Origin of the sequence: Winslowiella sp. 2C04, from assembly GCF_050037805.1 — a bacterium.
Taxonomy (GTDB): domain Bacteria; phylum Pseudomonadota; class Gammaproteobacteria; order Enterobacterales; family Enterobacteriaceae; genus Erwinia; species Erwinia toletana_A.
Genome location: NZ_CP188300.1, coordinates 2,243,103 through 2,300,773 on the forward strand (window position 1 = coordinate 2,243,103; position 57,671 = coordinate 2,300,773).

Below are 57,671 nucleotides of genomic sequence, written 5' to 3' on the forward strand. Positions count from 1 at the left end.
TTTATGATGCTTATGTGCCGCCTGTGCTTTTTGCTCTACAGGTTTAGTGGCTTTCTTGTGATGCTTTTTAGCTGCTTGCGCTTTCTGTGCGACAGGTTTGGTGGCTTTTTTATGGTGCTTTTTTGCTGCTTGTGCTTTCTGCACTGCCGCTTTGTGCTCTTTTTTATGATGCACGGTTTTATGCGCGGTGGCTTTAGCTGGTGCCGCGGTATGCGTGGTAGCCGGAGCCGCAGTCGTTTCAGCAGCAAAAGCAACGGAAGACAGACCCATAGCAGCAGCAACAACCAAAGAAACTAATTTTTTCATTATCAAACCCTCGAATGTTTTCATCTGTAAGCCCATTGCGGGGCCGGTGAAATCACTATAAGTAATCGCGAGGGGAGTTTCCGTGAGTGATTGGTATCGGCGTGTAACCGAATGTACAACTGAGGCTGGCGTACGGGCGGTTTTCACCGCCCGTATCTGCGGATGTCAGTTATTCAGATAGCGATTTTCCAGATGCTGACGGAAATAGGCCGGATTAAGATCTTCTCCGGTGGCGTTAGACATCAGCTGGCGGGTGCTGAAACGGCTGCCGTGCTGCCAGATATTCTGCTGTAACCAGTCAAAAATGGGCTGCAAGTCGCCTTCACGAATCTGTGTTTCAACCTGCGGCAGCGCGCGCTTCAGCGCCTGGAATAGCTGCGCGGCATACATGGCGCCAAGCGTGTAAGTCGGGAAGTAACCGAAAGCACCGTCGGTCCAGTGAATATCCTGCATACAGCCATCACGATAATTTCCACTGGTATCAATACCGAGGTAAGCCTGCATTTTTTCCTGCCAGATGGCCGGAATATCATCGACTTCAATATCGCCACTAATCAGTGCACGTTCAATCTCATAGCGCAGAATGACGTGGGCCGGATAGCTGACCTCATCAGCATCCACGCGGATAAACCCTGCTTTGACCCGCTGATTAAGGCGCACAAAATTATCCGCCTGCAATGCACTCTGATCGCCCATATGTATAGCGACCTGCGGCAGAATCAGCTGCAGGAATTCAGCGCTGCGTGCCAGCTGCATCTCGAAGAACAGGCTTTGTGATTCGTGAATGGCGGTGGAGCGTGCATGGGCTACCGGTTGGCCGGGCCACTGCTTTGGCAAATTTTGCTCATAACGCGCATGGCCGGTTTCGTGGATCACCCCCATCATGGCGCTGAGAAACTCAGTTTCATTGTAACGGGTGGTGATGCGCACATCTTCCGGCACGCCGCCGCAGAACGGATGCGCACTGACGTCGAGACGACCGGCATTAAAATCGAAACCAAGCTGCTGCATTACGCTGAGGCCGAGCTGACGCTGAGACTCAATCGCAAAAGGCCCGACCGGATGCTCAACTTTCTCCTGCGCCTGCTTGTCGACAATGCGTTGCAGCAGCTGCGGCAGCCACTGTTTCAGATCGCCAAAGGTGCTGTCCAGCTTAGCGCTGGTCATACCCGGTTCAAACACATCGAGCAGCGCATCATAACGCGAGCAGCCGTTCGCCTGGGCGCGAATTTCTGCCTCTTCGCGGCTCAGTCTGACCACTTCTTTTAAGTTGCTGGCGAAACCCTGCCAGTCATTGGCCGGACGCTGCTGACGCCAGGCGTGCTCGCAGCGTGAACCGGCAATCGACTTAGCCTCGACCAGCGACGCCGGCAGCAGGGCGGCCTGTTGCCAGGCGCGGCGCATTTCAAACAGGTTTGCGCGCTCAACGTCATTCAGCGATTCCTGCTCCGCCTGATCCAGCCAGCCAGCGATGGGTTTAGCGGTTAAGATTTCATGCTGCAAAACGCTCAGCTCGGCCAGTGCTTCGCCACGCGCGCGGCTGCCGCCAGCTGGCATCATGGTTTGCATATCCCAGCCGGCAATGGCGGAGAGATGGCCGAAACGCGACAGGCGCTGGAATGTTTTTGTCAGATGTTGATATGCAGATGTCACGTGATGTCTCCTTGAGCACAAAAGGGCCGGCAGCCCGACCTGAGAGTCAATCAGGCGCCTGGGGTTGTCGGCAAGGGTAAATCAACCGGCCAGCAAAAGCGAACGCTGGCACCGCCAAGCGGGCTGCTGTCGATGATGACATGGCCGCCGAGCGCCAGCGCAATTGAATGCACAATTGCCAGTCCTAAACCGCAACCGCCGGTCGCGCGATCGCGGCTGGGATCGAGACGGACGAAAGGCTCAAACACGCGCTGACGTTCGGCAAGCGGAATGCCGGGGCCATCATCCTCGACCTGTAAACAGGCAATATTGCCATCAAACCATAGCCCGACCCGCAGCTGCCGATCGGCATAGCGCAGCGCATTATTCACCAGATTATCCAGCACCCGTTCCATCAGCCTTGCATCAGCAACGGCGATATTGTCGCGTTCTGGCGTATCCAGGCTGATAAGATGATCAGGATGGAGGATGCGGATATCGTCCAGCCTTTCCTGCAACCAGTGGGCCAGGTCGATTTTCTGCAAATTAAGGCCAACTTCAGGGCGATCGAGCCGTGCGTAGGTCAGCAGCTCTTCAATCAGTGCTTCCAGCTGGCCGATATCGCGGTTCAGCGCAGCAGATTCAGCGTCCGTCAGGTTATCACTCATCTCCAGCCGGTAGCGCAGGCGCACCAGCGGCGTGCGCAGCTCGTGGGCAATGCCGTCAATAAGCTGTTTTTTGCTGGCAACCAGCGTATTGATGTTATCTGCCATCTGATTAAAGGCAACGCCAAGGCGTATCAGACTGGACGCGCTGTCAAAATGGATACGCTCATCCAGATGTCCCTGGCCAAAACGCTGAGCGGCTGACTCCAGTTTCAGCATATCTTTCCAGTGCGGTCGCATCCAGATAAACACCGGAAACGCCAGCGACAGGCCAATAAAAGCCAGCAGTGCGATATCCAGCAGGCGCATCTGATGCAAAAAGAACAGGTAGGGAATCGGGCCGACCACCAGCACATAGTGGCTGCGTGGGATATGCTGCAAAAAGCTATATTCATCATCCAGCGTGACGATCTCTCCGGCGCGCAAGCGTCGCATGTCCGCTGGCTCAAGCTTAATCTTATTAAGCGGGCGGATATGCATTTTAAAGGAGAGGTTCAGGTCGAGGTTATTGATGGTCTTATTCCAGTCGCGTGGCGGGATGCCGCGCAACTCGCTGCCCATCAGATACAGCGAGCTTTTCATCAGGTCATCCATCGACTGGCGACCGGAGCGCTCTGCGGTGAATTTGTACACCAGGCCTACCAGCAGCGCCATCACCAGAAAGCAGACAAACAGCAGCAGGTAGAACTGGATAAAAAGCTTTCTCATGCGTTGTTAATTTCCCAGGCATGCGGAGCAAACAGATAGCCCTTATTACGGATAGTTTTAATCCGGTAAGGCTCGGTAGCACTGTCATTTAATTTTTTCCGCAGCCGCGAGATGGCGACATCGATACTGCGGTCAAGACCATCATAGCTGACGCCGCGCAGGGTTTTCAGCAGCGCGTCACGATTGAGAGTTTGCCCTGCGTGGGTTGCCAGCTCCCACAGCAGATCGAAGTCGGCAGTGGATAGCGGAATATTTTCGTCAGACAGCGCAACCTGGCGATTAAGCGGGTCGATGAACAGCGTGCCGAAACGCAGTGCTTTATGGCCCGACAGCGCCGGCGCAATTTCTTCATTGCTGTTACCGCCTCCTGCCTGCCGCAAATGAAGTCGCAGGCGCGCCAGCAGCACTGCGGGCGGCGTAGTTTTCAGGATATAGTCATTAGCGCCCATCTCCAGCGACAGAATATGGTTCATATCACTGTCGAGTGAGGTGAGCAGTACAATCGGGCCGGACCAGCTGGCACGGAGATCGCGGCACAACGTCATGCCATCTTTACCGGGTAACATGATATCCAGCATCACCAGGTCGGGCCGGTTGGCAGCGATCACCGCTTCTGCGCGATCGCCGCGACTTTCGACTAAGACATCGATACCATGGCGGCCGAGATAAGCGGCGATTAATTCGCCAACGTCCTGATCGTCTTCAACAAATACTATTTTGCTCATCATGCTGTACGTCTGTATGCGGGGGAGAGCAGCATATCCTGTCTTGCGGATAACAACTATGAACCCACGTTAAATAACTCAAGATGTATAGAACTACCCCTACAAAATATGCGATTATATTCCCAGGGCTGTTTTACAGTATTTTCCATCGGGAGGAGAGCGAGGGTGTCTGAGAAAGAACTGGCGTCAGCCGGATACAGTGACCGCATCTGCTTCAATTATATGGATTTTCTCTCCGCCTCGTGCAAGAAACGCTGGAGCTTTGTTGACGCTATTTATGGCGTGCTACCCATCTTTGGGATGGTGACGCGCAATCCCGCTCATCATCAGCCAGCCTCGTCCGAACGGCTGAAAGAATTAGCGTTGCAAATCATTTCAACCCAGGTCAGCGACGAAATTAACATCGCACGGCTGATTACGCTGGCTGAACAGCAGCAGATTAATCAGCTGGATATCCTGTTGCCTTATACACTTTCTGCGCAGCAGCTGGAAACCATTCAGCTGGAATATCGCAAACCGCTCAATCTCACCCAGCATGAAGATCGTCTGAGCATCCATTTTCCAACCACCGCGCATTAACCGAGTGTGAACCTTCAGACTTTTGCCTGAAGGTCCAGTCAGCGCGTTACTTTACCAGCATCCACATCGCCGGTAAGGCCGCAACCATCAGCACAACAATCGCACTGCATTCCACGCGGCTTAAACCCTGCGCTGCGCGTCCACCGCGACGGGCGAACAAAAACAGCAGCAGGCCTGGCGCATACAACACCACTGACAACATTAAGTGTAGCGGACCAGAAGCGTACAGCAGCCATAAGCCATAAATGCAGGCACCCAGCGCCACCAGCGTAATACCCGGTTTATTCAGCTTGCGCGCCACCTGATACAGATAGGCGCCTACCAGGAAATAGGGGACGAGGATCATTTCAGAAGCGATAGTCAGCAGGGTGTTGTAATCGGATTGCGTCAGCCAGATCAGAATCAGACACAGCTGGACGCTGCCGTTGGTCAGCCATAGCGAAGCCGATGGCGCACTGCGTGCATTCTGCTTACTGAGCGAACGCGGAAAAGCCCCCTGTTGCGCGGCAATAAACGGCACTTCAGCCGCCATAATGGTCCAGCTGAGATAAGCGCCGCACACCGATACAATCAGACCGACGGCGATCACCACATCGCCCCACGAACCGATTAGACGCGTCATAAGACCCGCCATTGAAGGATTGCGCATTTCTGCCAGCTCAGCGCGGGGCACAACACCCAGCGACAGCAGCGTCACCAGCAGATAGACGCACAGCGCGGCAATCACTGCCAGCAGCGTGGCGCGGCCGACATCTTTTTTATTTCGCGCACGGGCAGAAACCACCACCGCGCCTTCGACGCCAATAAACACCCACAGGGTGATTAGCATCGTCTGTTTTACCTGCTCCCAGACCGGTTTACCCAGCGCCACGCCGGTGAAATCAAATTTAAAGCGGTCGAAGTTAAACGCCGCAATTGCCAGTAACACAAACAGGCCGAGCGGCAGTAGCTTACCCAAGGTGGCAACCAGATTGATGCTGGCGGCAGTCTGTACGCCACGCAGTACCAGCCAGTGCACCAGCCACAGCAGAATGGAAGCGCCCAAAACCGCCTGCCAGGTATTGCCGTCGCCAAACACCACCCGATCCGGCGAATCGGTGAAGAAACTCAGGGCTGAGAAGACAATCACCAGATATGAGACGTTGGCAATCACCGCACACAGCCAGTAGCCCCAGGCGGAGCAGAAGCCGACCAGATCGCCAAATCCGGCGCGCGCGTAGGTGAAGATTCCGCCGTCCAGTTCCGGTTTCAGACGCGTCAGTAATAGCATCGCCAACGCGAGAAAAATAATCCCGGTGCCGGTAATCAGCCAGCCAATCAGCAGCGCCGCCGGGCTGGCAACCGCCGCCATATTTTGCGGCAGACTAAAAACGCCGGCACCCAGCATGGAGCTAAGCACCAGAGCGGTGAGGGCGGTTAGACCTAATTTTTTATCCAAGAATGTGTCCTGACTACAGCATAAATAACTAATGGACGGGCTAACGAACGAATTTTACGCAATGAAAGACGAATGTGTTCGACCGAAACCCCTAAAACTGGCGGCCGATTTTACGGAGAGGAAAAGCGGAGTGCAATGACTGACTATGCAAAAACTGCTACAGATTATTCAGAAAGGCAGCGGGCAGCAAAATGCTGCCCGAGATGATGCTTATTTGAACAGATCTGCCGAAACGGTGAGGTTACCACCACTCTGGTTCTGCCACTGGCGGGTTACATGATAATACTTGGCACCTTTAGCCGCCGCACGCTTGGCCACTTCATGGGAAACTTCAGTTGGGGTACTGAAATGTCCGGTAAAGGTTACCGAGTCAAACGGCTGCATCTGTGCGGCAGTAATGTTGTTCAGCTCCTGAACAGATTTGCCGTCAGACAGTTTAACGGTGTAACGCTGACCGGTTGAGCTTTGCGTCTGGTAGAAATTACCCACCTGATTGCTTGGGGTTTCGGAGGAAGCTACGCCCGGAATTTCGACCTGCTTCGCCGCGGCACCGCCAGCAGCCAGTGCGGCTTTACCGGCCTCAGAGTCGGCAGGGATCAGGTTCGGGCTCTGCACCTGGCGTTTTGCCGCATCGGCTTTATACACATACGCCGTGATGTACTGATTACCGCCATTATTGGCATCAACCTGACGGACGATAAAGAATGATGCGGCACCTTTTTGTTTTGCTGCTTTGGAAATCGCGTCATTGACGTCCGGCTGGCTGCGATAGAAACCGCTAACCGAAACGGTATCGAAAGGTTCCAGTTGGAAAGCTTCGCCTTTTGGCAGCTCTTTCACGCCGTTGAATACGCGGTATTCAGTGGTATTTGCCGCAGCAGGCGCATCGGCGTGATAAAGATCGGCAGTAACGCGCCAGTTGCCGCCATTACCGTTATTATCACTAATGCCCTGGATATAGTAAGAGGCAGCGCCCATTTCGTCGGCGCGTTTGGAGATGGCTGCGCTGGCGTCGTTAATCGCATTAAAACGGCCGTTAATTGAGATTCGATCAAATGGCTTTAACGAGGCCGCTTTTTCTGGCGACAATTCCTCTGCCGCGTATGCGGATAGTGTCGTGACAGACAACAGGGTCGTCGCCAGAATGGTGTTCTTCAGCTTCATAAAAATAATCCTTCGCCTTACGCAAAAAATGAGTACGAAAACGTGCTGGACTCTTGATGTGTAACAGATTAGCTGTCGATTATTGCATGTAATAATGGCTGCTGTCTCAGGCAATTTATGCCATTTCCTTGCATCGATATCAGGCAATATTCTGTTAAGTCAAAATAAGTATAAAACTGGACGCACAGCGAGTTGTTTACCACTTATGCTGGTTATAGATATTAGTTAATTAGTTAACGCTTTGTTAATTAATGGTTTTTACAGTTAATAAATTTGTCATGAACCGATTTTGCATAGCAGATTATGCGTAATTTACTGTTAAATTCAGTGCCAAAATAGTGTTTTTCCCACTTGTCTCTGAATTTTTATGTGAAAGTGTCAGCTATAGCACGCGGCGAGTGGATCGAGAGACATATTTTCAGTAGGTTATAAATAGTTTGAAACAAGTCAGTTTCGGTCATAAGGGCCGGAGCGAGTGAATACAAACCATCCTGACTCTACCCGGACAGTTAACGTTTAAGGTGTTAATGGCCGAGGAGATAACCGATGAAAGGGAATACTATGTTAATTGGAGTACCGAAAGAGCGGCTGCCCAATGAAGCGCGAGTCGCTGCCACGCCGAAAACCGTCGAGCAGCTGTTAAAACTCGGCTTTACGGTGGCGGTCGAAAGCGGCGCGGGTAAGCTGGCCAGCTTTGATGATGCGGCTTTTGAGGCCGCAGGTGCCAGCATTACCGATGCGGTAAATGTCTGGCAGTCCGATATCGTGCTAAAAGTGAATGCGCCAACCGATGACGAAATTGCGCTGACGCGAGAAGGCAGCACGCTGGTGAGCTTTATCTGGCCTGCGCAAAACCCGGCGCTGCTGGAAAAGCTGGCGGCGCGTAAGGTTACCGTGATGTCGATGGATGCCGTGCCGCGTATTTCACGCGCTCAGTCTCTTGATGCACTCAGCTCGATGGCGAATATTGCCGGTTACCGTGCAATTGTCGAAGCAGCCCATGAGTTTGGTCGTTTCTTTACCGGTCAGATCACTGCAGCAGGCAAAGTACCGCCGGCCAAAGTGATGGTGATCGGAGCGGGCGTTGCCGGGCTGGCGGCGATTGGTGCGGCAGGCAGCCTTGGCGCGATCGTTCGTGCCTTTGATACTCGCCCGGAAGTGAAGGAGCAGGTGCAGAGTATGGGCGCCGAGTTCCTTGAACTGGACTTTGAAGAGGAAGCCGGCAGCGGCGATGGCTATGCCAAAGTGATGTCAGAAGCCTTTATTAAGGCCGAGATGGAACTGTTTGCCGCACAGGCGCAGGAAGTGGACATTATTGTCACCACCGCGCTGATTCCGGGACGTCCGGCACCGAAATTGATCACCCGCGAAATGGTGGCCTCAATGAAACCGGGCAGTGTGATCGTCGATCTGGCAGCACAAACTGGCGGTAACTGTGAGCTGACGGTAGCGGATACCGTGACCACCACCGATAACGGTGTGAAGATTATCGGCTACACCGATTTGCCAAGTCGTCTGCCGACGCAGTCTTCGCAGCTGTACGGAACGAACCTCGTTAACCTGCTGAAACTGCTGTGCAAAGAGAAAAATGGCGAAATCGCCATTGATTTCGATGACGTGGTGGTGCGCGGCGTGACGGTGATTCGTGACGGCGAAGTCACCTGGCCTGCGCCACCGATTCAGGTTTCAGCCGCGCCAAAAGCCGCGCAGCCTGAAGTGAAAACGGCGGCGAAAGAGCCGGAAAAACCCGCGTCACCGCTGCGTAAGTATCTGCTGATTGCGCTGGCTATCGTGCTGTTTGCCTGCCTGGCAAATGTCGCACCGCCGGAGTTCCTGTCGCACTTTACCGTGTTCGCACTCTCTTGTGTGGTCGGCTATTACGTGGTGTGGAATGTCAGCCATGCGCTGCATACTCCGCTGATGTCGGTTACCAATGCGATTTCCGGGATTATCGTGGTCGGCGCGGTGTTGCAGATCGGTCACGGCGGCTGGGTGACGTTCTTCTCCTTTGTGGCGGTGCTGATTGCCAGCATCAATATTTTCGGTGGTTTCACCGTGACTCAGCGCATGCTGAAAATGTTCCGTAAGAACTGAGGACTAACAATATGTCTGGCGGATTAGTGACTGCAGCATACATTGTTGCCGCAATTCTGTTTATTTGCAGCCTTGCCGGGCTGTCAAAGCATGAGACCTCGAAGCGGGGCAATATTTTTGGCATGAGCGGTATGGCTATCGCGCTGATTGCCACCATTCTCGGACCGGATAGCGGCAATGTCGGCTGGATCCTGGTCGCAATGGTGATTGGTGGCACGATTGGTATTCGTCTGGCGAAAAAGGTCGAGATGACTGAGATGCCAGAACTGGTGGCGGTGCTGCATAGCTTTGTCGGTCTGGCTGCGGTGCTGGTTGGTTTTAACAGCTACATCGACCATGCTCCTGGCCTGCTGCCGGTGATGGAAAATATCCATCTGACCGAAGTGTTTCTCGGCATCTTTATCGGTGCGGTGACCTTCACCGGCTCGATTGTGGCGTTTGGCAAACTGCGCGGCAAAATCTCATCACGCCCGCTGATGCTGCCGCATCGTCATAAGCTGAATCTGCTGGCGCTGGTGGTGTCGTTCCTGCTGCTGCTGATGTTTGTTCGCTCGGACAGTGTCGGCGTGCAGGTCTTCGCGCTGTTGATCATGACCATTATTGCGCTGGCATTTGGCTGGCACCTGGTGGCTTCTATCGGCGGTGCTGATATGCCGGTAGTGGTATCGATGCTTAACTCTTATTCCGGTTGGGCAGCTGCGGCGGCAGGCTTTATGCTGAGCAACGATCTGCTGATCGTGACCGGTGCGCTGGTCGGTTCCTCCGGTGCAATTCTCTCTTACATTATGTGTAAGGCGATGAACCGCTCATTTATCAGCGTGATTGCTGGTGGCTTCGGTACGGACAGCAGCTCGACGGGTGAAACGGAAGAGGCTGGAGAGCATCGTGAAATCAGTGCGGAAGAGACGGCAGAAATGCTGAAAAACTCCTCATCAGTGATTATTACCCCAGGCTACGGTATGGCGGTGGCGCAGGCGCAGTATCCGGTGGCAGAGATCACCGAGAAGCTGCGCGCTCGCGGTGTGAAGGTGCGTTTCGGTATTCATCCGGTTGCCGGGCGTCTGCCGGGCCATATGAACGTGCTGCTGGCTGAAGCGCGCGTGCCGTATGACGTGGTGCTGGAAATGGATGAGATCAACGACGATTTCGCAGATACCGATACCGTACTGGTGATTGGGGCGAATGACACCGTTAACCCTGCGGCACAGGAAGATCCTCGCAGCCCAATCGCCGGAATGCCGGTGCTGGAAGTGTGGAAAGCGCAGAATGTGGTGGTGTTTAAGCGTTCAATGAATACCGGCTACGCCGGGGTGCAGAACCCGCTGTTCTTCAAAGACAACACCCAGATGTTATTTGGTGATGCCAAAGCCAGCGTGGAAGCCATTCTGAAAGCGCTGTAATATTTTGGCCCCTCTTGTGGTTTGGGAGGGGCTAATATTTGCCCGAGCAATAGGTCATTGTGCCATGCTCACCGCGGTAAATATCCTCTGTCGATCTCCCAACTTATGAATTTTGTGATTGCTGATATCAGGTTAGCGGTTCGGTGGTGGAAAAAAATCAGGGGAAGGGGATTATCAATCGTGCGCAGTTGCTGCATTAAGTTGTCAGGTCAAAAAAAACGGGCCCACAGTGGTCTGTGGGCCCGTCAGATCTATCGGCTACTAACGCTGATGATGAGCTAATGGATGCGGCTGTGTGCGGCGACCCAGCATACCCATTGCACCAGCCAGTACGGCTTCAACAATCAACATAAAGAAGGCGAACCAGCTTGCTTTAGCGGTGGCGGCGGCGGCTTTCTCACCGGCTTCACGCGCTTTTTGCTCAGCTTGCTGTTTCAGTTCTTCATATTTAGCTCGTGCCTGCTGATAACTTTTTTCAGCCTGGTCAACCATCTGCTCAACTTCCTGGTCACTTTTACCGGTACGCGCTTTAATAATATTTTTCAGCGCATCACGGTCGGCGGCCTGGAATGTACTTTCATTGCGATCAATCAGCCCACGAATAAATCCTGCAAGATCGGTATCAGCATTTTGCGGCGCATTGGCCGTAGCTGATGCCTGATTTTGCGCATTATTCACTTCATTCTGTGCTTTATTTTCCAGATTCTCCGGCTGTAACTCGGCTTTACCGCTCTGGCCTAAAGTCGTTTCAAGCTCATTTTGTAAGCTGTCGAGGTTAATATTATTTTCTGCCAGTTTGTCTTTAACCATCTGGGTGGCCGGTGGCGCAATGGCTGAAATTCCACTGCCCAGCGTCTGTAAGCCTGAACCGATGATGTTGCCAGCGCCGGTCAAGGTATTATTCACCACCACAATCAGGAACCAGGTGCAGATCAGCGTGTTAACGCCAAACATCAGCAGACCATGCAGCGCGCCTTCACGCTGTGCAAGGCGTCCGCTGGCGTATGCACCGGCAGCGATGGAAATCAGCATACTGGCGCCGGTCCAGATTGCCGCTCCGGTCCCTATACCATCCAGCGGATTTTGCTCTTTCAGGGGATCAATGGTACTGGCACCGATAGCGGTGCCCAGAATCGCCAGTAAAAGATAAACCACCATTGAAATAATGACGCCAGCAAAAATGGCGCTCCAGGAAATACGTTTTAATGGTGTGCCTCTGACCGGTGCAACTAAATTATCATTGTAATTTCCAGTCACGTTAGCTGAGTTTTCATTCATGAGGATATCTCCATTTATCGCCGAAGTTTACTTTTCATAAAACAGCAAAGAAAAGGTGCGATAGCACACTTAACTGAGTTGCATTTCATCTGACCTTTATCAGCCTTTGTAAGATTAGTCTCACTAAGCTGAATGCACCAATAAATATTCAAATAATTTAACTATTGCGCTGCTGGCATAAAAAAATGATTATAAATCAAGGGTAAAGAGAGGCGAGTAGGCGATGAAGGGATAAAATTTATCGGGACATTCCGTAAGGGTATTTCAGAATAAATAAAGCGTTTATTTTTACTGGTAATAAAAAACCGGCTGAGACTTTATCTCTTACCGGTTTTTTGTTTTTAGATTTTATTACCCGAGGGATTGATTCAGGCCGCTTTTGCCTTAATCATCCTCATCATCATCCAGTTCGACTGGGGTAGCAAAACCATCTGGTTTAATCACCAGCAGATCACAGCGCAAGTGGTCGATAACCTGCTCTGCGGTGTTGCCTAAAAAGGCCGCAGAAATGCCGGTGCGCCCGATGGTTCCCAGCACCACTATACCGGCATCCAGATGTTCAGCCAGATCGGGAATAACCTCTTCCGGTAACCCTTTTTCGACGTGGGTGAATCTTTCATCCATAGCAAATTTTTGCCGCAGGGCTTTCATTGCCACCAGGTGCTGCCCACGAATTGCGTCGTTATACACGCTGGGATCAAAATCGGGCAGTTCGATGGCAATATTAATAGGCGTAACCGGATATGCACCCACCAGATGGACCTCGGTGTGGTTAACCATATCCGCCAGTTCGCGGGTTTCTTTTACCAGTTTTTGATTGAGCAAATCGTGATGCGGCTCTTCACTGGCTAAATTGACCGCTACCAGCGCTTTACCTCCCTCAGGCCATGGCTGATCCTTTACCATCCATACCGGGCTTGGACATTTGCGTAACAGATGCCAGTCAGTTGGGGTGAAAATCACCGCTTCCAGCCGATCGTGTTGATGGGCCATTTTCAGTACCAGATCGTGTTTGCTCGTCAGCACTTCCTGGATAATGGCTTCAAACGGACGATTATGCCAGACCACTTTTATCTCGATGTCGACGCCGGCTTCAAGATAAGCATTAGCCTGTTCACGAATCCATTCGGTACGCTGACTGATGACGCCTTTACGCATATTGGTGCGTTCGTCTGGCGACAGCAGGGTAGTCATTTCGTAGGAGAAATCATAAATAGGCAGGAAGGCTTTGATTTTGCCGCCAATCTGTTGATTGAGATACACCGCACGGCGCAGCGCAGGCTGGTCATCCTGTTGAGGATCGATCGCTACAAGGATGTTTTGATACTTAACCATACTGGGGTCTCCTTACACGACGAGGTGTCAGATTAAAGATAGCCCAATAGCGTGCAGGGAAGAAGCAAAAAAGTTGTAGCCGGATCAATAAAATAACAAATATTGATCCGGCGTAAGCTTACAGCAATCAGTGACTCTGACCGGCAAGCTCTGAAAGCAGGTCGTGATTCTCAATGGTGATATATTTGCCTTTAACCGCCAGCATTCCGCTTTTCTGGAAACGGCCGAGTAAACGGCTGATAGTTTCAACGGTTAAACCCAGATAGTTACCGATATCGCCACGGGTCATGGTCAGGCGAAACTCACGCTGTGAGAAGCCGCGCTGGCCAAAACGACGCGACAGGTTCCAGATAAACGCCGCCAGACGCTCTTCGGCATTTTTCTTTGACAGCAGCAGGATCATATCCTGATCGCCTTTGATTTCACCGCTCATCAGACGCATCATCTGTTGACGCAGGCTGGGCATTTTGCCGGAGAGGTCATCAAGAGTTTCAAAAGGAATTTCGCACACCATGGAAGTTTCCAGCGCCTGGGCAAAGCTTGGATGGTGGGCAGAACTGATGGCGTCAAAGCCGACTAAATCTCCGGCAAGATGGAAGCCGGTAATTTGCTCATCGCCTTGTTCAGTAATGGTATAGCTTTTGATCGTACCGGAACGAATGGCGTAGAGAGATTTCAGTTCATCTCCCGCTTTAAACAGCGTCTGACTTTTCTGAATGGGTTTTTTGCGTTCAATGATGTTGTCTAACTGATCCAGCTCGTGTTCATTGAGCGTGAACGGGATACAAAGCTGGCTGATGCTGCAATCCTGACAGTGAATCGCACAGCCACCAGATTGGATTCGACGAACAACGCGTTTTTCTGGAATCATAATATACGCTCTGACGATAATTGATTGCGGTCAATTTTAACATTCTTGAGTTACAAAAAGAAACTCATCTGAGCAGTTTAGGGCACATAAAGATTAGGGATGCGAGCATCCATTCACATCCCGTTGAAAAAACTAGACTATTTTCACATCGCGACGTTTTATCCAGCATTGTTGCTGCTGGATAGTCCTTATCTCTGCCTTTCTGTCTGTTTCTGGCGGCTTGTACTGGTTGGCTTACCCCGTCAGACAGCGTTAACCCACGCGTCAATTGTTGTCCAAATGCGCCGCAAATAAGCTACAGCAGCAAATAACCTTCATGCTTCAGCAACCACTGTTTACGCTGTACTCCGCCGGCATAACCGGTCAGGGTGCCGTTTGCACCGATGACCCGATGGCAGGGCACGACGATACTAATCGGGTTAGAGCCATTCGCTGCTCCAACTGCCCGGGCCGCGCCAGCCCGGCCCAGCATGGCCGCCATTTCGCCATAGCGCAATACGCTGCCACAGGGGATCTCACGTAGCATATTCCATACTGAGCGCTGAAAATCAGTGCCATTCGTCGCCACCGCCAGCTGACGAATCACGGTAAGGTCGCCGTCAAAATAGCGGGTAAGTTGAGCGCTGAGGCCACCCGCGTTCTCCAGCTGGCGCAGACGAAAACCTTGCGTGCCGTAATGAATATTCAGCAGGCGCCGCATACGATCCCGGTACTCTTGCCATTCGACGGCGCGCAGGTTTTGCTGTTCATCACTGATGATGGTCAGCTGTCCAAGTGGGGTCGGGATAGTGTCTTCCAGTAATGTCATCATGATTTTCGAACGGTTATCCATTCCAGGCGATCTGCCCGCTTGGGCATCGTTAGTGAATTTATGCTGCAAATTCCTCACAGCATGCGGGTCGTTGCGACAAGGATTAAATGTCGCGGAAGTCATAGCAACCGATCGGCAACAGAGTTATGTTAGCGACAGTGCAAAGATTTGCCAGTCTGTGATGTGACTGGCAACCCCGTATGGACAACCTCCATACTTGTTACAGTGATTTCTGGCGGAGCAGCAGAATGAAAAATGAAAAGGAAATATCGATTGATGCGTTTACAGACAACGAAAAAATCGCTATCGATCAGCAAGTTAAAACTCTGATTGCTAAATCGGGCCAAACGCCGGGTGAGAAGCAACTGAAGGAGTTTACTAAGGAAGCCAAACGTCTGGTAATGAAAGCGCGGTTGGCAAAAGAAAAAGCCACGCCAGCGAAAACGCCGCGTAAAACCCGGGCAAAAAATCTCAGCGCCAGTGAAGTGGGTGACTTTAACTGGTCTGCCTCGGTCAATCTGGCGACGCGCCGCCGCTAATTATTCTGATACTTTTCCGGCCACCTCAGGGTGGCCTTGCATAAATAATTTTTATCATATTCCTGCCAAAACACCCGCTCAAAAATTCCCTTCTTTAATAATAAAATTAACCATTTATGGCACTGCTATATGACAGTAAAGCTCAGGCTTTTGTTCTCCATATTGAGACTACTATCTCTTTTCAGGCGATTTAATATTGCAAATATGTCATTAGAGACTATCTTAAGTTTAGCTGCCAGTCGCCAGGTTTTAATATTCATTCCTGATTCAAAGAGGGTAGGGTACGCATAAGTGATTACTGTAATGTTATTGCTGATAAACCCCAATGCTCTCAAGTGTTAATACGGTGTGAAGTAATATGAGTGTCATTTATCAGGTGTAGCTTATTGGGTGCAGATATGACGATTTTGTGCAATTTACGCTGAACCAGGTAAGCAGGCTTAAGCATACTCTAATTCAATGGCAGCCGGGAGATCTATCGCTATAAAGCGTCTTGTCTGTTGATATTGTTGAATGCCTGATTCGAATGCCGGGCGTAAATCCTCAATGTTTTATAAACGAATGTAAAGATCTGGTGGGTAAAATATTGCCAGCGGCGCAATTTCATAAGAATATGGCATTGCTTTATCAATTATCAAGCGATGATGATTTTTATCATCTCGTAATCAGGCTCGCAGGTAAAATATAATCACTAACATACTTACCTCGATGCATTCTGAACTAAAGTGCGCCGCGTGAACCTGCCGTAAGAGTTGAAGAAAAATCGCCGTCGCAGAGAAATAGATTAACGTAATAAACCGGTCATCCGGGATCAGTTAAATTTCAATTTTAAAAAACGAGCAATCGAAGAATAACCCGTTATTAACGTAGTTTTATGACAGAAAAGAGAGGTGTTGTATGAAGGCTACAAAATCAGTGTCAGGAAAAATCGTATTCGCTGTAGGTTTATTATTGCTGTCAGTGACAAGCGTTCAGGCTGCTGAGCGGACTCCTGAAGATATGAAATGCGACGAGTTTGTTAACCTGAATCCTAAAGCCATGGCTCCGGTAGCTTTCTGGATGCTGAGCGACAAAACCACTTACAAGGGCGGTGATACGGTCTCTTTGAAAGAGAAAGTTAACGTCAGCGTCCCTCAGATTGTTGATTTTTGTGAAAAAAATAAAGAAAAACCCGTGTATGAGTTCAGAAACAAACTCCAGGACCTGGTGGTGCATTAATCGTGTAAGTCCGGGTTTTATCGCTTAGTCGATGTTTAAGCCTTTAATGCACGGCCCCACGGACAGGGGCCGTACTTATGTGGTCATTAGCTTGCTGAGATATTGTCAGCCAAAACATAATATGCTGAAGAGTTTGTTTATCAGAGGCTGTAAAGGACGTGGTATGAGCGAGGGCGTTTTAGTCAGATAAGAGTGCGGCACGTTATTTTCACTACATCCATAAATCCAGTCTTCATCGCTCACGACAGGCATTAATCGTGGGCCTTTTGCATTTAAAAAATTATTTATTACACGCGGCTGTAAATGAAATCACCAGGCAGATAATAATAATTGATAGAGTTATGATATGAAAAAGAGGAAAAACAGACAGGAGTGACAATAGCAAATCACTCCTGTAAAAAATTTTAATTGACTAATGATGTTGTTTGATTAAAGATGTTTTTTGACTTTTTTCCACTCATCATCAACTTTAGTTTTGAAGCTGGCGCTCTTATCTGCGGTGCACGCCTGGATTACAGCAGGAGTGACAGTTTCAATACCGTCTACATCAAGAACGGCATCTTCAGGTTTATCTTTGCTGTTCAGTGCTTCTGCAAATCCTACTGCTGTTGGCTGGAATGAAGCGTCGAGAGCAAGAAAGTCTTCACAAGTCCACTTATTAACTGGGGTTGAGTGGGTTGCTGCGGATCCAATGGCGGGGATTAATAATGAACCGACAAGAATGATTCCTGATAATTTTTTCATTTAACTATCCTCATTTATACATTTGTGAATTCGAATTTAATTATAACAACGATTTTCGAAATGTGTGTTTTTTTTGAAATTAATGCCGATTAATTTCTTGCCGTTTTAGCTTTGTTGAATAAATCAGAGGGTTGTTGGGGCGCGCGCCCGGATAACATTATTCAGCCAGATGTAAATTTCAGGTGAAATAAAACCTTATAATCACCAGCTTAACCATCAATTAAGAATTTCTTATCAATTGGCATGATCTGATTGCCATCCAGTTTGCCCGCAACCTGCCGGACGTTGGAACATCTATTACCTGTTGCGAAGGTGAAAAGGGCTTGTCGCATCCCGCCAGAAGGTCTATTTTTTTCATTTTAAGCTTATTACCGCCGCCGTATGCTGAGGAGTGACGATGAACCTTGACGATAACGATCTGTTTAAACACGCCATGGAAGATGTCACGCCACTGAAAGAGTGTGCCACGATTCACTGGCTGCACACGCCGGGGACAAAATCCGTGCGTCAGCAACAGCCGGAAACGCCGGATAACTTTCTTATCGAGGGTTTTATCGATGTGATACCACTTGGTCAGCCGCTGGAGTTTACGGCCGAAGGTATTCAGCAGGGGGTGGTCGATAAGCTGCGGCTGGGTAAATATCAGCTGGATGCCAGCCTGAATTTACTGCGCCAGCCGGTAGCGGGTTGTCGCCAGTTGCTGTTTAAATTTATGCTGGAAGCGCGTAAGGAAAATCTGCGCAATCTTTTGATTATCCACGGTAAAGGGCGCGATGACCGCGCACACGCCAATATTATCCGTAGCTATATCGCGCGCTGGTTACAGCAGTTTGACGATGTGCAGGCGTATTGCGTGGCACAACCTCAGCATGGCGGCAGTGGCGCGCTGTACGTCGGCATGCGTAAAACCGAGCAGGCGCGCAACGATAACCGCGAAAGGCATGCTAAACGCAGCCGATAGCAGGCGTCACTGGGATGAATAAGGGTTAACTGCCGTTTTATCACCACAGGAGATATTTTCTCTGGCGTTCACCGTAATGCCAGCATCGCTGACTAGCTAAGATCCGAATCCAGTAAACAGTGTTTTGCTGCCGAGAGGAACTGCTCAGAAATATCATCGCCTTCGGTCGCTCTGGCCAGCATCAGCGCGCCGGTCATCAGCGCAAGCTGGGCAAGATGACGACGGGAAGGCGGATGACTCGGTTCGTTGTCCGGCACTGCGGCCAGACGCGCCGCCATTTTCTTGACGCCTGATGTGTAGACTTCCCGCACCGGTTTTTCTGGCGTCTTGCGCAGCACATCTGAAGCCAGTGCGGTAACGGCACATCCGTTGCCTGCATCGTCTCTGTGCACGGGCGAAAGATAGTATTCAACCAGCTGTTGAAAACTGTTTATATCACGTTGTGCAAGCAGTGCACTGGTGTTGGCGAACGCCTGCTGACAGGCCAGCGCCTCAAGCTCATCTTTAGAGCTGAAATGGCCGTAGAACCCGCCGTGCGTCAGCCCGACAGCCGCCATAATATCGTTAACGCTGACGCCATCAAGTCCACGTTCACGGAATAGCTGCGCAGAAGTTTTGATAATGTTGTCGCGATTGCGCTCCATCTGCTCTTTTGATACCCGACCCATTTTCTCCTCCCTATAAATTTAAAACTGGCGCCCGGTAAAGCCCGTGGCGACGTGATCTTAACATATCCAGCGCCGAACCCCTGTGCTCCGTATCTGAGGGTACGACGGGGACTTATTGCATCAAATGTTGTCTGGCGCAGAGTGACTCAATTATTAATTAAATGTCGATTGACATTTATTATAGATGTCGAGCATCATTTAAAAAACACATTCCGCGTTTTTTTTCATCTGAGGAACAAATATGACTGATAACGTTACCGTTCTGATAACCGGCGCATCCACCGGTATTGGCGCTATATATGCAGATCGCTTTGCCAGCCGTGGACACAACCTGGTTCTGGTTGCGCGCGATGCTGCCCGTCTTGAAGCGCTGGCTAAAAAACTCCAGGCACAGTACGGCGTCGAAGCAGAGATTATTCTGGCTGATCTCACGCAAGCCGGAGAGCTGGACGCGGTGGCTCAGCGTTTGCGTGACGACCGGCGGATTGGCGTTCTGGTTAATAACGCCGGCATGAGCCTGTCAGGCTCTTTTATCAGCCAGACATCGGCTGATATAAACCGCATGGTCGCGCTGAACCTGTCAGCGGCGCTGACCCTTGCACACGCCGTGGCACCGCGCCTTGCGGCGGCGGGAAAGGGCAGCATTATTAATCTTAGTTCGGTGGTCGGTCTGGCACCTGAGTTTGGCATGACGGTTTATGGCGCGACCAAAGCCTTCATTCTATTTTTGTCACAGGGATTGAGTATTGAGTTGGGGCCGCAAGGTGTGTACGTGCAGGCCGTACTGCCGGCCGCTACTCGCACGGAAATCTGGCAGCGTTCAGGGGTGGATGTCAATGCAATGAGTGGCGTGATGGACGCTGACGAGCTGGTTGACGCTGCCCTGGTCGGTTATGACCGTGGCGAGCCGGTTACAATTCCACCTCTTTACGATGAACATCAGTGGACCGTTAATGAGCAATCCCGGCAGGCGATGCTGCCAGGATTTAGCCAGCAGCATCCTGCGCCACGCTATCGCAACAGTTCCGAGTAAACTCCTTTCGCAGCGCCAGCCAGCGAGGCCGCTGCGGATAATTTTCTGTCTGATTTTTGAGGAAAGTTTTTTATGTCTGACAACATTCTTTTTAGTCCCTTCACCCTGAAGGGGCTGACCCTGGCAAACCGTATCGTAATGGCTCCGATGACTCGGGGCATGGCCCCGGCAGGCGTGCCAGGTGAAGCCAATGCAGATTACTATCGCCGCCGCGCGGAAGGGGAAGCCGGGCTTATTCTGACCGAAGGAACGGTGGTGGATCGTCCTGCATCACGTAACATGCCGGGCATTCCGTTTTTCCACGGTGAAGAGTCGCTGGCAGGCTGGAAACAGGTTGCTGATGCCGTACACCGCGCGGGTGGCCGAATCGGCCCGCAAATCTGGCATACCGGCTCCACCCGTGGCGGAGAGTGGCAGCCGGAAGCACCGGTAGAAAGTCCCTCTGGGCTGGTCGGGCCTGGTGATGCGCGCGGCGTAGCCATGAGCGAAGAGGACATTGCCGATACCGTCGCGGCGTTTGCCCAGGCTGCGGCAGATGCTAAACGCCTCGGATTTGACACCGTAGAGCTTCATGGCGCACACGGTTATCTGATTGATCAGTTTTTCTGGGCGGCGACCAATCAGCGCACTGACGCTTTCGGCGGCACTACCATCGCACAGCGCTCACGTTTTGCCGCAGAAATCGTCCGTGCGGTGCGTAACGCCGTCGGGGCAGATTTTCCGCTGATACTGCGCGTCAGCCAGTGGAAGCAGCAGGAATATGCTGCGCGTCTGGCCAATACGCCTCAGGAAATGACGGAGTGGCTGGCTCCGCTGGTTGAGGCCGGTGTTGATATTCTGCACTGTTCTCAGCGCCGGTTCTGGGAGCCGGAGTTTCCTGAGCAGGACGGTAACGAAGGTCTGAATTTCGCCGGCTGGGCGAAGAAGCTGACCGGTGCTGCCACCATCAGCGTGGGCTCTGTCGGGCTGTCCGGGGATTTCTTTGGAGCCTTTGGTGGGCAAGGCTCCGGCACTGCCGCGCTGGATAACCTCTACACCCGCATGGAGCGTGAGGAGTTTGACCTGATAGCGGTAGGGCGTGCGCTGCTCTCTGACCCGGGCTGGGTTCAGAAAGTTCGCACAGGTCGGGCAGCGGATTTACACGGCTTCCGCGCCGAGGACCTGGCCTCACTGAACTAGTTGTTGCGCCTGTTTAACTGATAAAACAGAGAGATATCAGTCAGCCTTACGGATACTGCTGGCTGATATCTGGCAGACTGACACCGAGCACCATGAAAGGATGACACCGATGAAAGCGCTAGTGCTGAAAAGTTACAGCAAATCCGGTCAGCTGGATTTCGCCGATATCCCGAGGCCGTTGATTAAAGATAATGAGATTCTGGTTCAGGTACGCGCCGCAGGCCTTAACCAGATTGACTGTATGATTCCCAAAGGAACTTTTAAACCCATTCTTAATTTTACGCTTCCGGCAGTGATGGGCAGTGATCTTGCTGGCGTGGTGGTGGAAACAGGTAAAAACATCACCCGTTTCCGGGTCGGTGATGCGGTTTATGCCAGCGTATTTGATATGGATAAGGGCTCATTGGCTGAATACGTGGCGGTTCCGGAATCAGCTGCGGCACTGAAGCCTGATAGTCTCGACTTCGCAGAGGCCGCTGCGCTTCCGATGGTTAGCCTTACCTCATGGCAGGCTTTTGAAAGGGCAAAGCTGAGGCCCGGGCAGAAGGTGTTTATCCCGGCTGGCTCAGGCGGTATCGGTACTCTGGCGATTCAGCTCGCCGTGCATCTGGGGGCCACGGTGGCTACTACCACCAGCGCGGCTAATAGCGTGCTGGTTAGGGGGCTGGGCGCCAGTAACGTCATTGATTATCAGCAACAGGATTTTGCATCGATACTTTCCGACTACGATATGGTGCTCGGCACCGTGCGAGGCGATGGTATCGAAAAAGCGTTGAATATTGTCAAACCTGGAGGAGAAGTGGTCTCGCTGGTCGGTCCTCCGGATTTACCGTTTGCGCGGCAGCGTAAAATGAATATGCTGTTGAAATCGCTGTTCTGGCTGATGAGCCGCAAAGTCAACGCGCAGGCCGCTCGCCGTCAGGTCAGATATTCGTTTCTTTTTGTCCATCCTGACGGCGAGCGCCTGGCAAAGATTGCCGCACTGGTTGATGCAAAACAAATCACCGCCGTGATTGACCGGAAATTCTCATTTTCCGACAGTCGTGCTGCACTTGCCTGGCTTGCCCGGGGGCATGCGAAAGGAAAAGTGGTTGTTGAGTTTCCCTGTCAATCCTGAGGCATTAAAACCCGTTGGCGGATTAAATCAACCTGAATGACACTTGCGAATGGTCGCCAGCAGTATTTCAGTACTCAGGCAATGCTGGCTACCAGAACGCGTCATTATTCCCACCGGTTCCCCGGGGCCATGCGATGCAATGGGGAGTGCTGCCAGAGAGTGATGCAGCAAATCTTCCTTGATCGCGCCGGAGGGCACAAACCACACGTAGTCATAACGTTGCGCCAGCTGGCGCGCCAGCGAAGTCGAAGAGGTTTCGATACAGTTAGCGGGTAACGTACAGCCTTGTTCATCCATCATCGCCTGAGCAATGCGACGCGGTGCCGTCCCCTCCGGAGAGATCACCACCGGCCATTGCAGCGCTTTTGATAGCGTGACGTTGTCACTTAATAGTGGGTGGTCCGGACGTACAACCAGACGTAATGATTCTAGAAACAGCAGTTCGTAGGTTAAACCCGCCATCATATCGCTGTCGGCCATGCGGCCAATGCCAACGTCAAACTCACCCGCTTTTAATCCGGCGATTAACACATTGTTATGCAGGGTGGCGACCTGCACGGTGGCCTGTGGTTGCAGTTGATGAAAACGGTCGAGAATAGACGGCAGCATACCCATTGCTGCCGTCGTCAGTGCACCAACCCGCAGCACTACCGGCTGATCGCTGACCGCGCTGGTAAATGACTGGCCGGCATGGTTCAGGGCGTCGAGCACTTTTACCGCGTGGGTAAGAAACTGCTCACCCATGGTAGTGAGCTGCGCGCCCAGTCGTCCACGCTCAAACAGGCGCGTGCCGGTCAGCTCCTCCAGTTCATTCAGCGTCTTGGATAACGCTGGCTGACTAAGACTGAGCGTCTCTGCCGCACGTCCCAGCGTACCCTGCTGTGCAACCGCGACAAAGGTATGTAGATGGCGCAAGCGAATGCGCTGATTAAAAACGTAATTTTTATCCATACCACAGGGTAGTGAGGTCTGAAGAAAGGAAGCAAGCCTGATGAGTGGATTTTGTTAACCTTATTGCAAAATTTATTTAACATTTGTGTTGATTGCACAAAATATCACCATGAATTAACTCGTTACGTCAGGTGACAGGATTTGACGGGCCGCTTATTTATGACGATAACTTATAGTAGAAAGCGCGACATGCTACCTCCCGTTATGGCGCGCCATGTTTTGTCACACCAGGGAGAAAAAGTATGCAACGTTGTATCGCCACTGTTTCCGTCAGCGGCACGCTGGAACAAAAACTTGATGCCATTGCCGCAGCTGGCTTCGACAGTATTGAGTTGTTCGAAGAGGATTTGTCTCACAGTAAACGCAGCGCCAGTGAAGTGCGCAAGATGGTTGAGACACGGGGTTTGCGCATCGACTTATTACAGCCGTTTCGCGATTTCGAGGGCGAAACCGGCGATCAGCTGGCACGTGCACGGCAGCAACTGGCGCTGATGAACGAGCTTGGCTGTAAAAAATTGCTGTTATGCAGTAATGCCAGTAACGGCTGCAGCAGCGATGCGCAGCGGCAAATCGACGATCTGCATGCGTTGGCTGAACTGGCCGGCAGTTTTCAGGTTGAAGTGGGCTATGAGGCACTGGCGTGGGGCAAGCATGTTAACCGCTGGGAACAGGCATGGCAGCGGGTGGCAGCAGTTAATCATCCCAGTCTGGGTATCGTGCTCGACAGCTTTCATATTCTGTCACGTGGCGATACGCTGAATCAGCTCGACAGGGTGCCGCCGGAGAAAATTACCTTCGTGCAGTTTGCCGATGCACCGCAGCTTAACCTTGATGTATTAACCTGGAGCAGACATTACCGCTGTTTTCCTGGCCAGGGCGATTTTGATCTGACACGTTTTGCCCGTCAGTTACATCAACACGGCTACCGTGGACCCTGGTCACTGGAAATTTTCAATGAACAGCTGGCGACGCCGCCGCGACACAGCACCGCGGCAGAGGGTTATCGCTCATTGCTGACGCTGGAAAAGTCATTAAGCGAATAGCGCCGACATCAGGGGCACGATAGTTTCAGCTTATGCCTCTCGGGCTAACTTCGCGGGTTTGGTGGTCCGCGTCGACCACCAGCAAAGTAAGGATCCCAGGCTAACCATCGCCGCCCCTTGCCAGAAGGATAATGTCAGCGTGGAGTCGAGGATAAAGGCCGAAAGCAGGGAGGAGATCACCGGAATAAAATAGCAGGCGGTCGCCAGCACCATCACGTTACCGTGCAAAATACCGGTATTCCAGGCGGCATAACCGAATCCCATGGCGCACGCTGCCAGCAGCAGATTAATTATCACCGTGGAGCTCAGCGCGAACTCAGGTTGCGGCGCGGAGAGAAATTTTATCCATAATGTGACGGCGGTGAGGATAAAAAATAGCGTAATGCCGTTACTGCCCTGGGCGATTCGCCGGGTGACAACGCAATAGATTGCCCAGATGACTGCTCCGCTAAATGCCAGGCCGTAACTTAACGGATTGCTGTGAAGATTTTCAGCGATCTGGCTGAATGAGAATGCCTGCTCGCCGCCGAGCACGCGGCAGATACCCGCAATCGCCAGCAGCACACCAGGAATAATCAACAGGCTGAACTTTTGCCGGTTAACCACTATCGACAGCACGACGGTGATTGCGGGCCAGAGATAGTTGACCATACCCACCTCAATCGCCTGCGTGTGAGTATTGGCGAAACCCAGTGACAGTGAAAGGCACAGTTCATAACTGACAAACAACAGACTGCCAATCAATAAATAGGCGCGGGGAAAGGTGTTGATTCTGGGAAAACCGACGGTGAAAAGCAGCAGTAAAGCACTTAACGTATAGATCATTGCCGCACCGCCTACCGCGCCAAATCCTTCACTGACACTGCGGATCAATCCGACAATGGCGCTCCATAACAGGATGGCGATCAGGCCAGTCAGCGTGGCTCTCTTTTGTGTCATTTATTATACAACCTCTTGCCCTCAGCGTTAAAACAGCGTGTCAGCCCATTCAGCCCGGCTCAGAGAGTACAGGGTAAAACGGAACCAGACAAAGTCCATATGAATCCGTTATCATAGCGCTCACTTTTTTTCGATGAAACCTGACGAATGTTATGACTGACGTTTGTGAGGGAGGTTTCGGCGTTACAGGGAGCTATACCGTGAGCAGCACACCGGCGATTGATCTTCGCCAGCTTATTAATACAGCTGTAATGAGCGGCTATCAAAAGCGCATTATTCTGCTCTGTTTTATCGTGGTAGCGCTGGATGGTATGGATATCGCGCTGATGGGCTTTATCGCCCCGGCGCTGAAAGCCTCATGGGATGTCACGAATCACCAGTTGGGTGGCGTGATTAGCGCCGCGCTTATCGGCCTGGCACTGGGAGCGATGTTTGCTGGCCCGCTGGCGGATCGTTTTGGTCGCCGGATCATCATTATTAGCAGCGTATTTTTCTTTGGCCTGTGGACGCTGGCTACCGCATTGTCACAAAACCTTGAACAAATGATGCTGTTCCGCTTTTTAACCGGTCTGGGATTAGGTGCGGCGATGCCAAATGTCGGCACGCTGGTGGCGGAGTTCTCTCCGGAGCGAAAGCGCTCATTTCTTATTACCGTGGTATTTTGCGGTTTTACCTTTGGCGCCGCCGCCGGTGGCTTTGCCGCCTCCTGGTTAATTCCGCGATTTGGCTGGCATTCGGTGCTGTTGCTCGGTGGAATATTGCCGCTACTGGTCATGCCGTTTCTGCTCAAGTATCTGCCGGAGTCGGTGCGCTTTCTGCTAAGTCGTGGTGCGCCAGCGGAAAAAATCCGCGCAATTGTCGAGAAGATGATGCCGGGGCGTACGCCGCCCGATGCGCGTTTCCTGTTACCTGCGCAGGTGCAGCAGCAGGGCGCGATGCGTACGGTTATCTCACGGAAGTATCTGACCGGCAGTCTGATGCTGTGGGGCAGCTACTTTATGGGGCTGTTTCTGGTCTATCTGATTGGCAGCTGGCTGCCATCATTGATAAAAGATATTGGCATGACGGTGACCCAGGCGGCGCTGGTTACCGCGATGTATCAGGCTGGTGGCACCCTTGGTTCGCTATTTGCCGGCTGGCTGATGGATCGTTTTAATGCCAACCTGGCGCTGGCGTCGATTTACGCCTGCGGCGCCATCTTTACCGTGGCGATTGGCTTCGCGCCTGCCGACGCGCTGGTAATGAGCGGCATCGCTTTCTGTAGCGGTTTTTGCCTGAACGGTGCCAACACCGGAATGAATGCACTTTCTGCCAGCTATTACCCTACTCATGCACGCGCCACGGGTTCCAGTTGGATGCACGGCGTGGGGCGTATTGGTGCAATCCTCAGCGCCTTTGCCGGTGCTGAAATGTTGTCATTAGGCTGGAGCTTTACTCAGGTATTTTTGCTGCTGGCGATTCCGGCGCTGCTGACCTCGGTGATGCTACTGGTCAAAAGTGTTTTCGGCTACCAGCGTAAAGAATAACCACCGATTTGCGGGTGACATTGGTCGCCCGTCATAACTTTCTCGCAGTCGATCACAAATTCTGCATAATTTTCCCCGCAACCTCGCCAATCCATTACATTTGCTGGTAAATACGGCAACAGGGTAATGATGATGGAAAACCGTTGGGTCAGTGCAGACAGCATCCGTGAGCACTTTTCACAGGCGATGTCGGCGATGTATCAGCAGGAAGTTCCGCAATATGGCACCTTGCTCAGGCTGGTAGCGGAGGTAAATCAGCAGCAATTGCAGGCTGATCCGCTGTTGGCACAGCGTCTGACAGAGAGCGACGAACTGGCGCGGCTGAGCGTTGAGCGGCATGGTGCAATCCGCGTCGGTACTGCTGCCGAGCTGAGTATGCTGCGCCAGCTGTTTGCTATCATGGGTATGTACCCGGTGGGCTATTACGACCTGTCGCAGGCCGGAGTGCCGGTGCATTCCACTGCCTTTCGCCCGATAGACGACAGTGCGCTGCGGCGTAACCCGTTCCGACTGTTTACTTCCTTGCTACGTCTCGAGCTGATTGAAGATCCGGCGCTGCGCCAGCAGGCGAGCGAGATCCTTGCGGCGCGGGATATTTTTACCGCACACTGTCGTCAGCTGGTGATGCTGCATCAGCAGCAGGGCGGATTTGATACGCAACAGGCGGCAGAGTTCGTTGAGCAGGCGCTGGAAACATTTCGCTGGCATCAGCAAACCACCGTCGACAGTGCGACTTATCAGGCACTCAGCGATCAGCATCGGCTGGTTGCCGATGTGGTGTGCTTCCCCGGTTGCCATATTAATCATCTGACGCCGCGTACGCTGGATATTGATCGCGTGCAGACCCTGATGCCGCAGAATGGCATTACGCCAAAAGCCATTATTGAAGGCCCACCTCGCCGTGCGGTGCCGATTCTGTTACGCCAGACCAGTTTTAAAGCGCTGGATGAGCCGGTGCGTTTTCGTGACCGCCACCAGGGGACGCACACTGCACGGTTTGGCGAGATTGAGCAGCGCGGCGTGGCGCTGACTCATAAGGGGCGCGAGCTGTATGATCGTCTGCTGGCGCAAGCCGGAAGCGGCAGTGATAATCTGCAACATCAGCAGCATCTCAGTGAGATATTCAGCGCCTTCCCGGATAATGAAGTCAGTCTGCGCCAACAGCAGCTGGCGTGGTTTGAGTACCGCCGCACGTCTGCCGGAGAAAACCAGCCGATAACCCCCAGCAGTGATATTGAAAGTTTACTGTCACAGGGGATACTGCAAGCCGATCCGATTATCTATGAAGACTTTTTGCCGGTCAGCGCTGCCGGGATTTTCCAGTCTAACCTGGGCAGTGAAAGTAAAGCGCGCTCGCAGGGGCAGGCCAGTCGTCAGCAGTTCGAGCAGGCGCTGGGTGCGAAGGTGTATGATGAAATTGAACTTTACGCGCTGCGCGAACGTGCAAGTAAATTGCGCTGCGGGCTGTTATAGCGTGGCATTAACAGGGTCAGTCAGTAACTGACCCTTTTTTAATGATAACTATTGCAGGCGCGGGTTACGAATTAACGTATATTTCCCCGCACCGAGCAGCATAATAACCACGCTGCCGAAGAAAAATAGCGCTTCCGTTTCCAGTGCCCACGCGCCAACATCAGTGCGTGACCAGAAAGCGCCGGTTTTCACCAGCAATGTTGCTACCACCATGTTCACCGCGATAATGAACGCCGCAGGACGCGTCATCAGACCGATAATCACCATCACGGGTGCAACTATTTCCCCGATCCATGCACCCCAGGCGATGAATCCGGGTAAACCATGAGCGGCCAGCATATTGGCTATCCAGCCGACACCATTCTGAATTTTCGCCTCGCCATGAAACAGCAATAAAATGCCAAAGGTCAGTCGCAGAAGCAGCTTCCCTAAGTCCGGATGATCAAAAATGCGGGTAAAAGCGTTATTGATCGCGCTAAACATGATTTATTCCTTTTTCGTGTGATGAAGAATCCTGACACTGTAGTGCCTGGATAATACGCAGTTTCCTTGCTTAACTCATTCAGCAAGTTGATTCATACCCTATTTTAGTCGCGTGACGCCACAGAATGTGGAGAATATCGGTGAGTTGCCCATATCAGATGCGCAAAGGCCACGGAAAATTTAATGATTAATGACTCACGAGTACGCATAAAAACAGCAGAAGGTGAACTGCGCGGCAGTGTTGAAGATGACATTTCGGTATTCAGAGGCATACCTTACGCGGCCCCGCCAGTAGGCCCACTGCGCTGGCGAGCACCGGCAGCGGTGGATCCCTGGCAACAACTGCGCGATGCGACGCAGTGGGGGAACTCAAGCTGGCAAAATCGCGAGTATTGCCTGGCGGCAGGCGGCGGCGATCCGGGAGTATTCAGTGAAGATTGTCTGTATCTGAATGTCTGGACGCCTGATGTCCAGCCGACGCAGCCGCTGCCGGTGATGGTCTGGATACACGGCGGTGGTTTTACTATCGGTGCCGGTGGGCTGGCCCCCTACAGCGGCGCGCCGCTGGCTTCTCGCGGAGTCGTGCTGGTTACGCTGAACTATCGCCTTGGTCATCTGGGCTTTTTTGCTCATCCGGCGCTGGATGCGGAATACGCTTCAGGTGAGGTGATTAACAATTTTGCGCTGCTGGACCAGATTGCCGCGCTGCAATGGGTTCAGCGTAATATTGCTGCTTTTGGCGGCGACAGCGCTAACGTCACCATTATGGGAGAGTCTTCCGGTGGGCGCAGCGTACTGTCGCTATTCTGTTCGCCGCTGGCGGAAGGATTATTCCATAAGGGCATTGTACAGAGCGCCTATTCTTTACCGGATATGCCGCGTAACAAAGCGCTGAAGATGGGTGAGGCGGTTGCCAGCCATTTCAGCCTTAGTGGCGCAACGGCAGAGCAGCTACGTGCAATACCCGCAGAAAATTTCTGGCCGCTGGAGCATCCACTCGCGCCTGGCCCGGTGCCAATTGCAGGCGATCGGGTGCTGCCGGTTGCCTCGCTTAAGACGTTTAATCGTGCGCGTCAGCATAAATGTCCGTTAATGATCGGCAGCAACAGTGATGAAGCCAGCGTACTGGCATTTTTTGGTGTTGATGCCGCGCAGTCAATCGCGATGATTCGTCGTCAACATAAGCTGGCCTGGCGAGTGATAAAATGGCTCTATCCGGCGGCTGATGATGAGTCGCTTGGACGTCAGGTGGCGCGTGATATTGCGTTTACCACTATGGGCTATGTGGCGGCGATGGCACAGCATCGTGCAGGTGTGCCAGGCTGGCGCTACTATTTTGATTATGTTTCCGAAAATGCGCGCGACCTCTATCCTGATGGCACCTGGCATGGCAATGAAGTGCCGTATGTGCTGGATACTCTGAACAGTATGAATGCCGGCAGCGACCGTCCATTTACCGCTAACGATCGTCAGTTTGCCTGGCAGGTCAGTGAATACTGGCTAAATTTTGCCCGTAATGTCACACCGCACTCGCGACATATTACCGGTGAAGTGGCGTGGCCGGCGTGGCATCCCGCCAGGGACAGCACGCTGCGCTTTGGCGACTTTCATCTGGCAGATATTCGTATCGAGAAAGACTTTATGAAGCGCAGAATGCAAATCTTCCGACTGATGATGCGCACGCTGGTGCGGCTTAATTAGTATTATTTCCATTAAATATCATCCGTTGGCTGAATTGATTAATTCAGTCAATGAATTATCAATGCCCGTTAGTAAAAAGTTGTTTTATAGCAACAGGTTACTCAACACCTCAATGAAAGTAAGGTTTTGATACACAAGAATTTTTCGTGATAATTTTCTAAAATTTTCTGCTGTAACTGCCGATAACGGTTACTCGAGCCCGCTCATCAGGGGCTGAAATAACCGGTAATTACCGATTTGGAGCAGTTATGAACATTTTAAAAAATTTCACCATTCGCGCGGTGATGCTGTGGATTCTCGGCCTGTTCTGCTTGTTATGGATAGGGGTCGCGATGTACAGCGTTTACTCGCTGAGCGCGCTGGCAAAAGGTAATGAAGTCGATCGGCATATTGTCAGCCAGATGAATGTGCTGAGTAAGGGCAACGATCAATATTTTCGCTTTATCACCCGCCTGTCGCGGTTGATTGATGCCAGGCAGAGTGGGGTGGCTGATAACCCTGCCGATCTGGCTTCGGTACAAAAATCCCTCGATAACATGCGTGCGCTGCTGGACGATTTTCGGCAGTTGTCACCGGGACCGATTGACGCCGGGGTGGTGAAGGCGGTTAGCGACAGCTGGCAGCAACTGCTTGAAAACGGAGTGAAACCGCAGATGCAGGCCGCGCAGCAGCCGACACTGGATGCTTATCGTCAGCAATCGCGTCAGGTCACGCCAGCGCTGAGCCGCAGTTTTGGTGCCAGTGCCGAGAAATTCAACCTCGCGGCAGCAGAGATGCTGGATGATACCCGGGTAACCGTCGATCGTCTGACCTTTATGACCAAAATCATTATTGTCGTCGCCGTGATTATCGGGCTGCTGATTCTGCTGTTTACCGATCGCTATCTGGTCACCATGCTGGTGCGTCCGCTGGATGGTATTCGTGAGCATTTTCGCATCATTGCTGAAGGCGATCTTAGCCAGCCGGTCAGTGATATCGGGCGTAACTGCGTTGGCAAGCTGGTGCCACTATTGCGGGCAATGCAGGATAGCCTGCGCGATGCGGTAGATGCGATTCGCGGCGGTACAGAAAATATCTGGCGCGGCGCGGCTGAGATCTCTGCCGGAAATAACGATCTCTCGTCGCGCACCGAGGAGCAAGCGGCGGCGCTGGAACAAACCGCCGCCAGTATGGAACAACTGACCGCAACGGTAAAATTTAACGCCGATAATGCACGTCAGGCCAGCCAGTTGGCGGATAACGCCTCAGTTACCGCCGAAAAAGGCGGCAAGCTGGTCAGTAATGTAGTAACCACCATGCAGGGAATTTCCGGCAGTTCACATAAAATTGCTGAAATTACCCATGTGATTAACAGTATTGCCTTTCAGACCAATATTCTGGCACTTAATGCGGCGGTGGAAGCGGCACGTGCTGGCGAACAAGGCCGGGGGTTTGCGGTGGTCGCCAGCGAAGTGCGCAATCTGGCGCAACGCAGTGCGGGCGCAGCTAAAGAGATAGAAGGGCTGATTGCTGATTCGGTGCAGCGTGTAGACAGCGGTTCACGGCTGGTCAATGAGGCGGGTGCTACCATGAGTGAAATCCTGAGTGCAGTAACGGATGTCACTGAGATCATGAAGCAAATTGCTGCCGCCTCAGAAGAGCAGAGCAAAGGCATTTCGCAGGTGGGCACCGCAATCTCTGAGATGGACAGCGTGACTCAGCAAAATGCATCGCTGGTCGAGCAGGTCTCTGCTGCTGCCAGTGCGCTGGAACGTCAGACGGAAGAGCTGCAAAGTTCAGTCGCTAAATTTCGCCTGTCAGACAGCCAGGGCGCAGTCACACCAGAGATCGGTAAGCCATCCGCACAATTAAAGGTTGGTGGCGCTGATAAAAGCCGCAATCAGTGGGTTTCTTTCTGAGATTAATCGGCAGGGGCGGCAAGATATGGACTGCCGCCCGTAATCAGTTTATTTCGCTGCCAGCAGGCAGAGTTTTTCGGCCAGCAGATACGACTTCACAAACGACGGTATCGGTAAGAATTCAAACTTAGAATGAAAATTATGCGCGCCGGTGAAGAAGTTCGGCGTCAATAGGCCTTTTGCCGACAGCGCTGCACCATCGGTACCGCCGCGCATCGGAATCACCTTCGGCTCAATGTCCAGCTGCGCCAGCGCCGTAAAGATCAGATCGATCGCCCGGCGATCCTCGCCAATGGCATTGCTGATATTGCTGTAAGTATCAGTGATGGTGAACTCGACTTTACCGGTGGGATACTGCCCGGCAATCATCGCCGCCACATCGGCAATTTTTTGCTTTCGCCGGGCAAAACTTTCCAGATCGAAATCACGAATCGATGCTTTCAGCTGCGCTTCATTAGAGTTGGCAATCAGATCGTTAAACCAGATATATCCTTCACGACCTTCAGTATGCTCCGGTGTCTCCAGCCGATCGAAATGGCTGATAAAGTCATGGGCCATCAGTAACGGATTGACCAGCACTCCTTTGCCGGACATCGGATGAGCGGTCACGCCAGTTAGCCGAATCTCTGCCGCTGCCGCGTTAAAATTTTCGTACACCACTTCCCCCAATTCGCAGCAGTCGATGGTATAAGCGAAATCGACGTCGAAACGGTTTTTCAAATCCAGAGCTTTTGCGCCACGTAATCCAATTTCTTCATCGGGTACAAACGCCACCACGATATCACCGTGCTCACCGCTGAGATTTTCCATCAGCGTCATCACTACTGTCACTGCGGCTTTATTATCTGCACCCAGCACGCTGGTACCGTCGCTGAAAATAATTGCCTGACCGTGGTAGGCGAGGATCTCCGGGTGTTCTGCTGTGCGCAGCCAGATGTCCTGCTGCGCATTCAGACAGAGATCATGACCTTCAAAGCGCAGCGTTTGCGGGTGTATATCGGGGGATAAACCAACATCAACGGTATCAATATGGGTGATAAAACCGATGCGCGGTGCGGCAGGGCAATTACCTGGCTTAACCGCAGTCACGGTAGCAAATTCATCGATCACCACATTCTGCATGCCCAGTGCGCGCAGCTCTTCAGCCAGCATGTTGGCCATATCATGTTGTTGCGGCGTGCTCGGAAGCACTGTCGCTTTGGCGTCGCTCTGGCTGGACACCGCAAGATAACGGTAAAAACGTTGGGTTAACTGGCTGGCCAGATGGTGATTCATAACGCTTCCTTATCAGGTGAAACCGATGAGTTATTCAGTATGTTAGCAAATCATGTTATTTATTAAACAGATGTGAATTTGTTTTACTCACCAGGTCGTGTTCAAGTCAATAAAAAGCGAGGATAATGATGAAAAAAATGGTTAGCCGGTTTGCGCTGGCGGCACTGACGCTGACGCTGGCGTCAACAGCTTCGGCAAAAACGCTGGTTTTTTGTTCGGAAGGATCGCCAGAAAATTTTAATCCACAAATTTACACATCCGGCACCAGCGTTGATGCCAGCGCGGTTCCGGTGTTTAACCGGCTGGTGGATTTTAAAGTTGGTACTACTGAACTGACTCCGAGCCTGGCGGAAAGCTGGGATATCAGCCCGGATGGTAAGGTCTATACCTTTCATCTGCGCCAGGGCGTGAAGTTTCACAGCAATAAAAACTTTAAGCCAACGCGTGATTTTAATGCTGATGATGTGATTTTCTCTTTTATGCGCCAGAAGGATGAGAACAACCCCTATCACAAAATTTCTGGCGGTGCTTACACCAACTTTGAAAGTCTGGAATTTGGCTCACTGATTAGCGCCATAGATAAAGTGGATGATCATACGGTGCGTTTTACCTTATCGCATGCCGAAGCTCCCTTCCTTGCTGACCTCGCCTGGTACTTTGCCTCGATTCATTCAGCAGAATATGCTGATGCAATGATGAAAGCCGGTACGCCGGAGAGAGTGGATATGGAGCCGATTGGTACCGGACCATTCCAGCTGGCGCAATATCAGAAAGATTCGCGCATCTTGTATAAAGCCTTCCCGGAATATTGGCAGGGCAAGGCGAAGCTGGATCGCATCGTGTTTTCCATTACGCCAGATGCCTCGGTGCGCTATGCCAAACTGGAAAAAAACGAGTGTCAGGTGATGCCATTCCCCAATCCGGCAGATTTGAAGCGCATGGAGCAAAATAAAGACATCGCGCTGATGCAGAAAGCGGGGCTGAATACTGGATTCCTCGCGTTTAACACCCAGAAGCCACCACTGGATAACGTTAAAGTCCGCCAGGCGTTGGCAATGGCGATCAATAAGCCAGCAATTATCGAGGCGGTATTTCAGGGAACCGGCACGGTAGCAAAAAATTTGCTGCCGCCGGGCGTCTGGAGTGCGGATAAAGATCTGAAAGATTACGACTACGATCCCGGACAGGCTAAAGCGCTGCTGAAAGCTGCGGGCCTGCCTGAAGGAACCACTATCGATCTCTGGGCAATGCCAGTGCAGCGTCCCTATAACCCTAATGCGCGCCGGATGGCGGAGATGATCCAGGCGGACTGGGGTAAAGTGGGTATCAAGGCCAATATCGTTAGCTTTGAGTGGGGCGAATACCTGAAAAGAGTCAAAAATGGTGAACATCAGGCGGCACTGATGGGCTGGACAACCGCAACGGGCGATCCGGATAATTTCTTTGGCCCGCTGTTTAGCTGCACATCGGCAAATGGCGGTTCAAATTCGTCGAAATGGTGCTACCAGCCTTTTGAGCAGCTGATTACCGAAGCACGTGCAGAGCAGGATCAAAACAAACGTACCGCTCTGTATTTGCAGGCACAGAAGATCATGCATGAACAGATGCCGGCGGTGATGATTGCACACTCAACCATCTTCGAGCCGGTACGCAAAGAGGTATCAGGTTATGAAATTGATCCCTTTGGTAAGCATATCTTCTATCAGGTTGATTTGAAGTAGAGGAATACTGGCTTTTCCCGCAGTGGGGGAGAGCCAGTTTGTTGTACAGGGGGGGAAGTCAGCAGTAGGTGATATGTAACAGAGAGTAAAAAGAATGAAGTAATTGATTAAAAACGCAACAAAGTAAGAGGTCGTTAGTCCGGAGCTTTTATATTTTTTTAAGCGTTAACGCTTTATATCAGCAGCTCCAGACCAGCGACAAATAAAACAATGGACAAAGATTTCCCTGGTGAAGGCTTGTCCGTCAATCTGCTCCAACATCGACAAATTGACAATGGTGATTACCTGCAGCTTTATAATCTGACTGGCTGTCTATAGGTAAAGACTTTAAATGATCTTAAGGATTAAAACCAGTTGGACTTAGGTATAGGTGAGCACTGTACTTTTATTTGTGCACGGTGCGCGACTAATTAGCATTAACAGCAGCAATAGATCAGAGGGTACTTCAATTTAATATGAAATGATTAGTCAGGTATTAAACTGCTTCCGGTGTATTAAGCTTAAAAGCTATAAATGCGGTGAGATTTTGACACAGGGGAAATATCGATGATCAATAACAGAGTGAGAAGTGATGCACTCAAGTGATTGAAAAATATAGAATAAAACCAGCCATTCAACGTGAAGAAGTGGCATTGTTTTGCTTGTTTTTTCATCCTTTATCGCTGACGGATTGATAAGTTGCTTAATTGTCGAATTAAAGTGAATCAGATGTGATTATCTTCCGAAACTTTCAGCGCAGGTCAGTTGGGAGCGCGCCACAGTGGGGCAGAAAGCTAATCTGGCCGCAACTTGCTAATCGACAGGGAACAAGCATTGAAGAAGGTAAATCTTCGCAAGGCAGATAATCATTTTCTGGCGTAACCGGGTCCAGTTTGTTTTCAATGTTTGCGATTAATCAATGTGAGCTGGATGAGTAGCTAAACGATTATGGCATTAAATTATATCAATTGTATTTTTTCTTCGTCAGTAATAATTAATCACTTTTGTGCGATTATATATTCTATGAATATAATTTTAATTTAAAATATTGCATGTCAAATTATATGTAATTTTTTTAATATACTAAAGTTTTGTTTATGATATACTCCACCTCCTTGTTAAGGACTGTCATGGGCGATAAGCGGAGGAGTGAGTGTCTAATCTATTCTTCAATAATGAATTTATTAACAATACGATAAAGGATTATCTGGAAAGGAAGCTGGATGGCTATCAGAACATCGAGTACGCCTATGCCATTATGAATAAGAAGAACCCGGCACAGTTCACCATCATTTCCAATCGGATGGAATGGTTCCAGATTTATACGGAAAATAATTATCAGTTTATCGATCCGGTTCTTATCACTGCCTCGCACAGAGTGTCGCCATTTTCATGGGACGAGAATATTGCCATTAAATCCGGTCTGAAAATACCCAAGATCTTCGACATGGCACGCAATTATGATTTTATCAACGGCTATACCTTTGTGCTGCACGATCAGAATCATAATCTGGTGGTACTCTCTATTATTATCGATAAGCACAGCGGTAATAATACCGAAGAGAAAATTATTAAGAACAAATCTGAATTGCAGATGCTGCTAATTACAGCCCATGAGAAACTGTTGTTACTCTATCAGGAAGTGAACAGCATCGCCGAAAATGAAAAAGTAGATAAAGAGATATTTTCAAAGCGTGAAAATGAAATTATCTACTGGGCAAGTATGGGCAAAACCTATCAGGAAATTGCACTTATCCTTGGGATAAAACTGAGCACAGTGAAGTTCCATATCGGCAATGCTGTTAAAAAATTAGGTGTTACTAACGCCAAGCACGCTATAAGGCTGGGCATTGAGTTGCAGCTGATCAGGCCGGTGCTGCCCGACACTAAACGATAATGGCCATGAAGTTAACTCATTGAATGATGATGGGTTTTCTTTAATTATCCGCTCAATAAGAATGCGTTGATTCCTGGCATCTACCGGCATGAAAATTAAGTAAATAGTATCATTCTTCTCTGATAAGCCTTTCTCAACCACTGAAATAAGCCATCCTGAGCGTTTGAATATAATAAACATCGGGTGGCTGACGATTGCATAAATTCCCTTATGCCCGGCATGCCGACTGTAGTTAATCATCGATAAGAAAAGTAATGTACTGATCGGTTGCTGACTGATGCCCAGATCCCTGGCGCGCTGCTTATCGATAAATAATCTGCTGGCATCGACATAGTTTCCCTTCGGCAATTCTATATTATTGAAATAAGATTTAAATGTTCCGGTTATCATATTGTGATACTTAGTTTCAATAAATCGAATGCTACAAATCACCATGTTTTTATAAACACCAAATAAGTAGTTAGTATGCGCATTGTCATACTCATCGAACTCCATATTATTTTCACAATTAACTAACCAGTTCAGGCGGTCTTTAAATGTTTTCTTTCTCAGCGTAAATAACTCTTCGGATCTGTTATCAGACAGTAGATTGTAGTTTACATTGAATATTTTTAACATTTTGATAGTTCCTAAGTTAATTATTTTATACAGAATCTTCTTTATTCTTTAAAGAACTTTATCATTAAGGCGAGACTAAGTAAATAATTCGATAAGCCTTATTGCACTGTTTATCGCAACGTTTTTTGTCTTTTACAGATTTTTGATTATTTTTTCAGAATAAGCGGACATTTTTATGTCGCAACTTGTTTGTTTTAGGTGAGATTGTTTTATAAAATTAATGTTCTAATCAGGCTAAGATATTGATAATTCGACAGCGGAATAAACGCATAATTCGAACGTATCATTCTATTTCATGGGCTTAGCGACGCTTTTCATTTACTGCCCGCGGCAGGGATGCAGAGGGAGAAGAGAGAAAATGGTTAACAGCTTTAATTATGGATGATTATTATAATTTCATTAATGTTTTGCGGTGGTGAAAGTTTAAAAATTGATCGTTCTTCTGCGCTGATGAATGAAGAAAAAAGATAGATTATTTACGTAATGAATATAGCTCCGCTGGCCGCCATCAAAAGCCGAAATCGCGATGCATTAGCTCGCTTTGCTGTTTTAGTTCGTGGCTGGCAAATTGCAAAAACAAGCGCAGGGCGGCACTGTGCTGACGACCCGGGGGAGTCTGAATCTGTAAGCTTCGCTGGCTGAGCTGTTCGACGCCAAACTTTTTCAGCACCAGGCCATGCTCCTGCGGCTGGTACATTACGGTAAAGTGGCTGCACAGGGTTATCGCCAGCGGTGAATTGAGCATAAAACTGTAATGGCTGGAGAAGGCGTTACAGGTGAGTACCGGCTCAATAAAGATACCGCTCATTTGGCAGGCGAGATCGAACAGTTGACGCACCGTGGTGCCGGACTCCGGCAAAACCACCGGATAATGCACTAAATCGTTCAGCGTTACCTGCTGCTGCGCCAGTGGATGCTGATGCTGCATGACAATCAATACCGGCGCGGCATAAGCGCTAACGACATCCACGCCGCGCTCCGGATGTAAACTGAACTGGAATGCCACATCGCACTCGCCGTCGCGCACCCGCTCGGCCACTTCTTTGCCGCTGCCGGGATTCAGACTGAAAGTCACCGCCGGATTCTGCTGTCGAAACAGGGCGAACAGAGTGGGGAGCAGAGAAAACGCCATGCCGTCAGTACAGGCGACGCGGATCAGCGTGCGACGAACGGCGGTCAGACCCTTGATTTCAGCGATGGCGTGTTCCATATCCAGCAAACTTTTTCGCACGTGATTTTCAAAAATCTGCCCGGCCTCGTTAAGGGTCATTCCACGTGCATGACGTTCAAACAGCGGTACGCCGATCCGCGCCTCCAGCCGTTGTATCTGGCGACTGATGGCCGATACCGCCACATACAGTTGTTCACTGGCCGCACTTAACGAGCCGCTGTTAGCCACCGCGAGAAAATAACGGATTTCACTACTGTGCATTAACCTGCCTCATAAAGGTGCATGCCTTATTATCGGGCAGCTTAGCTTTGCTTTGAAAGCAACCATTGTTTCAAAAATTAACAATTGTGGCAAAGCGTGTTTTTAGCTTAGATGAATCGCATAACAAAACAGACAAACACAACAGGCAAACTATGACAGGTGAACAGGCAATCGCGCTGGCGACGGCGTATTTTGACAGTGGGGAATTCCGGCAGGTTCTGGCACGTCGCGTGGCGATGGTCACTGAAAGTCAGCGCGACGATCGTGATACAGAGCTGCTGCGCTATCTTGATAGCGAGATTGCGCCAGCGCTGAGCGCACTGGGTTTTGAGTTACACCATTTTGCTAACCCGCAGGCGCAAAACCGCCCGTTTCTGATCGCCACCCGAGTTGAAGACCCGCAGTTGCCGACCGTGCTCTGTTACGGGCATGGTGATGTGGTATTTGGCGATGATGAAAACTGGCGTAGTGGGCTAACGCCATGGCAGCTGGTTGAAGAGGGCGACCGCTGGTATGCACGCGGCAGTGCGGATAATAAAGGACAGCACAGCGTTAATATTGCTGCACTGGAACAGGTATATCAAGCGCGTGGCGGCAAGCTGGGATTTAACTGCACTTTCCTGTTTGAAATGGGAGAAGAGATCAGTTCTCCGGGGCTGGCGGAAATTTGTCAGCAGCAACAGCAGCTGTTGAAAGCCGACCTGTTTATTGCTTCCGACGGACCGCGCCTTAATGCTGTGCGTCCGACGCTGTTTCTCGGTTCCCGTGGCTGCATTAACTTTCGCCTCAGCATTAATGCCCGGGAAAAAGATTATCATTCCGGTAACTGGGGCGGCCTGCTGACCAATCCTGGTACGCAACTGGCTAACGCTATCGCTTGTCTGGTTAATGAAAAAGGGCAGTTGCAGGTCGCTGCGCTGAAACCTCCGGCGCTGACGGCGGCGGTGCGCGAAATTCTCAGCGATATTGATCCGGCGGGCGGTGAAAGCGATCCTGTGATCGATAGCCTCTGGGGGGAAGAAGGGTTGTCATCCGCAGAACGCCTGTACGGCTGGAATACTCTCGAGGTTCTCTCTTTTCTTACCGGCAATCCGGCTCGGCCAATGAATGCCATTCCAGGCAAGGCCACCGCAGTATGTCAGCTGCGCTTTGTGGTTGAAACTGACTGGCAGAATCTGGCGCTGCACGTCAGTGAACATCTGCAGCGGCATGGATTTAATAATATTGAGGTAGAAGTGCTTCGCGGCTCTCCGGCGACGCGGCTTGATCCGACCGATCCTCTGGTGAGCTGGGCGCTGGGGCTGATGGACAAAACCAGTGGCAAGAAATCTGCTCTTTTACCCAATCTTGGCGGCTCACTGCCGAACGAGGTGTTCTCCGATATTCTTGGCTTACCGACACTATGGATTCCGCACTCTTATCCTGCCTGTGGTCAACATGCGGTGGATGAACATATGCTGAAATCTATTGCGCGTGAAGGATTGCAAATAATGACCGCGCTGTTCTGGGATCTGGGTGAGCAGGGCACCGCCCTGATTGCGCAGCATCAGAGGCATAAAACTTCGCGGGGGCAGCATCATGAGTGAAGCCGCGCAGCAGCTTCAGGTTTCCAGTCCGGCGAAACCCAATCTGCATAAAACGCTGTTTGCCACCTGCATTGGCAATGCGCTGGAGTGGTTTGATATTGCGGTTTATGGCTTTTTTGCCAGCTATATCGCCCATGCCTTTTTCCCGACCGAGGACGCATCGGTTTCACTGTTGCTGGCGCTGGGCAGTTTTGGTCTTTCGTTTCTGATCCGGCCGCTCGGTGCGGTAGTGCTCGGTGCCTATGCCGACCGCGAAGGGCGGAAAAAAGCCCTGCTGGTGTCGATTTCGCTGATGCTGGTCGGCGGGGCGATTATTACCTTTATGCCGACTTACGCCTCCATCGGCCTGGCAGCACCAGTGCTGATTATGCTGGCACGCCTGATTCAGGGGTTTTCCGCTGGCGGAGAGTTTGGCAGCTCTACCGCGTTTTTAGTCGAGCACTTTCCCGAGCGTAAAGCCTTTATCGCCAGCTGGCAGTTTGCCACCCAGGGCGCGAGTACCCTGATGGCTTCCGCTTTCGGGCTCGGCCTGACCTGGTGGCTGAGTGAAGCGCAAATTCAGCAGTGGGGCTGGCGAATTCCGTTTGCTTTCGGGCTGATCATCGGGCCGGTTGGCCTGTATATTCGCCGTCATCTGCATGAGCCGGCCAGCTTTAAGCCGCAGCAGGATAAATCGCGTGCGCCGCTTAAAATTCTCGCCGGTCGGCAGAAAGAGCTGCTGCTACTGGCGATTGGCCTGATGGTCATTTCTACCGCCATTAATTACATGCTCAATTATGTGCCAACTTATGCGACTAAAAACCTGCATCTGCCGGGGTCAGTCGCCTTCACCGCCACCCTGATTGCCGGGGTGATTCTGACGGTGGTTACGCCACTAATGGGGCTGTGGGCTGAAAAAATCGGACGGATGCCGCTGATGTGGAGCGCATTAATTCTGCTTATTATCACCATTTATCCGGCGTTTAGTATGGTTGTTAACCATACCACGCCGCTTACCCTGATTTTGCTGGTTGGCTGGATGGCATTACTAAAGTCGATCTACTTCTCTACCGTACCCTCGTTAATGGCCGATCTGTTTCCAATGGAAACCCGCGCCAGTGGCATGGCGATCAGTTACAACATCGCGGTAACGGTGTTTGGTGGCTTTGCCCCTTTGATATGCAGTTTGCTGATTACCGCCACCGGCACCAGCCTTGCACCCAGTTATTATCTGATGCTGTTGGCTCTGCTTAGTGGCTGGGCGTTACTGCGCAGCCAGCGACGACTGGCATAACGGCAGGTTTAACAACGGCGTAAGCAAAGTGCTTGCGCCGTATCAATCGATATATCGCACAGGGAAATAAAGAAATTCATATTATTCAAGCTGATATTTTTATTAAGTAAAATTTTTTCCGGCGACACTTTTGCTAAAATAAAATTACCTTATACTGCTGCTTCTGACAGGATTGTTAAGGTGAACGACTATGGAACAGTTTCTTCTCCGCAGTAATGAATATAACTTTGGTTATCAATCTGCCCAGCCAACTGATAGCAGCGTAATCGAATTATTTCTCAAGCACGTCAACGCGTTTCCGCAGCACCCCGCAATTATTACTCCGGAAAAAACCATTAATTATCTGGAGCTGGCGCAGCGAGCCAGTTCACTGGCCGTCTGCCTGGCTGAAATGGAGATACATTCTGAAAAGCCGGTGGCTATTTTACTGCCGCCGGGTATTGAAAATATACTCTGTCAGCTGGCGATATTATGGGTCGGAGGCAGCTGCGTTCCGCTCGATCCCTCACTGCCGGATAGCCGATTAAGTTTCATGTTGGAAAATGTAGCGGTCAATTTAATTCTGACCAATAATGCTGCGCAGCGTGCTGATTTAGCCGGACGCCAGTTGATGCTGGAAAATATCGCCCCGATGGAGGGCGCAATCCAGCAGATGCCGTATTGTAAATTAGAGCGGCATCATCGCAGCCATATTTTATTTACCTCAGGTTCTGTTGGCCGACCAAAAGCGGTAGAAATTGAATCAAGAGGAATTATTCGTCTGGTAATTAATACACAATATGTGACGCTAAGCAGTAGCGACCGCGTGGCTGCAATTGCAAATCCGACATTTGATGCCTCCCTGTTTGAAATCTGGGGGGCGCTGCTTAACGGGGCCGCAGTGGTAATTATCGCAAAGGAGACGGTAATCGATCCGTGGTTATTTGCTACGGCATTGCAGCAGTATTCCGTCAGCGTGATGTTTATCACCACCGCCTTATTTAATCTGGTGGCAACAACCTGTCCTGAGGCTTTTCGCTACATCAACACGTTGTTGGTTGGTGGAGAGGTCGCTAATCGGGCGACGCTGATGAAAGTGTTAAACAGCGCGCCGCCGCGCCGCTTAGTCGCGGTATATGGCCCGACCGAGTGCACGGTATTTGCGCTCAGTTGCGAACTGCACTCGGCAGAGGCAATCAGTGATGATGTGCCGATTGGCCTGCCTATTGATAACACCTGTGCCTGGGTGCTGGATGACCAAAAAAATCCGGTGGCTGCCGGGACCATTGGCAATCTGTATGTTGGTGGTGATGGCGTGGCTCGTGGCTACTGGAATCAGCCGCAGCTTAATGCGCAGCAGTTTATCACTTTCCATTCAACAGCAGATAACCAGCCGCAACGCCTTTATCATACCGGCGACTTAGCCTGGCAGCGTGCTGATGGGTTGTTTATGTTTGCCGGTCGCCGGGATAATCAAATTAAGATCCGCGGGCATCGGGTTGAACTCGAAGAGATAGAGCATCAGTTACTGGAAAGTGAGCTGTTACAGGCGGCGGCAGTCTGTGTGGTTAAAAACAGCTTCGCGGAACCGCTGCTGACCGGGTTTATCGTGCCAGTATCGCCTAACAGATTTAATAAGAGTGAAATAGAGCAGTGGATCAAACAGCGTCTGCCTGAGTATATGCTGCCGCGCCTGACGGTGGTCAGCAGCCTGCCGATGACCGTCAGCGGCAAGATCGACCGGCAGTTGCTGCTGGCTGGAATTCAGGAGAAACATCGCCTGGCACCGGCTGCTGATGCGGATATGCAGCATAAACAGTCAGTTATTCTGCGAGTCTGGCAAGAGGTGCTTAATGCGCCGGACATAACCCTTGATGACGATTTTTTTCAGTGGGGCGGTAATTCACTGCAGGCAGCCAGAGTCGTAATTGAAGCCAGTAAAAAGCTTGGTCGGCGGGTATCGGTGCAAAATTTATACGATGCACCTTCGCCGCGCCGGATGGCGCTGAGTTTGCAACAAGCAGAGGTAGGCAACTCTGACGATCCCTGCACGATCATGCGCAATGACAGCCGCTTGCCTGCTGATATTCAGCCACATGCCAGCGAGCTGCCAACCCGTCGCAAAGTGGTGTTACTGACCGGCGCTAGCGGTTTTCTTGGGGCGTTTTTACTGCGCGATTTGCTGCTTCAGCCTGATACGGAACGGGTAATTTGTCTGGTGCGTGCTGCCAGCAATCCACAGGCGCGACTGCGGCTTAAGCATAATTTGCAACAGTATGAATTATGGCAGCAGGCATTTGATGCCCGGATTGAGGCGCTTGCCAGCGATATTGCGCAGCCGAATCTGGCACTGGATAAAGTGGCATATGAGCATCTTGCTCAACAGTGCGACCTGATATTTCACGTGGCTGCTCATGTTAATTATATTCAGCCTTATTCAGCTCATTATGCTGCTAACGTGCTTGGTACACTTAACATTTTACGCTTGGCAGTTAAGGGCAAAACCAAGCCACTGCACTATGTGTCAACCATTGCTGTATTCGGCCCGGCAAGTTTATTTTCACCTGTAAAGCGTATTTATGAGGGTGATGAACTGACCCCGTTCCTGAAAGGGATGCAATATGCTTCCGGTTATTCACAAAGTCAGTGGGTGGCTGAAAAATTAATCTGGCAGGCAAGGGAACGCGGCATTCCACTGGCGGTCTATCGACCAGGGTTTATTACCGGAGACAGCGAAAGCGGTGCGGGAAACTCAGCTGATTTTATCGCCCGGATAATTAAAGGCTGCATCAAAATGGGTGCTTCACCACTATTGTTTAACCAACGTGATGAATTCATTCCAGTCAATTACGTCAGCGCCGCGCTAATCCATATTTCACGCGATAATATCAATCTGGCGAAGGCTTTCCATCTGGTACCGCCGGACCCGAGTCAGTCTGTCGACTTTAATGCGTTTTTCGAGTTGATTAATCAGTGTGGATATCCCTTGCAGCCGCTAAGTTATACCGAATGGCTGGCTCGGCTGGAAACGGATCAATCCGCTGATAATCCGTTAACCCCGCTGCTGCCGATGCTTTCTGAAGTAGTCTGGCGGCAGAAGACCCGTTGGGAATTATATGAAAATATGCCGGTTTATGACGCAAGGAATATGAGGCTGGCACTGGAAAATATGACTTCTCCACTATTTTCACCAATGAACCGGCAGCTGTTAATGCGTTATCTTGATTACTGGCGCACCACAGGAATTCTGCCGTAACGAGGCGTTATCGTCGCTGAGCGATCCTGAAGCTCATGAGCGCAGGATCGCTTATTTACTCATGTTACATCAAGCTGCGTGATGTATTTCACATCCCGCAGATGTCAGTTGTCCGATTTTTTGAGACAGCTCCCATAATTACTCAATTTGTATGGAAACCGGTTTCCATATCGTTTCCACTCACGGTCATATCACCGACTGGGAGTAAACGTTATGCACAAGATTATGCTTTGTTGTTCCGCCGGGATGTCTACCAGTTTACTGGTGCGCAAAATGCTGGAAGAGGCCGATAAACGCGGGTTGGCAGTCGATATCGCCGCTTACAGTGCCACAGAATTTGACGATCGTTTTGCCGATTACCAGGTGGTGCTGCTGGGGCCGCAGATAAAATATATGCTGGAGACGCTGGCGGAAAAAACCGTTGCTTCCGGCATTCCGGTAGCACCGATCAATATGATGGATTACGGCATGCAGCGCGGCGATAAGGTGCTCGATTTTGCGCTTGAGCTGATTGCTCAAAAAGGAGCCGCCTGATGAGCTCGGTCTATCAGGTATTGATCAATATCATCGAGCGTAAAATCACGCCGATGGCCGGAGCCGTGGGCCAGCAACGGCATGTTATCGCGATTCGCGATGGCTTTGTTGCCGCGCTGCCGTTTATGATTATTGGCTCGTTTATGCTAGTGTTTATCTTTCCGCCTTTCTCGCCGGATACCACCTGGCGCTTCGCCCGCGCCTGGCTCGATTTCTCCGTCAATCACCGTCAACAGCTGATGCTGCCTTATAACCTCAGTATGGGAGTGATGACCTTTTTTATTTCAGTTGGCATTGGTGCGAGTATTGGTAAACATTACAAGCTCGACCCGGTGATGACCGGTTTGCTGGCTTTTATGGGTTTTTTACTGGTGGCGGCACCTTACCAGGATGGCAAAATCGCCACTGATTACTTCTCCGGGCAGGGAATTTTCACCGCTATTATCACCGCACTGTATACCAGTGAAGTGTATGCATGGCTGAAGCGCCACAACATTACTATCCGCTTGCCGAAAGAGGTGCCGACCGGCGTCGCGCGCTCTTTTGAAATTCTGATCCCGGTGATCGTGATTGTTGCGACACTGCATCCGCTGAATTTGCTGATTGAATCCTGGACCGGAATGATAATTCCGCAGGCGATTATGCATCTGCTGGCGCCGCTGGTATCGGCCTCGGACTCGCTGCCAGCAGTGCTGATTTCGGTGCTGGTGTGTCAGGTGCTGTGGTTTGCCGGTATTCATGGCGCGCTGATCGTCACCGGAATTATGAATCCTTTCTGGTTAACCAACCTGGCGGCGAACCAGGCAGCGCTGGAAGCCGGTAGTCTGTTGCCACATACCTATCTGATGGGATTCTGGGATTTTTATCTGCTGATTGGCGGCGTCGGTTCGACTTTACCCCTGGCCTTCCTGCTGTTACGCAGCCGCGCCATTCACTTGCGCACCATTGGTAAGATGGGCGTAGTACCCAGCATCTTTAATATCAATGAGCCGATTCTGTTCGGCATGCCGATTATTATGAATCCGCTGTTTTTCCTGCCGTTTATCTGTGTGCCAATGATTAACGCCGTATTTGCCTGGACAGCAATCAAGCTGGGCTGGGTTGCGCAGGTGGTGTCGATGGCTCCATGGACCACGCCGGGGCCGATAGGTGCTTCATGGGCTGCCAACTGGGCGCTTAGTCCGGTGTTTATGTGCCTGTTTTGTATGGTGATGTCGGCACTGATGTATCTGCCTTTCCTGCGCGTTTACGAGCGCACCTTGCTGCAGCAAGAAGCAGAAAACCCACAAAACGGCGCAGCTGCGCAGGGTAACGATCTTCCGGCCCGAACTTAAGGAGCAATTTCCATGCAATATCAGTTTCCTGACAATTTCTGGTGGGGCAGTGCCAGTTCAGCTCCGCAAACAGAGGGTAACAGCCTTAACGCGGGTAAAAGCGCCACGATTTGGGATCACTGGTTTCAGCAGCAGCCTTCGCGTTTTCATCAGCAGATTGGCCCGGCAGACACCTCAGGTTTTTATCAGCACTGGCGTGAAGATATCGCCTTGTTAAAGCAGCTTAATCACAACACCTTTCGCACGTCGATTTCGTGGGCGCGTTTAATACCGGACGGGCGCGGTGCGCTGAATCCGCAGGCGGTGGAGTTTTACCAGCAGATGATTGACGAGATGCTGGCGCAGGGGATTACGCCGTTTATCAATCTGTTTCATTTTGATATGCCGCTGGTAATGCAGCAGCAGGGCGGCTGGGAAAACCGCGAGGTGGTCGCCGCTTATGCTGACTATGCCGATCAGTGTTTTCAGCTGTTTGGCGACCGGGTGAAGCACTGGTTTACCTTTAACGAGCCAATTGTGCCGGTAGAGGGCGGTTATCTGTATGATTTCCACTATCCGAATGTGGTGGATTTTAAACGCGCGGCGACGGTGGCTTATCATACGATGCTGGCCCATGCGCTGGCGGTTAAAAAATATCGTCAGCGTCAGCAGGACGGTGAAATAGGTATTATCCTCAACCTGACACCGTCGTACGCCCGCTCTGAGAATCCGGCAGATCGGCAGGCGGCTAATATCGCCGACCTGATGTTCAATCGCAGTTTCCTCGATCCGGCGCTGCGTGGAGAGTATCCGCAACAGCTGATTGAGTTACTGGCGCAGCATGGTCAGTTACCGGCGTGTCAGCCAGGCGACAGCGCACTGCTGGCGAGTGGCATCGTCGATTTACTGGGGATCAATTACTATCAGCCACGACGAATTAAAGCTCGCGACTCGCTGGTTAATCCCGACAGCCCGTTTATGCCAGAGTGGTTTTTTGACCACTATGAGATGCCGGGCAGGAAAATGAATCCTTATCGTGGCTGGGAGATTTACGAGCCGGGGATTTATGACATTCTGACCAATCTGCGGCAAAATTATGCCAATCCGCGCTGCTTTATTTCGGAGAACGGTATGGGCGTCGAAAATGAAGGGCGCTTTGCGCAACATGGTCAGATTCAGGATGATTACCGTATCGATTTCGTTCGGGAGCATTTGCAGTGGGTTCATCGTGGTATCAGTGAGGGCAGTCACTGCCTCGGGTATCATATGTGGACTTTTATCGATAACTGGTCATGGTGCAATGCCTATAAAAACCGCTATGGATTTGTCCAGCTTGACCTGCAAACACAGCAGCGCAGTGTGAAAAAAAGTGGTGAATGGTTTGCCCGCACCGCCAGCGAAAACGGCTTTTCCAGCCAGCAGTAGACATTACAGAGAGCAATGATGGCGAGTATTAACGATGTATCGCGTCTGGCCCAGGTATCCAAAGCAACAGTTTCACGCGTGCTGAGTGGCAGTCGTGGCGTCAAAGAGGAGAGCCGTGATGCGGTTCTCCGTGCAGTGGAGATTCTCAACTACAAACCGAATGTCATTGCGCAGTCACTTACCAGCCAGACCACCCACTGTATTGGGGTGATCTGCGCCACGGAGCATATCCAGCAGGCCACGGGTTATCTGCAGGCGCTGGAGAAACAGCTGAGTTTGCACCAAAAGCATCTGTTGTTACGCTTTGCCAATACTACCGCGTCGGTTGAGCAGGCGATTTCTGAACTCAGTACCGGATTATGTGATGCGGTGATGGTGGTTGGCGCACGTTTTCCGCTGCCTTCCAGCGCGCAACAGGCGGTACTGATCGACTGTCTGAACGCCTCGGGTAAACAGCAGATTGGCATTGATTATGAATTTGCCAGTCAGACCGCCAGTCACTATCTGTTTACTCAGCAGCGCCGCAAAATCGCGCTGCTGAATTTCAATCGGGGTGAGGCGGCAGAGCAGGTTTTGCAGGGCTATCGTTGCGCGCTGGAAAGCATGGCGATGCCGTTTAACCGACAGTTAATCATGGATGAAGAGCAGTCTGTCAGCGTGGCATTGCAGGGATTGATTAATCGTCGGGTGGCCTTTGATGCGGTACTGGTGACGGATTATTACCAGGGTCTGGAGGTGGTCGAGTTGCTGAAACAATATCAGCTGGCGGTACCGCAGCAGGTAATGGTGTTTAGTATCGATGGATCGACGGCTGCTTTTGCTGACCCGCTGCTGCCGCTGATTAGCTTTCCACTGGAAACGCTGGCTCAGCGTGCCATTAAACTGATTGTCGGCAGCGAGCAAGATTTTCCGCCATTGCGCGGCAGTTTATTGACGCCCTGGTAAAAAAAACGGGCCAGTTTGACTGGCCCATCATCAAGCTTCGGCTCACTGAAATTGCAGATAAGCCACGTGAGTTTGTAGATACTCTTCCAGTCCATGACGGCCATCGGCACCGCCAACCCCGGATTTACGCCATCCGGCGTGGAACCCATGCATTGCTTCAAAGTTTTCGCGGTTAATATAGGTTTCACCAAACTTCAGTTTGCGCAGCGCAATCATCGCCGTATTGATATTGCTGGTGAAAATCGACGACGTCAGGCCATACTCACTGTCATTGGCCATTTCAATCGCTTCATCCAGCGTGCGGAAAGTGGCGACCGGCAGCACCGGCCCGAAAATTTCTTCATGCATAATTGGCATCTGCTGCTTCACGTTGGTAAGAATGGTTGGCTGGAAGAAGAAGCCTTTATTCCCGGCTCGTTTACCACCGATAATCACCTGTGCGCCTTGTTCTACGGCTTTAGCTACTTTCTCTTCAACGCGCTGCAATGCCGCGGCGGTAATTAACGGGCCCATATCCAGCTCTTTTTGCTGCGCCGGATCGCCAAAGGTCACCTGCTGAAAAGCGGCGGTAAGGCGGGTGATAAAGTTATCGTATATCTCTTCCTGTACATATACGCGCTCGGCGCAGTTGCACACCTGTCCGCTATTGATCACGCGTGAACTGACGATCGCCTTCACGGCGATATCAAGGTCAGCATCATTCATCACGATAGCGGGGGCTTTACCGCCCAGCTCCAGCGAAACTTTAGTGACGTTTGGTGCGGCGGCCTTCATGGTTTCAATTCCGGCGTTAACACTGCCGGTTAAACTGACCATACCCACTTTAAGGTTGGCTGCCAGCTCCTGACCGACCGTTGGGCCGTAGCCAAACACCATATTCAGCACGCCTTTTGGCAGACCTATGCTGTCGACAATTTCGGCGAAGATCACCGCATTATTAGGGGTTAACTCACTCGGTTTAATCACAATGGTATTGCCGGTAATCAGCGCCGGTGCGGCTTTACGTGCAATTAAAAAGAACGGAAAGTTCCACGGCAGAATACCGGTAGTGACGCCGATAGCTTTTTTAAATATCAGGATATTTTCGTTTGGACGGTCGCTCTGCACGATCTCGCCCTCGTAGCGGCGCGCCCACTCAGCCATATAATCCAGGTAGTCGGCGGTAAACAGCACTTCGGTCTGCGCCAGCGCAAAGGTTTTCCCTCCCTCAGCGACGATAACATCCGTCAGTTCATCCGCGCGTTGGCGAATGCCGTCAGCAATTTTATGCAGCCAGACGCCGCGTTCAACCGCCGGCAGCGCTTCCCAGCCTGGCTGAGCAGCTTCGGCGGCATCGATAGCGCGTTTAGCATCATCGGCGCTGCCTTCCGGGATCTGCGAAATAACCTGCTCGGTTGAGGGATTGATCACCTCGATCCATTTGTCACTGTGGTTTTCAACAAACTGTCCGTTGATATACATGCGTTGCTGAGGGGTTGCCATTTTCCGGATCTCCGTCACGAGTAGTGATGTTTTTTGTTAATGCGTTGCAAAACTGCTGTTGATTAAGCAAAAAGTGACGCAGTTTGTCTCCCGGCACCTTTCTCTGATTGCCATGAAAACGTTGTCGCTGGCAATAACGTTATGTTATGCCGCACAGCGCTAACAAATTGGTAAAAAACTCGCTTCAGCGGGCATTTACCGCGCCAGCGATCCCTGGGCAGCAGCCGGAGGCCACGACGAAATTTTGTGATCGCAGTCATTACCATCCACTGAATTTTGCCAGTTTTGCCTGACGCCGGGCAGCCAGCATAAGGTTGAGCAGGGCCCCAACTCTTTAGACTCCTCCGTACTCAGTAAACCGTACGGTTGCTGATGGCCTCTGACTACGAAGGAATAATAATGGATAACGCAATCCTGCTCGGTATTATGTGGCACCTGGTCGGTGCAGCCAGCGCCGCGTGCTTTTATGCGCCGCTGAAGAAAGTCAAAAATTGGTCATGGGAAACAATGTGGTCGGTGGGGGGAATTATGTCATGGCTGATTCTGCCGTGGCTGGTCAGCGCCATCCTGCTGCCGCAGTTCTGGCAATACTATGCTTCATTCGATCTTGCGACCCTGATGCCGGTATTTCTGTTCGGCGCAATGTGGGGAATCGGCAATATCAATTACGGTCTGACAATGCGCTATCTCGGCATGTCGATGGGCATCGGTATTGCCATCGGTATTACGCTGGTGGTGGGCACACTGATGACGCCGCTGCTACAGGGGCGTTTTGTCGAACTGTTCAGCTCATCAGGTGGCCGCCTGACACTGTTGGGCGTGCTGGTGGCGCTGATCGGCGTCGCGGTGGTGGCGCGCGCAGGATTACTGAAAGAACGCGCGATGGGGATTCAGGCGGAAGAGTTTAATCTGCGAAAAGGGCTGGTACTGGCGGTAGTATGCGGTATTTTCTCAGCCGGTATGTCTTTTGCCATGGATGCAGCGAAGCCGATGCATGAAGCGGCGGAGGCTCTGGGTATCGATCCACTGTACGTAGCGCTGCCAAGCTATGTGGTAATAATGGGCGGCGGTGCGCTGGTTAATCTCGCCTACTGCTTTATTCGCCTGGCGACGAAACCAAATCTGTCGATTAAGGCGGATTTCTCGGTGGCTAAGCCGTTGTTAATTGCCAACGTGCTGTTTGCCTTACTCGGCGGCACCATGTGGTATCTGCAATTCTTCTTCTACGCCTGGGGCCATGCCAATATTCCGACGCAGTATGACTACATCAGCTGGATGCTGCATATGAGTTTCTATGTACTGTGCGGCGGTATTGTCGGGCTGGTGTTAAAAGAGTGGAAATCGGCAGGGCGTCGACCCGTGGGTGTGTTAAGTATTGGTTGCCTGGTCATTATTCTGGCAGCAAATATTGTTGGTTTAGGTATGGCGCAATAATACAGGAAGCTATTATTTGATATTGCCCTTTCGCTGAAATAACAGAAAGGGCAATAATTTTTAGTTGCAACGGTTGATAATTTTGAGCTGAGATGCTGATTTTAGAATTACGCGTATCAGTATTTCAGTCAAACTCACTAAACCCATCACGCCGTTTTCATCGCCGCTTTTCCCGCCTGTTCAAATCGCTGACGCCATGCGCTGGGCGTCATACCGGTTTCGCGAGTAAATACTACCGAGAAATAGTTGCTGTCATCAAAGCCGCAGCGTGCCGCCACCTGACCGATCAGACAGTCGCTACAGCGCAGCAAATACTTTGCCCGACACAGCTGTAACTGACGCACATAGTGACTGATGGTCATACCGGTTTGCTGTCGAAATAGCTGTTTCAGTGCCCGTTCAGACAGTTTGCTGTGCTGGCAAAATAGCGCCAGGTCGAAAGGCGTCTCACTGTCGGCCTGAATCGCCGCCATTAACAGATCCAGCTGTTCACCCTCCGGTTGTTCATAGGCACGGTCGACCGCATAACGATAGCGCCGCAGAATCAACGCCAGTTGCAAAAACAGCGCTTCGGTCAGCTGTAAAGAGAGCAGATCGCTTTTACGGCTCTCCTGTTCAAGCTGCGTAATGACATTGCGCGCCATTGCCATACCACGGGTGGTCAGCCGCCAGCATGCGGGATGATCAGGGTCATCCATTGGCAACAGTTGTGACCAGTCCAGCCCCAGCTTGAAACGCTCCGGACAGTAAATAATATTATCGAGCACCAGATCGTTTACCGACTCATAGCTGTGACAATCGCTGTCTTTAATATAAAAAATATCGCCACATGTGACCGGCCACGGGCGATCATTGAGGATATGCAGGCCATTTCCACGCCAGACAATGACGATCTCATAAAACTCGTGGCGGTGCGGCGGAAACGACGGCTGCGGCGCGCGGTCAGCAACCGCCACCGGCATGGCATCCGAAGGAAAATAATCCGCTCTGGCCAGCACAAGGCTCATTCATCATCCTCTTACAGTGTTTGCTGCCGTTCGGCGCGCGGTGCACAACCAAACTCACGTTTAAATAGCGTCGAAAAGTGGTTACTGTCGCCGAAACCACATTGAAATGCGATATCGGTAATTCTTTGATCGCTGTGACGCAACAGATGGCGCGCCTGCAACAAACGCAGCCGGTTAAGATAGCGCTGCGGCGTACTGCCGGTTTGCTGTTTCATCTGACGGTGCAGGGTGCGCAGGGATAACGAAAAACTGTCCGCCAGCGCGTCCCAGTCAACATCATCACTGTAATGATCGTTAAGCCAGTCCAGCAAGCGACGCAGGCGACCGTCCTGATCGTCACTGTGTTGTTCGCGGCAGCCCTGACGTAACAGCATCAACAATTGCATAAAGCGCAGCTCCTGCTCTGCCTGCTGTTCCAGTGAAAACTCGGGCGGCAAGTGGCTCAACTGGTCGATTACCGCTTTGGCTTGTGCCATCAGCTTATTACCGATGCGCCAGTGCGACGGATATCGTCCGTCCTGCTCCTGCGGCAATAAATCGCGCAGCCCGGTTAGAAAACGAAAAGCATCAGGGCCGCGATATAACACATTGGTCAGATGCAGATTTTCTGTCTGTTCATACAGATGCCGGTCGTGATCGCGCACGAAGCAGATGCATCCGCCGCACAGTGTTTGTGGCTGACCGTTAAATACATGAATGCCAGAACCTTGCTCCACCAGTACGATTTCATGGAAGTCATGATGATGTTCAGGAAAAGCGCCCTGAGGCGCGCGCGGTTCAATGGCAACCGGAAATCCTCCGCTCGGAAAGAAATCAGCGCTGTGTAATACCGTCATGATTCGCCCTCTGTTAACAAACCTGTAACCGATACTAAATCAGCGCGGATTAACCTTACCTTGAATTTTGCACGGGGAAACTCGCTTAACGCGCTAATTTTTCGAGAATCATTGGGAAAAAATCAGAAATGCGTAATGCGTCACATCTGCCGCAGGCAGGGGGGAAAAACGAAACTGTGAGCTGATTCACGTTCACCTTTGCGCATTTGCCAGCGAGTTCGGGTTGCTGGCAATGTCAGCAAGGTGGCAAACGTGGCGAACTTTACACTGGTGGCACTGAATCACCAGGAAGTTAAATCCATGACCATTCGCAATATTGTAGCCATCGATCTTGGCGCCTCAAGTGGGCGAGTGATGCTGGGGCGTTATCAGTCGGAAGACGGCAACCTGACGCTGCGTGAAGTCAGCCGTTTTGCAAATCAGCGACTGATGGTGGAAGGCTACGATTGCTGGGATGTTGATGCGCTGGAAGCCGAAATTCGCTGCGGACTGGCACTGCTGGAGAGTGAAGGTATTGTACCGGATAGTATCGGGATCGATACCTGGGGCGTCGATCTGGTGCTGATCGATGCCGACGGTCAGCGAGTTGGCCTGCCGATCTCCTACCGCGACAAACGCACCCACGGCCTGATGGCTAAAGCTGAACGTGAGCTGGGGCGGCAGGCAATCTATCAGCGCACCGGTATTCAGTTTTTACCGTTTAACACGCTGTATCAGCTGCGTGCCTTTAGCGATGCGCACCCGGAGCTGGCTGAAGGTGTCGCCCATGCGTTACTGATGCCCGACTATCTGCATTATCGGCTGACCGGTCAGCTGAACTGGGAGTACACCAATGCGACCACCACGCAGTTACTGAATATCAATAGCGGCGGGTGGGATGAAACGTTGCTGCAGTGGGCTGGCGCGAAACCCGAGTGGTTTGGCACGCCGTCTCAGCCTGGAAAACCACTCGGCGAGTGGAAAAATGCGCAGGGCAAAAAGGTGCCGGTGATTGCGGTAGCCAGCCACGATACTGCCAGTGCGATTCTCGCCACGCCATTAGCGGATGATGACAGCGCTTATCTCAGCTCCGGCACCTGGTCATTAATGGGTTTTGAGAGCCATCAGCCGCTGACCGGCGGCAGCGCGTTGCGGGCCAATATCACCAATGAGGGCGGGGCTGAAGGCCGCTATCGGGTGCTGAAAAATATTATGGGACTGTGGCTGTTACAGCGGGTTTGTGACGAGTTGCAGATTGCCGATCTCTGCCAGCTGATTCACGAGGCATCCCAGCTGCCTGCCTGCAAATTCGTCATCAATCCTAATGATGAGCGCTTTATCAATCCCGCCAGCATGGTGCGCGAAATTCAGGATGCCTGCGCCGGACAGTCGATGGCTATTCCGCAAACCGCCTGCGAACTGGCGCGCTGCATATTTGACAGTCTGGCGCTGCTGTATCGCCAGGTGATTGATGAGCTGGCGCAGTTGCGCGGTAAAAACTTCAGCCAGCTGCACATCGTCGGCGGCGGCAGTCAAAACCATTTTCTAAATCAGCTGTGCGCCAATGCCTGCAATCTGCCGGTCAGCGCCGGTCCGATCGAGGCCTCGACGCTGGGAAATATCGGCTGTCAGCTGATTGCGCTCGGCGAAGTGACGGATATCCGCCAGTTCCGTCAGCAGGTGGCTCAAAACTTCCCGCAGCACAAGCTTAAACCCTATCACGAGAGCGCTTTCACGGCCTGCTGGCCGCGTTTTCAGGCGCTCAGTCAACCTACGAAGGAGCTTTGCCTATGACCCGGTTAATCGAACAGGCTTTCGAACTGGCGAAACAGCGTTTTTCAGCCATCGGCGTGGATGTCGATGCCGCGATGGCGCAACTGGATCAACTGCCAGTCTCAATGCACTGCTGGCAGGGCGATGATGTACGCGGCTTTGAAAACCCGCAGGGTGGATTGACCGGCGGTATTCAGGCCACCGGTAATTATCCGGGCAAGGCGCGCAGTGCAACAGAACTTCGTGCCGATCTTGATCTGGCGATGGCACTGATTCCGGGACCAAAACGTCTGAATCTGCACGCCATCTATCTGGAGAGCGATCGGCCGGTTGAGCGCAATGCCATCGAGCCGCAGCATTTCGCTAACTGGGTGGAGTGGGCGAAGCGCAACAAGTTGGGACTGGATTTTAACCCGACCTGTTTTTCGCATCCGCTGAGTGCTGACGGCTTTACGCTGGCACACAGTAATGCGGAAATCCGTCAGTTCTGGATTGATCACTGTAAGGCCAGTCGTAAGATCTCGGCGTATTTTGGTGAGCAGCTCGGCACACCATCGGTCATGAACATCTGGGTGCCGGACGGCATGAAGGATTTGACCATAGATCGTCTGGCTCCGCGTCAGCGCCTGATGAACTCGCTGGATGAGATCATCAAAGAGAAACTCAATCCTGAGCACCATATCGATGCGGTAGAGAGCAAGCTGTTTGGCATTGGTGCGGAAAGCTACACCGTGGGTTCCAATGAGTTCTGCCTCGGTTATGCCGCCAGCCGCCAGACGGCACTGACGCTGGATGCCGGGCATTTTCATCCAACCGAAGTGATTTCCGACAAGATTTCCACCGCCATGCTGTATGTGCCGCGCCTGCTGCTGCACGTCAGCCGTCCGGTGCGCTGGGACAGTGACCACGTGGTGCTGCTGGATGATGAAACGCAGGCGATTGCCAGTGAAATTGTGCGTCAGCGGCTGTTCGATAAAGTCCATATCGGGCTGGATTTCTTCGATGCCTCAATTAACCGCATTGCCGCCTGGGTAATTGGCACGCGCAATGCCAAAAAAGCCTTACTGCGCGCCTTGCTGGAGCCGGTGCAACAGCTGCGTGAACGGGAGCTGGCGGGGGATTACACCGCACGCCTGGCACTGTTGGAAGAGCAAAAATCACTGCCGTGGCAAGCAGTCTGGGAAAGTTACTGTTTACGCCATGATGTACCTGCGGATGCCAGCTGGCTGGGCGATGTGCGCAATTACGAACAACAAATACTCAGTCAACGCTAAGGATCTATTATGCAAAGCATTCTTTCTTCATGGTTTGTACAGGGAATGGTGAAGGCCACCAGTGATATGTGGCTGAAAGGCTGGGACGAACGTAACGGTGGTAATATCAGCCTGCGCCTGCTGGACGAGGAGGTTAAACCGTTTGCCGCCGATTTCTGTGCTGAACCGCGCCAT

General features: G+C 51.4%; 48 protein-coding genes (2 of these 48 cut by a window edge). 27 read left to right on the forward strand and 21 right to left on the reverse strand.

Annotated features, from left to right (window positions below):
• From asr to rstA, 4 genes are all read right to left on the reverse strand, one after another.
• Window positions 1-306: the 5' portion of an acid resistance repetitive basic protein Asr gene (gene asr, locus ACP3TC_RS09970; RefSeq protein WP_426818119.1), read on the reverse strand. The gene continues 93 nt to the left of window position 1, outside the view; 306 of the gene's 399 nt are visible here — the first part of the coding sequence; its start codon is at window positions 304-306; the stop codon falls past the left edge of the window.
• A gap of 165 nt (window positions 307-471) precedes the next feature.
• Entirely contained in the window at window positions 472-1,959 is a 1,488-nt protein-coding gene (locus ACP3TC_RS09975) for a carboxypeptidase M32 (RefSeq protein ID WP_426818120.1), read from the reverse strand.
• A 50-nt stretch (window positions 1,960-2,009) separates the two neighbouring features.
• Complete coding sequence (gene rstB / locus ACP3TC_RS09980; protein WP_426818121.1) at window positions 2,010-3,311, reverse strand: two-component system sensor histidine kinase RstB; 1,302 nt, start codon at window positions 3,309-3,311, stop codon at window positions 2,010-2,012.
• A complete protein-coding gene (gene rstA, locus ACP3TC_RS09985; RefSeq protein WP_426818262.1) occupies window positions 3,308-4,036 on the reverse strand; it encodes a two-component system response regulator RstA in 729 nt (242 codons plus the stop codon). The genes rstB and rstA overlap by 4 nt, the downstream gene beginning before the upstream one ends.
• 165 nt (window positions 4,037-4,201) lie before the next feature.
• On the opposite strand from rstA, the gene ACP3TC_RS09990 reads away from it, so the two are divergent.
• Complete coding sequence (locus ACP3TC_RS09990) at window positions 4,202-4,615, forward strand: hypothetical protein (protein ID WP_313852075.1); 414 nt, start codon at window positions 4,202-4,204, stop codon at window positions 4,613-4,615.
• 46 nt (window positions 4,616-4,661) lie between these two features.
• On the opposite strand, the gene ACP3TC_RS09995 is transcribed toward ACP3TC_RS09990, so the two are convergent.
• Together ACP3TC_RS09995 and ydgH are read right to left on the reverse strand one after the other, a co-directional pair.
• Window positions 4,662-6,053, reverse strand: a complete 1,392-nt coding sequence (locus tag ACP3TC_RS09995) for an amino acid permease (protein ID WP_313852074.1) — start codon at window positions 6,051-6,053, stop codon at window positions 4,662-4,664.
• 210 nt (window positions 6,054-6,263) lie between these two features.
• Window positions 6,264-7,217, reverse strand: coding sequence for a DUF1471 family protein YdgH (gene ydgH / locus ACP3TC_RS10000; RefSeq protein ID WP_313852073.1), 954 nt, complete (start codon window positions 7,215-7,217; stop codon window positions 6,264-6,266).
• Between the two features lie 561 nt (window positions 7,218-7,778).
• On the opposite strand from ydgH, the gene pntA reads away from it, so the two are divergent.
• Together pntA and pntB are read left to right on the forward strand one after the other, a co-directional pair.
• Window positions 7,779-9,311 carry a Re/Si-specific NAD(P)(+) transhydrogenase subunit alpha gene (gene pntA, locus ACP3TC_RS10005; protein ID WP_313857727.1) on the forward strand — a complete coding sequence of 511 codons (1,533 nt, stop codon included), beginning with the start codon at window positions 7,779-7,781 and terminating at the stop codon, window positions 9,309-9,311.
• An 11-nt stretch (window positions 9,312-9,322) separates the two neighbouring features.
• Window positions 9,323-10,711, forward strand: a complete 1,389-nt coding sequence (gene pntB / locus ACP3TC_RS10010) for a Re/Si-specific NAD(P)(+) transhydrogenase subunit beta (RefSeq protein ID WP_313852072.1) — start codon at window positions 9,323-9,325, stop codon at window positions 10,709-10,711.
• Between the two features lie 261 nt (window positions 10,712-10,972).
• On the opposite strand, the gene ACP3TC_RS10015 is transcribed toward pntB, so the two are convergent.
• The 4 genes from ACP3TC_RS10015 to ogt all read right to left on the reverse strand — a co-directional run bounded on the left by ACP3TC_RS10015 (window position 10,973) and on the right by ogt (window position 15,006).
• Window positions 10,973-11,989 (reverse strand): hypothetical protein, encoded by a 1,017-nt coding sequence (locus ACP3TC_RS10015; protein WP_426818122.1) that lies wholly within the window; start codon window positions 11,987-11,989, stop codon window positions 10,973-10,975.
• A 384-nt stretch (window positions 11,990-12,373) separates the two neighbouring features.
• Window positions 12,374-13,324 carry a universal stress protein UspE gene (gene uspE / locus ACP3TC_RS10020; protein ID WP_313852070.1) on the reverse strand — a complete coding sequence of 317 codons (951 nt, stop codon included), beginning with the start codon at window positions 13,322-13,324 and terminating at the stop codon, window positions 12,374-12,376.
• 127 nt (window positions 13,325-13,451) lie between these two features.
• On the reverse strand, window positions 13,452-14,195 hold the full coding sequence (locus tag ACP3TC_RS10025; RefSeq protein ID WP_313852068.1) for an FNR family transcription factor: 744 nt from the start codon (window positions 14,193-14,195) through the stop codon (window positions 13,452-13,454).
• Window positions 14,196-14,490: 295 nt separating this feature from the next.
• Complete coding sequence (gene ogt / locus ACP3TC_RS10030; protein WP_313857726.1) at window positions 14,491-15,006, reverse strand: methylated-DNA--[protein]-cysteine S-methyltransferase; 516 nt, start codon at window positions 15,004-15,006, stop codon at window positions 14,491-14,493.
• 248 nt (window positions 15,007-15,254) lie between these two features.
• Here ogt and ACP3TC_RS10035 point away from each other — a divergent pair, with 248 nt between their 5' ends.
• The gene (locus tag ACP3TC_RS10035) at window positions 15,255-15,545 is read left to right on the forward strand and encodes a hypothetical protein (RefSeq protein ID WP_313852066.1); all 291 of its coding nucleotides are present in this window, start codon (window positions 15,255-15,257) and stop codon (window positions 15,543-15,545) included.
• A gap of 897 nt (window positions 15,546-16,442) precedes the next feature.
• On the forward strand, window positions 16,443-16,763 hold the full coding sequence (locus tag ACP3TC_RS10040) for an HdeA/HdeB family chaperone (RefSeq protein WP_313852064.1): 321 nt from the start codon (window positions 16,443-16,445) through the stop codon (window positions 16,761-16,763).
• A 429-nt stretch (window positions 16,764-17,192) separates the two neighbouring features.
• Here ACP3TC_RS10040 and hdeA read toward each other — a convergent pair whose 3' ends face one another.
• Window positions 17,193-17,507, reverse strand: coding sequence for an acid-activated periplasmic chaperone HdeA (hdeA, locus tag ACP3TC_RS10045; protein ID WP_313852062.1), 315 nt, complete (start codon window positions 17,505-17,507; stop codon window positions 17,193-17,195).
• A gap of 397 nt (window positions 17,508-17,904) precedes the next feature.
• On the opposite strand from hdeA, the gene smrA reads away from it, so the two are divergent.
• The gene (gene smrA, locus ACP3TC_RS10050) at window positions 17,905-18,468 is read left to right on the forward strand and encodes a DNA endonuclease SmrA (protein WP_426818123.1); all 564 of its coding nucleotides are present in this window, start codon (window positions 17,905-17,907) and stop codon (window positions 18,466-18,468) included.
• Between the two features lie 92 nt (window positions 18,469-18,560).
• Here the strand turns inward: smrA and ACP3TC_RS10055 are convergent, their stop codons facing one another.
• On the reverse strand, window positions 18,561-19,136 hold the full coding sequence (locus tag ACP3TC_RS10055; protein WP_313852058.1) for a TetR/AcrR family transcriptional regulator: 576 nt from the start codon (window positions 19,134-19,136) through the stop codon (window positions 18,561-18,563).
• A 241-nt stretch (window positions 19,137-19,377) separates the two neighbouring features.
• Here ACP3TC_RS10055 and ACP3TC_RS10060 point away from each other — a divergent pair, with 241 nt between their 5' ends.
• From ACP3TC_RS10060 to ACP3TC_RS10070, 3 genes are all read left to right on the forward strand, one after another.
• Window positions 19,378-20,169: an SDR family NAD(P)-dependent oxidoreductase gene (locus ACP3TC_RS10060; protein WP_426818124.1), complete on the forward strand. Its 792-nt coding sequence runs from the start codon at window positions 19,378-19,380 to the stop codon at window positions 20,167-20,169.
• Window positions 20,170-20,241: 72 nt separating this feature from the next.
• Complete coding sequence (locus ACP3TC_RS10065; RefSeq protein ID WP_426818125.1) at window positions 20,242-21,348, forward strand: NADH:flavin oxidoreductase; 1,107 nt, start codon at window positions 20,242-20,244, stop codon at window positions 21,346-21,348.
• Between the two features lie 109 nt (window positions 21,349-21,457).
• On the forward strand, window positions 21,458-22,465 hold the full coding sequence (locus ACP3TC_RS10070) for an NADP-dependent oxidoreductase (protein WP_426818126.1): 1,008 nt from the start codon (window positions 21,458-21,460) through the stop codon (window positions 22,463-22,465).
• Between the two features lie 27 nt (window positions 22,466-22,492).
• On the opposite strand, the gene ACP3TC_RS10075 is transcribed toward ACP3TC_RS10070, so the two are convergent.
• A complete protein-coding gene (locus ACP3TC_RS10075; protein ID WP_313852050.1) occupies window positions 22,493-23,416 on the reverse strand; it encodes a LysR substrate-binding domain-containing protein in 924 nt (307 codons plus the stop codon).
• Window positions 23,417-23,658: 242 nt separating this feature from the next.
• Between ACP3TC_RS10075 and ACP3TC_RS10080 the strand changes: the two genes are divergently transcribed.
• Complete coding sequence (locus tag ACP3TC_RS10080) at window positions 23,659-24,459, forward strand: sugar phosphate isomerase/epimerase family protein (protein ID WP_426818127.1); 801 nt, start codon at window positions 23,659-23,661, stop codon at window positions 24,457-24,459.
• A 30-nt stretch (window positions 24,460-24,489) separates the two neighbouring features.
• Here the strand turns inward: ACP3TC_RS10080 and yddG are convergent, their stop codons facing one another.
• Entirely contained in the window at window positions 24,490-25,398 is a 909-nt protein-coding gene (gene yddG / locus ACP3TC_RS10085; protein ID WP_313852046.1) for an aromatic amino acid DMT transporter YddG, read from the reverse strand.
• A gap of 200 nt (window positions 25,399-25,598) precedes the next feature.
• Between yddG and ACP3TC_RS10090 the strand changes: the two genes are divergently transcribed.
• Window positions 25,599-26,924 (forward strand): aromatic acid/H+ symport family MFS transporter, encoded by a 1,326-nt coding sequence (locus tag ACP3TC_RS10090; RefSeq protein WP_313852044.1) that lies wholly within the window; start codon window positions 25,599-25,601, stop codon window positions 26,922-26,924.
• 132 nt (window positions 26,925-27,056) lie between these two features.
• The gene (hglS, locus tag ACP3TC_RS10095; protein WP_426818263.1) at window positions 27,057-28,397 is read left to right on the forward strand and encodes a 2-oxoadipate dioxygenase/decarboxylase HglS; all 1,341 of its coding nucleotides are present in this window, start codon (window positions 27,057-27,059) and stop codon (window positions 28,395-28,397) included.
• Window positions 28,398-28,445: 48 nt separating this feature from the next.
• Here the strand turns inward: hglS and ACP3TC_RS10100 are convergent, their stop codons facing one another.
• Window positions 28,446-28,880, reverse strand: coding sequence for a DoxX family protein (locus tag ACP3TC_RS10100; protein WP_313852043.1), 435 nt, complete (start codon window positions 28,878-28,880; stop codon window positions 28,446-28,448).
• 183 nt (window positions 28,881-29,063) lie between these two features.
• On the opposite strand from ACP3TC_RS10100, the gene ACP3TC_RS10105 reads away from it, so the two are divergent.
• Complete coding sequence (locus tag ACP3TC_RS10105) at window positions 29,064-30,581, forward strand: carboxylesterase/lipase family protein (protein ID WP_426818128.1); 1,518 nt, start codon at window positions 29,064-29,066, stop codon at window positions 30,579-30,581.
• 248 nt (window positions 30,582-30,829) lie between these two features.
• Entirely contained in the window at window positions 30,830-32,479 is a 1,650-nt protein-coding gene (locus ACP3TC_RS10110; protein WP_426818129.1) for a methyl-accepting chemotaxis protein, read from the forward strand.
• A gap of 48 nt (window positions 32,480-32,527) precedes the next feature.
• On the opposite strand, the gene pepT is transcribed toward ACP3TC_RS10110, so the two are convergent.
• Complete coding sequence (gene pepT, locus ACP3TC_RS10115) at window positions 32,528-33,754, reverse strand: peptidase T (RefSeq protein ID WP_426818130.1); 1,227 nt, start codon at window positions 33,752-33,754, stop codon at window positions 32,528-32,530.
• Between the two features lie 128 nt (window positions 33,755-33,882).
• Between pepT and ACP3TC_RS10120 the strand changes: the two genes are divergently transcribed.
• Together ACP3TC_RS10120 and ACP3TC_RS10125 are read left to right on the forward strand one after the other, a co-directional pair.
• A complete protein-coding gene (locus ACP3TC_RS10120; protein WP_426818264.1) occupies window positions 33,883-35,475 on the forward strand; it encodes an ABC transporter substrate-binding protein in 1,593 nt (530 codons plus the stop codon).
• Between the two features lie 1,132 nt (window positions 35,476-36,607).
• Window positions 36,608-37,351, forward strand: coding sequence for a helix-turn-helix transcriptional regulator (locus ACP3TC_RS10125; RefSeq protein WP_426818131.1), 744 nt, complete (start codon window positions 36,608-36,610; stop codon window positions 37,349-37,351).
• Here ACP3TC_RS10125 and ACP3TC_RS10130 read toward each other — a convergent pair.
• Both ACP3TC_RS10130 and ACP3TC_RS10135 read right to left on the reverse strand, forming a co-directional pair.
• Window positions 37,265-37,969, reverse strand: a complete 705-nt coding sequence (locus ACP3TC_RS10130; RefSeq protein ID WP_313852038.1) for an acyl-homoserine-lactone synthase — start codon at window positions 37,967-37,969, stop codon at window positions 37,265-37,267. The two genes, ACP3TC_RS10125 and ACP3TC_RS10130, sit on opposite strands and share 87 nt — an antisense overlap.
• 508 nt (window positions 37,970-38,477) lie before the next feature.
• Entirely contained in the window at window positions 38,478-39,401 is a 924-nt protein-coding gene (locus ACP3TC_RS10135) for a LysR family transcriptional regulator (RefSeq protein ID WP_313852037.1), read from the reverse strand.
• A gap of 152 nt (window positions 39,402-39,553) precedes the next feature.
• Between ACP3TC_RS10135 and ACP3TC_RS10140 the strand changes: the two genes are divergently transcribed.
• The 7 genes from ACP3TC_RS10140 (at window position 39,554) to ACP3TC_RS10170 (ending at window position 49,712) form a co-directional block, all read left to right on the forward strand.
• Window positions 39,554-40,987: a M20 family metallopeptidase gene (locus ACP3TC_RS10140; RefSeq protein ID WP_313852035.1), complete on the forward strand. Its 1,434-nt coding sequence runs from the start codon at window positions 39,554-39,556 to the stop codon at window positions 40,985-40,987.
• Entirely contained in the window at window positions 40,980-42,260 is a 1,281-nt protein-coding gene (locus tag ACP3TC_RS10145) for an MFS transporter (RefSeq protein ID WP_313852034.1), read from the forward strand. The genes ACP3TC_RS10140 and ACP3TC_RS10145 overlap by 8 nt, the downstream gene beginning before the upstream one ends.
• A gap of 190 nt (window positions 42,261-42,450) precedes the next feature.
• Complete coding sequence (locus ACP3TC_RS10150) at window positions 42,451-45,495, forward strand: non-ribosomal peptide synthetase (RefSeq protein WP_426818132.1); 3,045 nt, start codon at window positions 42,451-42,453, stop codon at window positions 45,493-45,495.
• A gap of 213 nt (window positions 45,496-45,708) precedes the next feature.
• On the forward strand, window positions 45,709-46,029 hold the full coding sequence (locus tag ACP3TC_RS10155; RefSeq protein ID WP_313852032.1) for a PTS sugar transporter subunit IIB: 321 nt from the start codon (window positions 45,709-45,711) through the stop codon (window positions 46,027-46,029).
• On the forward strand, window positions 46,029-47,363 hold the full coding sequence (locus ACP3TC_RS10160) for a PTS sugar transporter subunit IIC (protein WP_313852031.1): 1,335 nt from the start codon (window positions 46,029-46,031) through the stop codon (window positions 47,361-47,363). The genes ACP3TC_RS10155 and ACP3TC_RS10160 overlap by 1 nt, the downstream gene beginning before the upstream one ends.
• Before the next feature lie 12 nt (window positions 47,364-47,375).
• A complete protein-coding gene (locus tag ACP3TC_RS10165) occupies window positions 47,376-48,767 on the forward strand; it encodes a glycoside hydrolase family 1 protein (RefSeq protein ID WP_313852030.1) in 1,392 nt (463 codons plus the stop codon).
• Window positions 48,768-48,785: 18 nt separating this feature from the next.
• Window positions 48,786-49,712 (forward strand): LacI family DNA-binding transcriptional regulator, encoded by a 927-nt coding sequence (locus ACP3TC_RS10170; protein WP_390902539.1) that lies wholly within the window; start codon window positions 48,786-48,788, stop codon window positions 49,710-49,712.
• A gap of 42 nt (window positions 49,713-49,754) precedes the next feature.
• On the opposite strand, the gene aldA is transcribed toward ACP3TC_RS10170, so the two are convergent.
• A complete protein-coding gene (gene aldA, locus ACP3TC_RS10175; protein WP_426818133.1) occupies window positions 49,755-51,194 on the reverse strand; it encodes an aldehyde dehydrogenase in 1,440 nt (479 codons plus the stop codon).
• A gap of 399 nt (window positions 51,195-51,593) precedes the next feature.
• Here aldA and rhaT point away from each other — a divergent pair, with 399 nt between their 5' ends.
• The gene (gene rhaT / locus ACP3TC_RS10180) at window positions 51,594-52,628 is read left to right on the forward strand and encodes an L-rhamnose/proton symporter RhaT (protein ID WP_426818134.1); all 1,035 of its coding nucleotides are present in this window, start codon (window positions 51,594-51,596) and stop codon (window positions 52,626-52,628) included.
• A 146-nt stretch (window positions 52,629-52,774) separates the two neighbouring features.
• Here rhaT and rhaR read toward each other — a convergent pair whose 3' ends face one another.
• Together rhaR and rhaS are read right to left on the reverse strand one after the other, a co-directional pair.
• Window positions 52,775-53,635 (reverse strand): HTH-type transcriptional activator RhaR, encoded by an 861-nt coding sequence (rhaR, locus tag ACP3TC_RS10185; RefSeq protein WP_313852026.1) that lies wholly within the window; start codon window positions 53,633-53,635, stop codon window positions 52,775-52,777.
• Between the two features lie 11 nt (window positions 53,636-53,646).
• Window positions 53,647-54,471: an HTH-type transcriptional activator RhaS gene (gene rhaS / locus ACP3TC_RS10190; protein WP_426818135.1), complete on the reverse strand. Its 825-nt coding sequence runs from the start codon at window positions 54,469-54,471 to the stop codon at window positions 53,647-53,649.
• Window positions 54,472-54,771: 300 nt separating this feature from the next.
• On the opposite strand from rhaS, the gene rhaB reads away from it, so the two are divergent.
• The 3 genes in view from rhaB to rhaD are tightly spaced (at most 9 nt apart) and all read left to right on the forward strand, a layout consistent with a single transcriptional unit that may run on beyond the window.
• Window positions 54,772-56,244, forward strand: coding sequence for a rhamnulokinase (gene rhaB / locus ACP3TC_RS10195; RefSeq protein ID WP_426818265.1), 1,473 nt, complete (start codon window positions 54,772-54,774; stop codon window positions 56,242-56,244).
• Window positions 56,241-57,497, forward strand: a complete 1,257-nt coding sequence (locus tag ACP3TC_RS10200) for an L-rhamnose isomerase (protein WP_313852024.1) — start codon at window positions 56,241-56,243, stop codon at window positions 57,495-57,497. The genes rhaB and ACP3TC_RS10200 overlap by 4 nt, the downstream gene beginning before the upstream one ends.
• Before the next feature lie 9 nt (window positions 57,498-57,506).
• A protein-coding gene (gene rhaD / locus ACP3TC_RS10205) for a rhamnulose-1-phosphate aldolase (protein WP_313852023.1) crosses the window boundary here: on the forward strand, window positions 57,507-57,671 show its beginning. The gene runs 678 nt beyond the window's last position; the window shows 165 of its 843 coding nt (coding positions 1-165); it begins with the start codon at window positions 57,507-57,509; its stop codon lies off the right edge, out of view.

Coding starts and splice junctions, on each gene's coding strand:
- aldA (WP_426818133.1), bottom strand. CDS start 51,194: ATGGCAACCCCTCAGCAACGCATGTATATCAACGGACAGTTTGTTGAA.
- ACP3TC_RS10130 (WP_313852038.1), bottom strand. CDS start 37,969: ATGTTAAAAATATTCAATGTAAACTACAATCTACTGTCTGATAACAGA.
- ACP3TC_RS10075 (WP_313852050.1), bottom strand. CDS start 23,416: ATGGATAAAAATTACGTTTTTAATCAGCGCATTCGCTTGCGCCATCTA.
- ogt (WP_313857726.1), bottom strand. CDS start 15,006: ATGATGACATTACTGGAAGACACTATCCCGACCCCACTTGGACAGCTG.
- ydgH (WP_313852073.1), bottom strand. CDS start 7,217: ATGAAGCTGAAGAACACCATTCTGGCGACGACCCTGTTGTCTGTCACG.
- rhaB (WP_426818265.1), top strand. CDS start 54,772: ATGACCATTCGCAATATTGTAGCCATCGATCTTGGCGCCTCAAGTGGG.
- rhaR (WP_313852026.1), bottom strand. CDS start 53,635: ATGAGCCTTGTGCTGGCCAGAGCGGATTATTTTCCTTCGGATGCCATG.
- yddG (WP_313852046.1), bottom strand. CDS start 25,398: ATGACACAAAAGAGAGCCACGCTGACTGGCCTGATCGCCATCCTGTTA.
- ACP3TC_RS10060 (WP_426818124.1), top strand. CDS start 19,378: ATGACTGATAACGTTACCGTTCTGATAACCGGCGCATCCACCGGTATT.
- ACP3TC_RS10150 (WP_426818132.1), top strand. CDS start 42,451: ATGGAACAGTTTCTTCTCCGCAGTAATGAATATAACTTTGGTTATCAA.
- rhaS (WP_426818135.1), bottom strand. CDS start 54,471: ATGACGGTATTACACAGCGCTGATTTCTTTCCGAGCGGAGGATTTCCG.
- ACP3TC_RS10040 (WP_313852064.1), top strand. CDS start 16,443: ATGAAGGCTACAAAATCAGTGTCAGGAAAAATCGTATTCGCTGTAGGT.
- ACP3TC_RS10015 (WP_426818122.1), bottom strand. CDS start 11,989: ATGAATGAAAACTCAGCTAACGTGACTGGAAATTACAATGATAATTTA.
- ACP3TC_RS10100 (WP_313852043.1), bottom strand. CDS start 28,880: ATGTTTAGCGCGATCAATAACGCTTTTACCCGCATTTTTGATCATCCG.
- rhaT (WP_426818134.1), top strand. CDS start 51,594: ATGGATAACGCAATCCTGCTCGGTATTATGTGGCACCTGGTCGGTGCA.
- rstB (WP_426818121.1), bottom strand. CDS start 3,311: ATGAGAAAGCTTTTTATCCAGTTCTACCTGCTGCTGTTTGTCTGCTTT.
- smrA (WP_426818123.1), top strand. CDS start 17,905: ATGAACCTTGACGATAACGATCTGTTTAAACACGCCATGGAAGATGTC.
- rstA (WP_426818262.1), bottom strand. CDS start 4,036: ATGAGCAAAATAGTATTTGTTGAAGACGATCAGGACGTTGGCGAATTA.
- ACP3TC_RS10135 (WP_313852037.1), bottom strand. CDS start 39,401: ATGCACAGTAGTGAAATCCGTTATTTTCTCGCGGTGGCTAACAGCGGC.
- ACP3TC_RS10120 (WP_426818264.1), top strand. CDS start 33,883: ATGAAAAAAATGGTTAGCCGGTTTGCGCTGGCGGCACTGACGCTGACG.
- ACP3TC_RS10035 (WP_313852066.1), top strand. CDS start 15,255: ATGAAAAATGAAAAGGAAATATCGATTGATGCGTTTACAGACAACGAA.
- ACP3TC_RS10165 (WP_313852030.1), top strand. CDS start 47,376: ATGCAATATCAGTTTCCTGACAATTTCTGGTGGGGCAGTGCCAGTTCA.
- ACP3TC_RS10025 (WP_313852068.1), bottom strand. CDS start 14,195: ATGATTCCAGAAAAACGCGTTGTTCGTCGAATCCAATCTGGTGGCTGT.
- ACP3TC_RS10160 (WP_313852031.1), top strand. CDS start 46,029: ATGAGCTCGGTCTATCAGGTATTGATCAATATCATCGAGCGTAAAATC.
- ACP3TC_RS10105 (WP_426818128.1), top strand. CDS start 29,064: ATGATTAATGACTCACGAGTACGCATAAAAACAGCAGAAGGTGAACTG.
- ACP3TC_RS10080 (WP_426818127.1), top strand. CDS start 23,659: ATGCAACGTTGTATCGCCACTGTTTCCGTCAGCGGCACGCTGGAACAA.
- ACP3TC_RS10110 (WP_426818129.1), top strand. CDS start 30,830: ATGAACATTTTAAAAAATTTCACCATTCGCGCGGTGATGCTGTGGATT.
- pntB (WP_313852072.1), top strand. CDS start 9,323: ATGTCTGGCGGATTAGTGACTGCAGCATACATTGTTGCCGCAATTCTG.
- ACP3TC_RS10055 (WP_313852058.1), bottom strand. CDS start 19,136: ATGGGTCGGGTATCAAAAGAGCAGATGGAGCGCAATCGCGACAACATT.
- uspE (WP_313852070.1), bottom strand. CDS start 13,324: ATGGTTAAGTATCAAAACATCCTTGTAGCGATCGATCCTCAACAGGAT.
- ACP3TC_RS10065 (WP_426818125.1), top strand. CDS start 20,242: ATGTCTGACAACATTCTTTTTAGTCCCTTCACCCTGAAGGGGCTGACC.
- pepT (WP_426818130.1), bottom strand. CDS start 33,754: ATGAATCACCATCTGGCCAGCCAGTTAACCCAACGTTTTTACCGTTAT.
- hglS (WP_426818263.1), top strand. CDS start 27,057: ATGGAAAACCGTTGGGTCAGTGCAGACAGCATCCGTGAGCACTTTTCA.
- ACP3TC_RS10140 (WP_313852035.1), top strand. CDS start 39,554: ATGACAGGTGAACAGGCAATCGCGCTGGCGACGGCGTATTTTGACAGT.
- pntA (WP_313857727.1), top strand. CDS start 7,779: ATGTTAATTGGAGTACCGAAAGAGCGGCTGCCCAATGAAGCGCGAGTC.
- ACP3TC_RS10155 (WP_313852032.1), top strand. CDS start 45,709: ATGCACAAGATTATGCTTTGTTGTTCCGCCGGGATGTCTACCAGTTTA.
- ACP3TC_RS10070 (WP_426818126.1), top strand. CDS start 21,458: ATGAAAGCGCTAGTGCTGAAAAGTTACAGCAAATCCGGTCAGCTGGAT.
- ACP3TC_RS10200 (WP_313852024.1), top strand. CDS start 56,241: ATGACCCGGTTAATCGAACAGGCTTTCGAACTGGCGAAACAGCGTTTT.
- hdeA (WP_313852062.1), bottom strand. CDS start 17,507: ATGAAAAAATTATCAGGAATCATTCTTGTCGGTTCATTATTAATCCCC.
- ACP3TC_RS10145 (WP_313852034.1), top strand. CDS start 40,980: ATGAGTGAAGCCGCGCAGCAGCTTCAGGTTTCCAGTCCGGCGAAACCC.
- ACP3TC_RS10170 (WP_390902539.1), top strand. CDS start 48,786: ATGGCGAGTATTAACGATGTATCGCGTCTGGCCCAGGTATCCAAAGCA.